Annotated in this window: 29 protein-coding genes; 10 read left to right on the top strand and 19 right to left on the bottom strand. The window is 70.0% G+C overall.

Annotated elements, in window-relative coordinates; genetic code table 11:
- Positions 1 to 16: 16 nt before the first annotated feature.
- Genes ACTHK2_RS00690 through galE form a run of 5 tightly spaced genes read left to right on the top strand, consistent with a single transcriptional unit; the run spans position 17 to position 11,349 of the window.
- Positions 17 to 7,069, top strand: coding sequence for a hybrid non-ribosomal peptide synthetase/type I polyketide synthase (locus ACTHK2_RS00690; protein WP_440243673.1), 7,053 nt, complete (start codon positions 17 to 19; stop codon positions 7,067 to 7,069).
- Positions 7,066 to 7,893, top strand: a complete 828-nt coding sequence (locus ACTHK2_RS00685) for a hypothetical protein (RefSeq protein ID WP_440243672.1) — start codon at positions 7,066 to 7,068, stop codon at positions 7,891 to 7,893. The genes ACTHK2_RS00690 and ACTHK2_RS00685 overlap by 4 nt, the downstream gene beginning before the upstream one ends.
- A complete protein-coding gene (locus ACTHK2_RS00680) occupies positions 7,890 to 8,672 on the top strand; it encodes a hypothetical protein (RefSeq protein WP_440243671.1) in 783 nt (260 codons plus the stop codon). Before ACTHK2_RS00685 ends, ACTHK2_RS00680 begins: the two co-directional genes overlap by 4 nt.
- Complete coding sequence (locus tag ACTHK2_RS00675) at positions 8,669 to 10,360, top strand: glucosamine inositolphosphorylceramide transferase family protein (protein WP_440243669.1); 1,692 nt, start codon at positions 8,669 to 8,671, stop codon at positions 10,358 to 10,360. Before ACTHK2_RS00680 ends, ACTHK2_RS00675 begins: the two co-directional genes overlap by 4 nt.
- A complete protein-coding gene (gene galE, locus ACTHK2_RS00670) occupies positions 10,357 to 11,349 on the top strand; it encodes a UDP-glucose 4-epimerase GalE (protein WP_440243667.1) in 993 nt (330 codons plus the stop codon). The genes ACTHK2_RS00675 and galE overlap by 4 nt, the downstream gene beginning before the upstream one ends.
- A 4-nt stretch (positions 11,350 to 11,353) precedes the next feature.
- Here the strand turns inward: galE and ACTHK2_RS00665 are convergent, their stop codons facing one another.
- Positions 11,354 to 12,841: a hypothetical protein gene (locus ACTHK2_RS00665; protein ID WP_440243666.1), complete on the bottom strand. Its 1,488-nt coding sequence runs from the start codon at positions 12,839 to 12,841 to the stop codon at positions 11,354 to 11,356.
- A 174-nt stretch (positions 12,842 to 13,015) separates the two neighbouring features.
- On the opposite strand from ACTHK2_RS00665, the gene ACTHK2_RS00660 reads away from it, so the two are divergent.
- The 3 genes from ACTHK2_RS00660 (at position 13,016) to ACTHK2_RS00650 (ending at position 18,416) form a co-directional block, all read left to right on the top strand.
- Positions 13,016 to 13,753 (top strand): YdcF family protein, encoded by a 738-nt coding sequence (locus tag ACTHK2_RS00660; RefSeq protein ID WP_440243664.1) that lies wholly within the window; start codon positions 13,016 to 13,018, stop codon positions 13,751 to 13,753.
- A gap of 61 nt (positions 13,754 to 13,814) precedes the next feature.
- Complete coding sequence (locus ACTHK2_RS00655; protein ID WP_440243662.1) at positions 13,815 to 14,813, top strand: helix-turn-helix domain-containing protein; 999 nt, start codon at positions 13,815 to 13,817, stop codon at positions 14,811 to 14,813.
- Between the two features lie 336 nt (positions 14,814 to 15,149).
- Entirely contained in the window at positions 15,150 to 18,416 is a 3,267-nt protein-coding gene (locus ACTHK2_RS00650; protein ID WP_440243660.1) for a hypothetical protein, read from the top strand.
- Positions 18,417 to 18,522: 106 nt separating this feature from the next.
- Here the strand turns inward: ACTHK2_RS00650 and ACTHK2_RS00645 are convergent, their stop codons facing one another.
- The 16 genes from ACTHK2_RS00645 to tviB form a co-directional block, all read right to left on the bottom strand.
- A complete protein-coding gene (locus tag ACTHK2_RS00645; RefSeq protein ID WP_440243658.1) occupies positions 18,523 to 19,914 on the bottom strand; it encodes a hypothetical protein in 1,392 nt (463 codons plus the stop codon).
- A 242-nt stretch (positions 19,915 to 20,156) separates the two neighbouring features.
- Positions 20,157 to 21,728, bottom strand: a complete 1,572-nt coding sequence (locus tag ACTHK2_RS00640; protein ID WP_440243655.1) for a lipid II flippase MurJ — start codon at positions 21,726 to 21,728, stop codon at positions 20,157 to 20,159.
- Positions 21,725 to 23,038: an O-antigen ligase family protein gene (locus tag ACTHK2_RS00635; RefSeq protein WP_440243652.1), complete on the bottom strand. Its 1,314-nt coding sequence runs from the start codon at positions 23,036 to 23,038 to the stop codon at positions 21,725 to 21,727. Before ACTHK2_RS00635 ends, ACTHK2_RS00640 begins: the two co-directional genes overlap by 4 nt.
- A gap of 4 nt (positions 23,039 to 23,042) precedes the next feature.
- The gene (gene asnB, locus ACTHK2_RS00630) at positions 23,043 to 24,911 is read right to left on the bottom strand and encodes an asparagine synthase (glutamine-hydrolyzing) (protein WP_440243648.1); all 1,869 of its coding nucleotides are present in this window, start codon (positions 24,909 to 24,911) and stop codon (positions 23,043 to 23,045) included.
- A gap of 3 nt (positions 24,912 to 24,914) precedes the next feature.
- Entirely contained in the window at positions 24,915 to 26,120 is a 1,206-nt protein-coding gene (locus ACTHK2_RS00625) for a glycosyltransferase family 4 protein (RefSeq protein ID WP_440243646.1), read from the bottom strand.
- Positions 26,110 to 27,903: an asparagine synthetase B family protein gene (locus tag ACTHK2_RS00620; RefSeq protein ID WP_440243643.1), complete on the bottom strand. Its 1,794-nt coding sequence runs from the start codon at positions 27,901 to 27,903 to the stop codon at positions 26,110 to 26,112. Before ACTHK2_RS00620 ends, ACTHK2_RS00625 begins: the two co-directional genes overlap by 11 nt.
- Positions 27,904 to 27,983: 80 nt before the next feature.
- Positions 27,984 to 29,120: a glycosyltransferase gene (locus ACTHK2_RS00615; RefSeq protein WP_440243641.1), complete on the bottom strand. Its 1,137-nt coding sequence runs from the start codon at positions 29,118 to 29,120 to the stop codon at positions 27,984 to 27,986.
- Positions 29,113 to 30,351 carry a glycosyltransferase gene (locus ACTHK2_RS00610; protein ID WP_440243639.1) on the bottom strand — a complete coding sequence of 413 codons (1,239 nt, stop codon included), beginning with the start codon at positions 30,349 to 30,351 and terminating at the stop codon, positions 29,113 to 29,115. Before ACTHK2_RS00610 ends, ACTHK2_RS00615 begins: the two co-directional genes overlap by 8 nt.
- 3 nt (positions 30,352 to 30,354) lie before the next feature.
- Entirely contained in the window at positions 30,355 to 31,497 is a 1,143-nt protein-coding gene (locus tag ACTHK2_RS00605; RefSeq protein ID WP_440243637.1) for a glycosyltransferase, read from the bottom strand.
- Complete coding sequence (locus ACTHK2_RS00600) at positions 31,494 to 32,294, bottom strand: polysaccharide deacetylase family protein (protein ID WP_440243635.1); 801 nt, start codon at positions 32,292 to 32,294, stop codon at positions 31,494 to 31,496. Before ACTHK2_RS00600 ends, ACTHK2_RS00605 begins: the two co-directional genes overlap by 4 nt.
- 10 nt (positions 32,295 to 32,304) lie before the next feature.
- Complete coding sequence (locus ACTHK2_RS00595) at positions 32,305 to 33,609, bottom strand: hypothetical protein (RefSeq protein WP_440243633.1); 1,305 nt, start codon at positions 33,607 to 33,609, stop codon at positions 32,305 to 32,307.
- A gap of 103 nt (positions 33,610 to 33,712) precedes the next feature.
- Positions 33,713 to 34,486 (bottom strand): polysaccharide biosynthesis protein, encoded by a 774-nt coding sequence (locus ACTHK2_RS00590; protein WP_440243631.1) that lies wholly within the window; start codon positions 34,484 to 34,486, stop codon positions 33,713 to 33,715.
- Positions 34,483 to 36,036, bottom strand: a complete 1,554-nt coding sequence (locus ACTHK2_RS00585) for an XrtA system polysaccharide chain length determinant (RefSeq protein ID WP_440243629.1) — start codon at positions 36,034 to 36,036, stop codon at positions 34,483 to 34,485. The genes ACTHK2_RS00590 and ACTHK2_RS00585 overlap by 4 nt, the downstream gene beginning before the upstream one ends.
- 17 nt (positions 36,037 to 36,053) lie before the next feature.
- A complete protein-coding gene (locus tag ACTHK2_RS00580; protein ID WP_440243627.1) occupies positions 36,054 to 36,641 on the bottom strand; it encodes an XrtA/PEP-CTERM system exopolysaccharide export protein in 588 nt (195 codons plus the stop codon).
- A gap of 211 nt (positions 36,642 to 36,852) precedes the next feature.
- Entirely contained in the window at positions 36,853 to 37,860 is a 1,008-nt protein-coding gene (locus ACTHK2_RS00575) for an NAD-dependent epimerase (protein WP_440243625.1), read from the bottom strand.
- 94 nt (positions 37,861 to 37,954) lie between these two features.
- On the bottom strand, positions 37,955 to 39,247 hold the full coding sequence (gene tviB / locus ACTHK2_RS00570) for a Vi polysaccharide biosynthesis UDP-N-acetylglucosamine C-6 dehydrogenase TviB (RefSeq protein ID WP_440243623.1): 1,293 nt from the start codon (positions 39,245 to 39,247) through the stop codon (positions 37,955 to 37,957).
- 210 nt (positions 39,248 to 39,457) lie between these two features.
- Here tviB and ACTHK2_RS00565 point away from each other — a divergent pair, with 210 nt between their 5' ends.
- Both ACTHK2_RS00565 and ACTHK2_RS00560 read left to right on the top strand, forming a co-directional pair.
- Positions 39,458 to 39,805 (top strand): hypothetical protein, encoded by a 348-nt coding sequence (locus ACTHK2_RS00565; RefSeq protein ID WP_440243621.1) that lies wholly within the window; start codon positions 39,458 to 39,460, stop codon positions 39,803 to 39,805.
- The gene (locus tag ACTHK2_RS00560; RefSeq protein WP_440243619.1) at positions 39,806 to 41,431 is read left to right on the top strand and encodes an amidohydrolase family protein; all 1,626 of its coding nucleotides are present in this window, start codon (positions 39,806 to 39,808) and stop codon (positions 41,429 to 41,431) included.
- A gap of 154 nt (positions 41,432 to 41,585) precedes the next feature.
- Here ACTHK2_RS00560 and ACTHK2_RS00555 read toward each other — a convergent pair whose 3' ends face one another.
- Both ACTHK2_RS00555 and ACTHK2_RS00550 read right to left on the bottom strand, forming a co-directional pair.
- Positions 41,586 to 43,457: a hypothetical protein gene (locus ACTHK2_RS00555; protein ID WP_440243617.1), complete on the bottom strand. Its 1,872-nt coding sequence runs from the start codon at positions 43,455 to 43,457 to the stop codon at positions 41,586 to 41,588.
- Between the two features lie 152 nt (positions 43,458 to 43,609).
- Positions 43,610 to 44,470: a hypothetical protein gene (locus ACTHK2_RS00550; RefSeq protein ID WP_440243615.1), complete on the bottom strand. Its 861-nt coding sequence runs from the start codon at positions 44,468 to 44,470 to the stop codon at positions 43,610 to 43,612.
- Between the last annotated feature and the right edge of the window lie 199 nt (positions 44,471 to 44,669).

The raw sequence follows: 44,669 nt of genomic DNA, 5'->3' as shown, positions 1-44,669 counted from the left end.
CGACCCGGTTTACGCGGTGATCCGCGGCGTCGGCGTAAACACCCACGGCGCCGACACGGCGAGGTTCGGCGCGCCGAGGGTGCGCGCCCAGGCCGGCGCTAGCCGCCTCGCGCGCGCGAGCGCGAACGTCGATGCAGGTTCGATCGGCTACGTCGAAGCGCATGGCACGGGCACGCCGCTCGGCGATCCGATCGAGGTCGAGGCGCTCACGCGCGCGTTCCGCGCCGATGGCGTGGCGACCGCATCGTGCTGGCTGGGTTCGATCAAGGGCAATCTCGGCCATCTCGTCGCCGCGTCCGGCGTCGCCGGCCTCATCAAGGCGACGCTCGTGCTGCGTCACGGCCGCATCCCGCCGACGGTGAACCTGCGCACGCCCAATCCCGAAATCGATTTCGCGCAGTCGCCGTTCCGGCTCGTGCAGGACGCGGTCGAATGGCCGCGCGGCGCGACGCCTCGTCGCGCGGGCGTGAGCTCGTTCGGCGTCGGCGGCACCAACGCGCACGTCGTGCTCGAGGAAGCGCCGCAAGCCGCCGTCACCGGCGCGGGACGTTCGGCGAGCCTGCTCGTATTGTCCGCGCGCGACGATGCGGCCTTGCAACGGCGTGCCGCAGACCTCGCGGCGCACCTCGCGCACGTCGAGGATGCGGAACTCCCCGACATCGCGGCGACGCTCGCGCTCGGCCGCAAGCCGATGGCGTCGCGGGTGGCGGTCGTCGCGCGCACGGCGGCGCAGGCGCGCGATGCGCTCGCGCGGATCGCGCCGCAGCGCGCCGGACGGCCCAAGCTCGTGTTCCTGTTCCCGGGGCAGGGTTCGCAGCACGCGAACATGGCGCGTGAACTCGTCGATACCGAGCCGGTGTTCGCCGAACATTTCGAGCGCTGCTGCGCGCTCGCGAGCGTCGAACTCGGGCGCGACCTGCGTGCGCTGATCCTGCCGGCCGTCGACGAGGCCGCGGCCGCCGCGGCCGAACTCGCGCAGACCCGCTGCACGCAGCCGGCCCTGTTTGCGGTCGAGTACGCGCTCGCGCGGCTGTGGGAAAGCTGGGGCATCGTTGCCGACACGATGATCGGCCACAGCATCGGCGAGTACGTCGCGGCGACGCTCGCGGGCGTGTTCGAGCTCGATGACGCGATTGCGCTGGTCTGCGCGCGCGGCACGGCGATGCAGGCGCAGCCGCCGGGCGCGATGCTCGCGGTGCGCGCGATCGCCCAGGCGATCACGCCGCACCTCGCGGGCGGCGTCAGCCTTGCCGCGGTCAACGCCCCCGAACAGTGCGTCGTCGCCGGCACCGACACCGAGATCGGCGCCTTGGCCCTCTCGCTCGACGCCGAGCGCATCGCGAGCACGCGCCTCAAGGTCAGCCATGCGTTCCATTCCGCGCTGATGGACGGCGCGTTGCCGCCGTTCGAGCGCGCATTCGCGAACCTGCGCCTCGCGCCGCCGGCACGGCCGTTCTATTCGTGCGTGAGCGGTGCGCCGATCGACGCGCGTGCCGCGGCGGAGCCGGCGTACTGGTGCCGCCAGCTGCGCGAGCCCGTGCGCTTCGCCGACGCGATCGCGCATGCGCTCGCCGACGGCGCCACGCTGTTCGTCGAGGTCGGCCCGTCGCAGGCGCTGACGACATTCGCGCGCAGCCAGCTCGGCGACGGCGCGCGCGCGATCGCCTCGCTCGGCCCGGCGGCCAGGCCGGGCAGCGACGCCGAGCATCTCGCCGCCGCGCTCGGCGCGTGCTGGGCGGCCGGGCGCGAGCCGGACTGGGATGCGTACTACGCCGGGCAGGCGCGCCGCCGCGTCGCGCTGCCGGTTTATCCGTTTAGCGGCGAGCGCCATTGGATCGATGCATCGACGCCGGCTGCGGGCGTCCCTGGGGAAACGAGCATGAAGGAAACCCGTCCCGCGATCGTTGCGACGCCCGCGGCACCGCCGCCGTCATCGCGCCTGCGCGCCGAACTGCGCGAACTGGTCGAGTCGCTCACCGGCGAGCACCTGGGCGCGACGCACGACGAGTCGAGCTTCCTCGAGCTCGGCCTCGATTCACTGTCACTGACCCAGGCCGCGCTCGAACTCGAGCGCCGTTACGGCCTCAAGCTGAAATTCCGCCGGCTCATGGAGGACGTCGACAGCATCGCCAAGCTCGCCACGCTGCTCGAGCCGACGTTGCCCGCGACCGCGCCGTCGCCGACGCCGGCGCCGCAGGCGTCGCCGTCCGCAGCGAGCGTGCCGGCGACCGCGTCCGTCATGACGGACACGGCACCCTCGCCGCTGCTCGCGCTGATCCAGAGCCAGCAGGCGCTGATGCAGCAGCAGATGCAGCTGCTCGCGAGCCTCGCCACCGGCACGGCGACGGCCTCGCCGGCCGCACTCGCCGTACCCTCGCCGTCGATCGCTGCGACGTCCGTGGCGTCCACGCCTGCGGCGGCGCGCACGGAAGACGCGCCCGCGGCGAACCTCGTCGACCGGCCGTTCGGAGCGTCGGCGCGCATCACGCTGCGCCGCGACCAGACGATGACGCCGGCGCAGCGCGCGTGGGTCGACGATTTCACGCGCCGCTACAACGCGCGCACCGCGCGTTCGAAGGCGTATTCGCAGGCGCATCGCGCGCGCATGGCCGATCCGCGCGTCGTCACGGGTTTCAACCCGCTGTGGAAGGAGCTGGTCTATCCGATCGTCGTCGAGCGCTCGAAGGGCGCACGGCTGCACGACCTCGACGGCAACGAATACATCGACTGCCTCAATTCCTTCGGCGCGAACTTCCTCGGCCACCAGCCCGACTATGTCGTCGCGGCGCTCAAGCAGCAGCTCGACAGCGGATTCGAGGTCGGGCCGCAGCACCCGCTCGCCGGGGAAGTCGCCGAGCTCATCGCCGGCATGACCGGCATGGCGCGCGTCGCGTTCTGCAACACGGGATCGGAAGCCGTGATGGGCGCGATGCGCATCGCGCGCACGGTGACCGGTCGTCGCACGATCGCGATCTTCACCCATTCCTACCACGGCATCTTCGACGAAGTGATCGTGCGCGGAACGCGCAGCCTGCGTTCGATCGCAGCGGCGCCGGGCATTCTCGCCAGCGCGGTCGAGAACGTGCTCGTGCTCGACTACGGCAGTGACGAGGCGTTGCGCGTGCTGCGCGAGCGCGCGCACGAACTCGCCGCGATCATGATCGAGCCGGTGCAGGGCAAGAACCCGGCGCTGCAACCGCGCGCGTTCGTGGAGGCGCTGCGCACGATCTGCGACGACGCCGGCTGCGCACTGATCTTCGACGAGGTCATCACGGGCTTCCGCGTCGCGCAGGGCGGCGCGCAGGCGTACTACGGCGTGCGCGCCGACATCGCGACCTACGGCAAGATCATCGGCGGCGGCCTGCCGTTCGCCGCGATCGCGGGCGCCGCGCACTGGCTCGATGCGCTCGACGGCGGCGACTGGCACTTCGGCGACGATTCGTATCCGGAAGCGGGCGTCACCTATTTCGCCGGCACCTTCGTGCGCCATCCGCTCGCGCTCGCGGCGGCGAAGGCCGCGCTGCTCCATCTGAAGCAGCGCGGGCCGGCGCTGCAGGAAGAACTCAACGCGCGCACTCACGATCTCGTCGTGCGCCTCAACGCGCTGTTCGACGAACGCGCCGCGCCGCTGCGCGCGGTGGGCTTCAGTTCGCTCTGGCGCATCGTCGCGGACGAGGACCAGCCTTACGCGAGCCTGTTCTGGTACGCGCTGCGCGCGAACGGCCTGCACCTCTACGAACAGTTCAACTGCTTCCTCACCGAGGCGCATGGGGCTGCCGAGTTCGAGCGCATCGTCGATGCGGTGCGCACGGCGCTCGAAGGCCTGCTCGGCGCCGGCCTGCTCGTGCCGCGCAGCGGCGCGGGCGCGGATGCTCCGGTGACGGGCGGCGGTGAGGCGCAGGCGCTGCCGGACGCGGTCGCGCTCACCGACGGCCAGCTCGAAAAATGGCTCGGCTGCCAATACGGCGCGGATGCGGCGCTCGCCTGCAACGAAGCGGTCGTGCTCTCGTTCGATGGCGCGCTCGACGTCGCCGCACTGGAGCGTGCGCTCGACACGGTCTGGCGGCGCCACGAAGCGTTCCGCTTCGCGATCGCCGCCGACGGCCGTACGCTGTCGCTGCAGCCGTTGCCGGCGCTGCCGCTGCAGCGGGTCGACCTCTCCGGCGCGGACGCGCAGGCGAAGCTCGATGCGTGGTGCGACCGGCAGATGCGTACGCCGTTCGACCTCGCGCGTGCGCCGCTGGTGCGGTTCGCGCTGCTGCGCGTCGGCGAGCATCGCCATGCTCTGCATCTCGTCGCGCACCACCTGATCATGGACGGCTGGTCGCTCGCGGTGTTCTGCGACGAGCTGCAGGCCTGCTACAACGCGTACGCGGGCGGGCGTGAGCCGCGCCTGGCGCCGGCGCAGAGCTTCCGCGCCTACGCACTCGCCGAACGCGCGCGGCGCGACGCAAACGGCGCCTCGCAGATCGCCTACTGGAACCGCGTCTATGCCGACATCCCGGCGCCACTGGAACTGCCGGGGGACCGTCCGCACGCGGAAGGCGCCGGCTTCGATGCCGACACCGAGAGGCACGTGTTCCCCGCGCCACTCGCCGCCGCGCTGCGCGCCGAGGCGCGCCGGCGCGGCGTGACGCTGTACGGCCTGCTGCTCGGCGCGTTCGGCCTGTTCGTCGCACGCCTGTCGGGGCAGCGCGATTTCGCGATCGCGGTCCCGTTCTCGGGCCAGGCGCTGGCGGGCAGTGGCGCGCTGATCGGTGATGGCGTCAACACCTTGCCGCTGCGCCTGCGCGTGGACCCGCAGGCCGGCGCCGATGCCGCGGTGGCGAGCGCGCAGGCCGCGCTGCTCGACGCCGCCGACCACCAGGATCTCACGCTGATGACGATTCTGCGCGCGCGTTCGCTGCGCCGGCGCAGCGTGCGTGGCGCGCTCGGTGAAGTCATCTTCAACCTCAACCCGCGCCTGCGTGCGCCGCAGTTCGACGGCGTCGTCACCGAGTGGCGCGATTGCCGCCATGTCGCGCTGCTGTGGGACCTGTTCTTCAACCTCAACGACGACGGGCGCCAGCTCGCGCTCGACCTGCACTATCGCACCGCGCTGTACGACGCGGCGACGATCCGCGGCTGGATCGCCGGGTATGAACGAATGCTCGAGGACATCGGCATGCAGACTTCCGATCACGCCGCCGCGGCAGCGCCACGCCCCGCCGCGACCGTGCCGACGCCGCCACCGGCGCCCGCACCGGGCCCGGCGGTGCCCGCCGGTCCCTCGCTGCTCGACCTCGTCGAGGAGCAGGTGCGCGCCGCGCCGGATCGCGCCGCGGTCAGCTGCGACACGCAGCGCTACACCTACGCCGACCTCTGGCGTGCGAGCGGACGCGTCGCCGCGCGCCTGCTCGATGCGGGCGTCGCGCGTGGCGACCTCGTCGGCATCTGCATGCCGAGGCGCAGCGAAATGGTCGCCGCCGCACTCGGCGTGCTGCGCGCGGGCGCCGCCTACGTGCCGCTAGATGCGAGCTTCCCGGACAAACGCCTGCGCACGATGATCGAGCGCGCCGCGCTGCGCCACACCGTCGTCCTCGCGGGGCACGAGCTGCCGGCGGCGGTGACCGAGCACGATGCCGCGCTCATCCCGGTCGTCGATGCCGACATCCGCGCCGGCGGCGAGGAGCCTGCTTCGCTGCCGAAGGTCGGAGGCGCCGACCTCGCGTACGTGCTGTTCACGTCCGGCTCGACCGGCGAGCCGAAGGGCGTGCGCATCCTGCACCGCAACCTCGTCAACTTCCTGCGTTCGATGCGCGAGGCGCCCGGTTTCGGCGCGGACGACGTCATCTGCGCGGTGACCACGCTGTCGTTCGACATCGCCGGCCTCGAGCTGTACCTGCCGCTGGTCAGCGGCGCGCGCGTGCACATCGCGACCGAAGCGGAAGTGCGCGATCCGCACAAGACGATGGAGCTCATGAAGGCGTGCGGCGCGACCGTGCTGCAGACCACGCCGACCCTGCTGCGCCTGCTTTGCGATGGCGGTCGGATCGAGGGACTCGCGGGGCTCAAGCTCCTCGTCGGCGGCGAAGCAATGCCGCGCGACCTCGCCAATGAGGTCATGCGCCATGGCCGCGAACTGTGGAACATGTACGGCCCGACCGAGACGACGATCTGGTCGACGATCCATCGCGTCGAACCGGGCGACGGCCCCGTGCCGCTCGGCCGGCCGATCGCGAACACGCGCATCCACGTACTCGATGAGTCGGGCCACCCGCTCGGCGAAGGCGAGCACGGCGAGATCTGGATCGGCGGGGACGGTGTCGCCGACGGCTACCTCAACCGGCCCGACCTCACCGCGGACCGTTTCCGCGCCGATCCCTTCGCCAACGACGGCAGCCGCATGTACCGCACCGGCGACGTCGGCAGCCTCAGGGACGGCGTCCTCTATTTCCACGGCCGCGCCGACGACCAGGTGAAGCTGCGCGGTTTCCGCATCGAGCTCGGCGACATCGAAGCCGCCGCGCACGAGGACCCGCTCGTGCGCGAGGCCGCCGCCGCGGTGCGCGAATTCGGCTCGCACGACCAGCGCCTCGTGCTGTACGTCACCTCGCGCGATCGCTACGGCGACCTCGCCGGCCGCTTGCGCGAGCGCCTGCGCGAGTCGCTGCCGCCGTACATGCGCCCGAGCCACATCGTCGTGCTCGAAACGATGCCGACAACGCCGAACGGCAAGACCGATCGCAAGGCGCTGCCGATGCCGCCCGAGCAGGGCGGGCACGCCGACGACGCCCCGTCCGTGCCGCACGACGCGCGCGTGAATTACCTCGCCGCGCTCTGGTGCGAACTCATCGGCGTCGCCGAGGCGCGCGCCGACGACAACTTCTTCGACCTCGGTGGCGATTCACTGCTCGCGGTCGACATGATGGCGCGCGTCGAACGCGAAACCGGCGTGCGCCTCAACGTGCTCGCGATCGCGACCGGCACGCTCGGCAGCGTCGCCGAGATGTTGCCGCGCGAACGCACGGCGAAGCAGGGCGGCTGGATGTCGCGCCTGCGTGGACTGTTCGGCGGGCGCGGCGGATGACGGCGGCGATCGCACGGCCGGCGCCGGAGCGCGCCGGCGAAGCCCTGCACGAATTCGCGTTCGCGGGCGCGCCGGGACGGCGCCTGTTCACCGTGTTCCGCGCTGCACGCGGCGCCGTGCGCGCCGCGTTCGTGCTCTGTCCGCCGTTCTTCCACGAACAGTTCCTGAGCTACCGCCTGCTTTCGCTCGTCGCGGCGCGCCTCGCCGAGCGCGGTGTCGCGAGCCTGCGCTTCGACTACTACGGCAGCGGCGATTCGTGGGGCGAGGAAAGCGCGTTCACGCTCGACGGCGCCTGTGCCGATGCCGAAACGGCACTTGCCGAGCTCGCGCGCCGCGTACCGGCCGCGCCGCTGATCGCCTTCGGCGCGCGTTCGGGCGCATGGCCGGCCGCGCGGCTCGCGCGGCAGCATCGCCTGCCGCTGTGGCTGTGGCAGCCGTTGACGGACGGTCGCGCGTGGCTCGACGAACTGGTCGCGATGGACGCGCGCGATCGTGCGTCGCGACTGCGCTACCCATTCATCGGCACGCAACCGAAGCCGGCCGACCCGGACCGGCTGCTCGCCTCGTACTGTCCGCCGGCATTGCGCGCACAGATCGCCGCGCAGCGACTCGACGAGCTGCTCACGGGCGCCGCGCTCGATCTGCGCGTGGTCGACGACGAACGCGCCACGCCGATCGCGCAGGCACGCGAGCGGCTCGTCCTGCCGGCTGCCGCGGCCGGCTGGCACGAGCAGATCGACCTGCGCGCGACCTTCATCACGCCGCCGGTCGCGGCATGCATCGACGCGCTCGCGCAGGCGGCACCCGGCGGAGCGGCGGCATGATCGAGGAAACGCCGATCGACCTCGGCCACGGCCTCACCGGCGTGCTCACGCGCCCGGCGCAACCGTCGCGCCGACCGCTGTGGGTGCTGCTCAACGCGGGTTTCATTCCACGCTCGGGTCCGTTCCGCATGCACGTCGACCTCGCACGCCTGCTCGCCGGCGAGGGCTTCGCGGTACCGCGCGTCGACCAGCCCGGCGTCGGCGACGCGCCGCCCAAGCGTGGCGACGACGTCGCGGTGCTCCGGCACGGCTTCGATCGCCTCGGCGAACTCGTCGGCGCGGATCGTTTCGTCATCGGCGGGCTCTGCAGCGCGGCCGACCAAGGCTGGAAGATCGCGCTCGCCGACGAACGCGTCTGCGGCCTGCTCCTGCTCGATCCCTATGCGCACCAGGGCGCGTGGTTCCGCCTCGGCCAGCTGCAATTGCTGCTCGGTCGCCGCGCGTCGGCACTGAAGACCCTGCTCGGCCGCTTCACGCGGCGCAAGCGCGCGCCCGCGATCGGCGACGGCAACATGCGCGACTGGCCGTCGCTGGCCGCAGCGCGCGTCGAGCTCGGACGCCTCGTCGCGCGCGAGGTCGGCGTGTTCGCGCTCTATACCGGTGGCGCCGCCGCGTATTTCACGCATCGTGCGCAGTTCGCGGCGACGTTCGGCGCACCGGCCGCCGCGGCCTGCGTGCATTTCGACCATTGGCCGGACTGCGACCACATGTTCATGCGCGTGCAGGATCGCCAGCGCCTGCTGCACGTTATCGGCGACTGGGGTCGGACTTTCACATGACGCAACGCGCCGACGCCGCCGCGCCGACGCCGCTGTACGCGCCGCTGCCATCCGGCCGCCGCGCGCTGCGGGTGGCCGTCCTCGTCGATCGCGCGGTCGTGCCGGCGTGGATCGCCGAGACGCTCGCCGCGCTCGCAGCCGACGATGCCTGCGAACTGCTCGCGGTGCTGCATGTACCACTGCCGCCGGCGCGATCGCGATACCGCGCGATCGATGCGTTCGTGCGCGCCGACGCCGCGCTCGCCGGCGCGGCACGCAAGGCGACCGCGCCGGTCGTGCTGCACGAGCGCCTGCGCGAGGTGCCGCTGCAGGATGCCGATGCGCGCGAACACGACGGCTGCCTCGTGCCCGGTGCTCGCAGCGTATCGCTGCTGCGCGCACTCGATGCCGACCTGCTGCTCGGCTTCGGCCTGCCGCCGCCGTCAGAGGTGCTGTGCGCGCTCGCGCGCCACGGTGCCTGGTTCTTCGAACGCGACGCGACCGACGCGCGTCGGCACGGCCTGCGCCATCTAGATGCCTTGCGCCGCGGCGAGGCGGTCAGCCGCGGCGGCGTGATCGTTCACGACGGCCGTGGCTGGCGCCTGCTCGGTGGCGACGACTGGAGCGCGACCGCGCAGCTCTCGTTCGCGCGCAATCGGGCCTGGCAGCTGCTGCGCGTGCCGGCGACGCTCGTGCGCCTGGTGCGTCGCCTCGCCGCGGGCGGAACGCCGGCCGCGGAGGCGGCACCCGCGGCCACGCCGCCAGGCGTGCTCGCGACTTGCGCGCTCGCGTTGCGCCTCGGCGTGCGCGCGGTGCGCCGGCACTTGCCGCGCCTCGGGCGTACCGAAGACTGGGTGCTCGCGGCGCGTCGCACGGACACGCCGCTCGATCCGGCGCAACCGGACGCGCGCGCGCTGCGCGTGATCGCGACTCCGTCCGGCTGCTTCTGGGCCGATCCGTCGCTCGTGCGCCACGGCGGGCGCGACTGGCTGTTCGTCGAGGAATACCCGTACGCGACCCGGCGCGGGCGCATCGCGGTCGCCGAGCTCGACGACGCGCTCGCACCGATCGGCGTGCGCACGGTGTTCGACGAACCGTGGCACCTCTCCTATCCGCTCGTCTACGAATGGCAGGGCGAGCTCTGGCTCACGGTCGAGTCGTCCGCGGCGCGCACGTTCGCGCTGCATCGCGCGGTCGAGTTCCCGGCGCGCTGGGCGTTCGCGGCGGAGCTGCTGCGCGGTCGCAACGCGGTCGACGGCACCCTGCACCACGACGGCACGCACTGGTACCTGTTCGCGTGCATCAGCGAGAGCCCGCTCGACGTCGACCGCCGCGTCTGGACCGACTTGTTCCTGTTCGTCGCCGATTCGCCGCTCGGGCCGTGGCGCGCGCATCCGGCCAATCCGTTGCAGAGCGACGTGCGCCGCGCGCGGCCGGCCGGAAAACTGTTCATGCACGAGGGGCGCCTGGTCCGCCCCGCGCAGGATTGCAGCGTCGACTACGGTTACGCGGTCGTCTTCAACGAAGTCGTCGTGCTCGATCCGGAGCGCTACGAAGAGCGGCCGCTCGGCCGCATCGAACCCGACTGGCTGCGCGGGCTGCGCGGCTGCCACACCTACAGCCGCGGCGGCGGCATCGAGATCGTCGACGGCAAGCGGCTCGTGCCGCGCCGGCGCACGCGCGCCGCCCGGGGCGAGGAGTCCCGATGAGCGCGAACACCGTCCTCGTCACCGGCGGCGCCGGCTACATCGGCAGCCACGTCGTGCGCCAGCTGCGCGAAGCGGGCACGCCGGTGGTCGTGCTCGACGATCTGAGTACGGGCTTTCGCGAGGCGGTGCTCGACGCGCCGCTCGTGGTCGGCAACACCGGTGACGCGGCGCTCGTCGATGCGCTGCTGCGCGAACACCGAGTCGAGGCCGTGCTGCACTTCGCCGCGCGCACGATCGTGCCGGAGTCGGTCGCCGACCCGCTCCGCTACTACGCGAACAACACCTGCGCGACGCGCAACCTGCTCGAGGCCTGCGTGCGCCACGGCGTGCGCCGCTTCGTGTTCTCCTCGACCGCCGCCGTGTACGGTCCGACCGTGGACGGCCGCGCGAGCGAGGACACGCCGACGCAGCCGATCAGCCCGTACGGCAGTTCCAAGCTCATGAGCGAGTGGATGCTGCGCGACCTCGACGCGAACGGCAGCATGAAGCACGTGATCCTGCGCTACTTCAACGTCGCCGGCTGCGACCCGCAAGGGCGCATCGGCCACTCGACGCGCGATTCGACCCTGCTGTTCAAGGTCGCCTGCGAGGTCGCCACCGGCAAGCGCGACGCGCTCGCGATCTTCGGCACGGACTACGAGACGCCGGACGGCACCGGCATCCGCGACTTCATCCACGTCGAGGACCTCGCCGACGCGCACCTGCGCGCGCTCGACTATCTCGGGCGTGGTGGCCCCTCGACGACGCTCAACTGCGGCTACGGTCACGGCTACTCGGTGCGCGCGGTGATCGCTGCGGTCGAACGCGCGAGCGGCTCGCCGTTGCGCGTGGTCGAGCGCGCGCGGCGCGACGGCGACATTCCGGCGCTCGTCGCCGATGCGCGGCGCATCCGCGAGGTGCTCGGCTGGACGCCGCGCCATGATGACCTCGACCTCATCGCACGCACCGCACTCGCATGGGAGCGCACGCTCGCCGCTCACGCGGGATGAGCCGTCAGCGCGCCTGCGCCGCAGCCGCAGCCGCCGCCGCCGCCTGACCGCGCGCGGCGAGTGGCAGTGCCCGATCACGCAGCACGATCATGTAGTCGTCGACGTCGTCGGCGCTCGTCGTACCCCAGTTCGAATTGAACATCACGCGGCCGAGCATGCGGTCCGGCGAGGCGTGCGGCTCGGTCCAGTAACCCGCATAATGCGCGACCTCGTGGTAGCCGAGCGTGCGCATGCGCGGTTGCGGGGCGAGTTCGACCGCGAAGATCTTGTCCGTGTACCAGGGCCAGCTCCCGCTGCGCGTGCGCTGCGTGTCGTAGCTCGACACGACCACCCAGCCGGGATGGCCAAACGCCTTGCCGGAGAAATGCAGCGAGGCGTGCGCGCCGTCGATGTAGGTCGGGAACAGCACGGTGCGCGGGCACTCGGGCACGCCGGACGGGGACGCCGATGCGGGCACCGCAGGGCACGCATCGATGTCGACGAAGAAGACGTCGCCGCGCGCGCTCTGGAAATCGACGGAGACGTAGAGGTCGTGGCCGTTCGCGCCGAGCGCGAGATCGGAATGCTCCGACTTGTGGTGCAGCTTCTTCTTCGTGCGGAAGTCGGGCGACCATGCCCAGGTGCCTTCCTCGTCGCCCGAGCTCGTGAACCAGCGGCCGGACGGGCTCATGCTGACATGATCGGGCCGGATCGATGCCGCGCGCGTGCCGACGATGCGGTCGGTTTGGAGATCGTAGACGACGTAGCCGCGGATCGCGAATTCGTTGCCGGCCTCGGCCTGGAACCCCCAGTAACGGCCGTCCGCCGAGGGCGATCCTTCGTCCTTCGTCCACAGGTGGGTCGCGTCGGGCCACGGCAGGCGGCCGTGGAAATCCGCCGCGACGCGCGACTGGTTGTCGCGCACGTCCAGTGCATAGAGCTCGAGGCCGCCGTTGGTCGGCAGGTAATAAAGCGTGTTCGGGTCGGTCGCATGCCACTGCGGCTCGGCGTCTCCGGCGGGGCCGTCGAGGCGCTTGAGGTAGCGCAGCGTGTCCGCATCGTACAGATGCCAGTAGCCGCCGCTCGCGTAGACGAGGACGAAGCTCGAATCCGCGTTGAACGGTTGGCGGCGCGAGTAGTCGTTGCGCGCGAACGTCGGCGGCGGCTCGACGTCGTGCGCGGTCGCACGCACGGCGCAGGTGCCGCTGCGGTCGCGGAACACCGTGCCCTTCGCGGGCTTCGGCACGACGGCCTGTGGCACATCGTTGCCCTGCGGCAGGAGCGCGCGAAGCGCGACCGGCTGGCCGGCGTAGACGCCCGCTTCGCAGGCGGCTGCGACGCCCTGTGATCGCACATTCGACGGCTGGCCCGCTTCGAGCGGAGGCCGCGCGTGCTGCGAGTGTTCGTCGGCGCGGGCGCCGGCGCTGGACAGGCTCGCGAGTGCGGTGACGACGACGGCCCGGAGTAGGCACGCGAGTAGCGGGCGGCGCGCGGCGCTGCTGTCGTCGGTCATCCTCTCGGCTCCGTGCCTGCGGGCCTGCGAGAGCCCCGTATGCGCGCGGCCATTGTAGGGCACCGCCGTGCGCCGCGTGGGTCTGCACGGCGTTTGCGTGAGTTCGGCGGCCGCGCGAGAAGACAGCCGCATCGGTGGACATGCGACACTGGCGGGCGTCGCCGGAGGGGTCGGATGCTGTCGCCGTTGCGCCTGCTGCTGCTCGTCGGAATCGCCTGGTGGATCGCGCGTCGCATGGGTTGGCGACGCCTGCGCCTGCTGTGCGCGGCCATCGCCACCGTCCTCGTCGTGCTGACCACGCCGCTCGGTGCGAACGCGCTCGTGCGCGTGCAGGAGGCGCGTGCGCCCGCACCGTCGGGCGGCGCCGGCGCGCCGCCGCAGGCGGTCGTCGTGCTGTCCGGCGGGCTCGTCGCGCGCCCCCGCGGCGAGCGCGACTATGCCGCGCTCGGCCTCGCCAGCATCCAGCGCCTGCTCGCGGCCGTGGCGTTGCAGCGCGGGCTCGGCCCCGTGCCGCTCGCCGTCGTAGGCACCAGCGATCGCGGCGTCGCCGATAGCGTGATCCTCGCCAATCTCGCGCGCGATCTCGGCGCCGATGCGTCCCTGCTGCAGGTCGAGACGGCCTCGCTCAATACCTGGCAGAACGCGCAGGCGAGCGCAGCGCTCGCACCGGCGTTGCCGCGGCGGATCTGGCTCGTGACGTCGAGCCTGCACATGGCGCGCTCGCTCGTGGCGTTCCGCGCGGCGGGTTTCGACGCATGCTCGTATCCGGCGCAGCCGCGCTACTACGCGCCGGACAACCTCGGCTACCTGCTGCCGACCGGCAGCGCGACGATGAAGGCGGAGGATGCGTTGCACGAACTCGTCGGCGAACTCGCCTATCGCCTGCGTGCGTGGCGCGCCGCGCACGACTGACGTTGTCGCGCGCGCGCGGGCGTGCGACCTAGCGGCGATTGCCGCTGCACGGGTTCCCGCCATGCCATCGCGTACCGCTCCATCGCCGACCACGCGGCAGGCGCTCGAAGGGATGGGCGTCACGCCGCTCGAGGAGCGTGCCTATCGCCTGCTGCTGCGCCACGAAGGCCTGTCGTCGGCCGAACTCGCGCGGCGCCTCGCTCTGACGACGCGCCAGGTCGCCGGCGTCTTGCGCACGCTCGGTGACAAGGGCATGGCCTCGCACACGCCTGATCGCCCGCCGCGCTACTTCGCCGCGCCGCCGGGGGTCGCGATCGAGACGCTGATCGCGACGAGCCAGCGCGACGAGGAGCAGCGCCAGCGCCGCGCGCGCGCGGCCATCGCGACGCTCGCCGCCGCGGGCACGGGCGGCGTCGTGCGCGACGAGCGCCTCGTCGAGATCCTGAGCCCGAGTGCCACTGCGCAGCTGTTCGTGCAGATGCATCGCACGGTGCGCGAGGAACTGCTCAGCCTGACGCGCCGACCGATGCTCGTGTCCAACGTCGACGAACCCGACCACCTGCTGTTCGAGGCGCTCGCGCGCGGGGTGCGCTGCCGCGCGCTGATCGACAGCGACCTGCTGACGATGCCGGGCTGGACCGAGCACATGCGCGACAACGCCGCGCGCGGCGAGGAGTGCCGCATCGCGGCGGCACTGCCGTTCAAGCTCGTCATCGCCGACCGGCGCATGGCGATCATCCCGCTCGACCTGCGCCAGCCGGGCGGGCCGGTGCTGCTGGTGCGACCCTCGTCGCTGCTGGATGCGCTGTGCGAGATTTTCGACATGCTCTGGCGTGCGGCGACGCCGTACACGGTCGCACCCGACGACGGCGCCAGCTCGCGCGACGCGCTGCTGTCGCTGCTGACCTCGGGTCTCAACGACAAGGCGATCCAGCTGGAGCTCGGCATCTCGCACCGCACGCTCGCGCGGCGCATCAGCGCGCTCATGAAGGAACTCGGCGCCGCGACGCGCTGCCAGCTCGGCTTCCTCGCCGCACAGCGTGCCGCCGCGCGCCGCTGAGTTCCACTTCTACTTGGCCCGTTTGTGCCAACGACCCAACTACGCCGCGCGCAGGCATTGCCGGCGCGCGCGCGCCGCGCCTAGGCTGTGCCGGTTCGCCGCCGCCGGCCCGGCGCGGGAGGCAGGGCCGGCGAACCGCCGGCCGCGAGGACGCGCGGCGCGCGCCCGCGTACTCGCGCGCGGGCCCGGGGGACGAGACGCGCGCGCCGCATCGGCGCGCGATGCCGACGGCCGCCGCGCAGGAGCGCGGTGAGGCCGGATCCGTCGTGACGCCGATCGTCCGCGCCGAGCCGGTGCGGATGCGCGTGCGCACGGCTCCGCAATCCGGAACCCGCCATGAAGATCCCGCTGGCTGCGCCTCGTGCGCAGCACTCCCGATTCCCGCATCGCCTGCGCTTCGGCGGACAGGGCCGCCGCGCTGCGTCGTGCGCACTCGCGGCCGCGCTGTTCGGCGCATCGTTCGCCGCGCCCGCCGCGCTCGCCGCCACTGCGTCCGTGCGCGGCGGCGTGCAGTTCCATGCCGACGAGGCGGCGTTCGACGCCGCACTCGGCGTCCCGCCCAACCTCACCACCGAAACCTTCGATGGCGGCAGCCCGGTCGGCCCGTTCCCGACCTTGTGCGGCGAGCCGATGGGCAGCACCTCGAACGACGTATGCTTCGCGCCCGGCCAGCTCGCGAGCGGCTTCGCGATCACGTCGACGTCGGGCAACGGCATCATCGAATTCCCGCCGGCCTTTCTCGGGCCCAACCAGGCCACGCGCGCGGTCGGCGCGACGACCTTCGTCGACGCGACGATCGTCACGCTCGACCCGCCGGTCGATGCGGTCGCCGCCGACGTCTACGGTGGCCTCAGCGGCGGCACCGCGGTCGACATCGAGGTCTTCGATGCCGATGGCGTTTCGCTCGGCTCGACCACGGTCACGCCGGTCGGCACACGCGACAACGCCGCATTCTTCGGCGCGACGAGTGCGGTGCCGATCGGCAAGGTCGTGTTCCGCGCGCAGGCCGACGGCGGCGAACTCATCGACGACCTGCGGTTCCGCGCCGCCGGCGTGCTCGCACCGCCTGGGCTGGCGCTCGCCTTCGTGCCGGCCGCAGTGGCCGCGGGCAGTCCGTCGACACTGACGATCACGCTCGGCAACCAGTCCCAGCCGGGCGTGGCGACGCTGACCGCGGATCTCGACGACGCGTTGCCCACCGGCCTCGTCGTCGCCGGCGCCGCGAGCAGCACCTGCATCGGCGCCGCACCCACTGCGAGCGGCACGCACGTGATCCTGCCCGCGGGGGCGCAGATTCCCGCAGCGGGCACCTGCAGCGTCAGCGTTGCCGTGAGCGGCGCAGTGCCCGGCACCTACACCAACTCGCTCGGCGCAGGAGCACTGCAGACCGACCTCGGTGCGAATGCGGGCAGTGTCGGCGCGACCCTGCTCGTGATGAGCGCGGACGGCGGCGCCTTTCCGCCCGCCGAGGATTTCGACGGCAGCGCGCCGCCCGCCTTGCCGTCCGGATGGATATCGTCCGGCGGCAGCGGCGCGGACTGGCGCACCGTCAGCGACGTCGCCGACTCCGCGCCGGTCTCCGTGCATGCGCCCGAGCGGGCGTTCGTCGCCGACTTCACGCTCGACACGCCGGTCTTCACGCCCGTCGCGCACCAGAACGTGTCGTTTCGACAGCGCTACAACCTCGAACGCCGCTTCGATGGGGCGGTGCTCGAGATCTCGATCGACGGTGGATCGTACGTCGACATCGTCGACGCCGGCGGGCGATTCGCCAGCGGCGGCTACGGCACCACGCTCAATGACGGCAGCAACAATCCGATCGGCGGCCGGCCCGCGTGGAGCGGCGACAGCCACGGCTGGATGACGACAGTCGCGAGCTTGCCCGCAGCCGCGACGGGGCATGCGACGCGCCTGCGCTTCCGCACGGCCGACGATGCGTCGTTCGCCGCCGACGGCGACAACGGCTGGTGGATCGACTCGGTCGCGCTCGGCGTCGATGCCGTGCCGCCGAGTGCGTCGGTCGCTCCGGCTGCGCTGAGCCTGCAGGTGGAGGAAGGCGCGAGCGCGAGCGGTTCGGTCGTGCTGTCGAACGCAGCGGGTAGCGCGCCGCTCGTGTTCTCGATCGAGACGCGCGGCGCCGCGCACGCGACACTGGTGCCGCATGCGCGCACCAAGCTCGGTGCAGGCAAGCCGACGCACGCGCGCGTGCCGGCGACGATCGCAGCGCATGCGCTCGCGCGCGTCTCGCGCGCGGCCTCGCCGTGGCTGCCGTCGGACGCGTTCACCCTCGAGCTCGACGACGGCAGCGCGGAAACCGCGCTCGGCGCGGGCAGCGCAGCGGGTGAGCAGGCGGCGGTGTATCTCAACCGTTATGTCGCGAGCAACGCGATGACGATCCACTCGATCGGCGTCTACTGGCCCTCTGGCGACGGCGACCTCACGGGGCTGCAGGCGAACCTCGTCGCCTACTACGACGCCGACGGCGATGGCGACCCGCGCAATGCATTGCGGCTGGGCGTCGACACGCTCGTGCCGATCGCGAGCACCGGTACCTTCGAAACCTACGCGGTCGATTTCGAGGTGCCCGCGGCCGGCGACGTCTACCTCGGCTTCGCCGACCAGTGGGCGCTCGCAGGCAACTTCCTGCCGCGACTCTTCCCGGCCGCGCTCGACGAGTCCGCATCGCAGGGCCGGTCGTACATCTCCTCGGCGTCGGTGCCGCCGGTCGACCTGTCCAACCTCGGCAACAACGACATCACCGGCACGGTCGCCGACATCGAGGAGGGGGCGCTCGACGGCAATTTCATGATCCGCGCGGTCGCCACCGGCGGCGGCAGCGGCGGCCCGTGCTCGGGCCAGGTCGTACCCTGGCTCGCCGCGAATGCGGCAGCGGCGAGTCTCGACGGCGGCGCGAGCACGACGATCGCCATCGTCGCCGATGCTTCGATCGGCGCGCTCGCCGAGGGCGAGTACCACGCCGAGGTCTGCCTCGTCACGAATGATCCGCTGCAGGCGGTGCTCGCGATCCCGGTCACGCTCGTCGTCGGCCACCCGCCGGCAGCCGCGTGCAGCGGCGGCAGCGACACGCTGTTCTGCGACGGCTTCGAATCCAGCGCAAACCCGGACATCGTCGCCGGCACGATCGGCGCCGCGGTCGCCGACAGCGTCGACGGCAGCGCCTTCGACTTCGCCACGGCCGATTTCCATGGCTACGACGCGAACATGACGAGCGACGACGTCAACCTGTACGACCTCGTGGGTGGTCCCGACGGCGACGGCCTGTACGTGTACTGGTACGGCGACGTCGCGCCGCCGGCGTTCGAGGCGCTGGTGGGTGGCGTCGTCGACGGCGACGGCGAGTTCGCGGTGCTGTACGCCGGCGACACGGTAGGTCCCGCGACGCCCGTGTCGGGCGCATCGCGTCGGCTCGGTCGCTGGGTCGGTGGAGCGGACGGCTACCTCGGCATCGCGTGCTACGACGAGGCAAGCGGTCGGTTGAACTACGGCTACCTGCACCTCGTGACGGGTGCGCCGAACGGCTTCCCCGCGCAGGTGCTCGACTGGGCGTACGACCGCAGCGGCGCGGCGATCACGATTCCGTGATCGGTGCGTGCGCGCGATCGCGCGCCGCATGAAAGCGAAAAGGCCGGCGGTCGCAACCGTCGGCCTTTTCGTCCAGGACTGCAGCGATTGTTGCAGTGCGCGATGCTCACTGCGCCGCGGGAATCATCCCCGGCTCGAGCTGGATCAGGTAATCGTCGACATCGGTGTCGCTGCCCGTGCTCCAGTTGGAGTTGAACGCGACGCGCGTGAAGTCGCGGTTGACGGCACCCTGGTTTTCGGTCCAATAGCCGTCGTCGCCGCCGTGGTGATAGCCGAGGCCGAAGACGCGGCCGTTCGCCTTCAGTTCGACCGCGATTTCCTTGTTGGTGAACCACGGCCACACGCCGTTGCGGTCTTGGCGCGTGTTGTAGGTCGAGATCAGCACCCAGCCCGGCTTCGCGTATGCCTTGCCGGAGATGTGCACCGACGTCGACGAGCCGTTGACGTAGGTCGGGAACAGCACCGTGCGCGGGCATTCCGGCGTCGACGCGGGGTCGGCGTCGGCCGGCACGCTCGGGCAGGCGTCGATGTCGACGAAGAACACGTCGCCGCTGTTGCTCTGGAAGTCGATCGACGTGTAGATGTCGTGGCCGTCCGCACCGACCGCGATGTCGGAGTGCTCGGACTTGTGCAGCAGCTTCTTCTTCTGCGTGAAGTCGGGCGACCATGCCCAGGTGCCGAGCGAGTCGTCCGACGCGGTGAACCAGCGGCCGGACGGCGTCATGCTCGTGTGGTCCGGCCGCACGGTCGCGTTGCGCGTGCCGACGACCTGGTTGTTCTGGAGGTCGTAGACGACGTAACCCAGGATGCCGAAGCTGCTCGTCTCGGCCTGGAAGCCCCAGTAGCGACCGTCGCGCGAGGGCGAGCCTTCGCTCTTCGTCCACAGGCGCGCGGCATTCGACCACGGCAGGCGGCCGCTGAAGTCGGCGACCGTCGTCGAGGCATTGGTGCGGATGTCGAGCTTGAAGATCTTCATGCCGCCGTTGGTCGGCATGTAGTAGAGGCTGTTCGGATCGGTCGGGTGCCACTGCACTTCCGCGTCGCCGGCCGGGCCGTTGAGGCGCTTGTCGTATTGCATCGTGTTGGCGTCGTAGATGTGCCAGTTGCCACCCGAACCATAGACGAGCACGCGGCTGTCGTCGGCATTGAACGGCTGGCGGCGCGAGTAGTCGTTGCGCGCGAACTGCTGCGGCGGCTCGACGTCGTGCTGGGTCATGCGCACCATGCAGGTGTCGAAACCGGGATCGGCGAACGCCTGGCCCTTGGCCGGCTTGGCGATGCTGCCGGCCGGCGGATTGATCCTGCCTTCGAGCAGCGCGAAGCCCTGCTGGTAGAAGCCGTCGCACGCGTTGGCCACGCCGCCCGCAGGCGCTTCGAATCCGGCGTTGAAGACCTGGTCGACGACGGCTTCGGCGTGGACGGTGCCCGCAGTGACAGCCGACGAGACGGCGAGGGACAGCGCGAGCAGCGAGGCATTGCGGAGCAGCAGGCGGGGCATCGATATTTCCAGGGGAGGAGGCGAGGCGGAAATTCTGCCGGTAGCCTCCCGCCTGGTTTGGGACGAAATTCGCAATGCAGCACAACAACTTGGCGCGGATCGCCAAAATTGTGTGAGCGCCGTTGGAAAACCGTGAAACCGGTTATCCGCCATTCACCCGAAAAATCGGGCTAAATAATCGAAACCGGATAATCGGGCACCGATTTTTCGGCAAGCCGGGACGGCGCGGTTCGTGAAAATCATCACGATTCACCGGTGCTGCGCGCCCGCGCGCGCCGCGTGCGCAGTTTCGCCGCGATCTCCAAGGCTTCGGGCAGCCCGAGACGCCAGGCGAGCGCGAATGCGGCGAGTGCGGCCGGCAGCGCCGCGAAGCCGCAGGCGAGCGCCCATAGGCGGTGGCTCGCCTCGTAGAGGCTCGCGGGAACGAGCACGCGCGCGAGCAGTACGCCCGCCGCGAGCACGCCGATCGGCAGCAGCAGCGGCGCCGACGCCGGGCGCTGCGCGGGTGCGCCGGCGCGCAGCAGACGGCGCACGACGAGCGAGGCGATCAGCGCCGACTGCAGTTGCGACAGCACCGCCGACAGCGCGACGCCGCGCAGCCCGAGGCGTTGCGCCCAGACGAGGTTGAGGCCGACGCAGGTCGCGACCCCGGCGAGTCCGATGAACACCTGCGTCCACGGCCGCACCATGCTGTGCAGCACGCGATAGCTGAAGTAGGCCTGCGAGCGGAACACCATGCCGATCGCGAGCAGGCTCATCGCCTCGACCGTGAGCGCGGTCGAGCGGTCGTCGAAGCGGCCGTGCTCGAGCAGCACGATCACGATGGGCTTTGCGAGGCCGACCAGCAGCACCGCGCACGGCAGCGTCAGGAGCAGGATCAGGCGCTGGCCGTTGCGCCAGGTCATCGTGACGGCGGCGTGGTCGCCCGCCGCGACGCCGCGGCCGAGCGCAGGGTAGTAGCTCGTGATGATCGCCTGCGCGAACACTTCGACCGGCAGCATCGCCATCATCGTCGCGTAGGTGAGCGCGGAGATCGAGCCGGCGTCGAGCCGCGAGACGAAATACTGGTCGACGAGGCCCGTCAGCATCGCGCCGACCGAACCGACGAGCAGCGGCAGGAGATGGGCGAGCGGGCGCAGGAAATCCGGGTGGCCGAGCGCGAACGCCGGGCGCAGGCTGCTGCGGAAGAGGTCGCGGTTGCCGACGGCGAGGATGCACAGCTGCACGAAGAAGCCGAGCGTGATGCCGACGATGAGTGCGCGCACGCCGAGGTCGCGTGCGAGCAGCAGCGCGACGAGGATGATCGCGCTGTTGTTGACGACGCCGTCGAGGCCGGGCAACAGGAAGCGTTCGCGCGCGTTGCTGAGCGCCGACAGCAACGAGGACACCGTCAGCATCAGCATGCAGGGCAGCATCAGGCGGATCATCCCGATCGCGCGCTGCTGGTCCTCGGGCGCGAGGCCGGGTGCGAGCCGGTGCACGAGCGCGCCCGTCCACAGCTGGACCGCCGCGCACGCGAGCAGCGAGACGCCGATCGCGAGGGTGAAGAGCGTGTTCGCGCCGCGCCAGACGTCGGCGCCGGTGCGGCCTTCGAGGCTTTTCACGAAGCGCGGCACGAAGGCGACGGTGATCACCGTGGTGAGCAGGTTCGGCAGCATGAGCGGCAGCGAGTAGGCGACCCAGAACGCGTCGAGCACGCCGCTGGTGCCGAACAGCGTCGCGATGATCAGGGTCTTGCCGATCGCGAGCAGCTTGCCGGCTAGGTTGAGCCCGGACAGCGCGAGCACCGCGCGGCGCGGTCGCGTCGCGTTCACGGCCGGCGCGCCGGGATGCCGCGCGCGCGCGCGGCGAGCGGAAAGCGCTCGACCATGTGGTCGGTGCCGGCGACGACCAATGCGGTCGACGCGGGCGCCTGCCGCGTCTTGAGCAGCATGTAGCGCTCGAGCAGGCCACACAGGATCCAGAACGTGCCCATCACGTTGCCCTCGAGGAACGGGCTGCCGTAGAGGTTGCCGAGGGCCATGGCGAGCGCCGTCACGCTGAAGCCGATCGCGAGCGCGCGCGCCTCGGCGTCGTCGGGCGGCATGCTCCGGCGCAGCCACGCGCCGAGGCGGAACGTCGCGAGCACGAGGAGCAGCAGCGCGAGCAATGCCTGCGGTCCTCCCTCGGCGAGGGTGAGCACGTAGAAGTTGTGCGCGTCGAAATGCTGGAACGCCGAGTAGTGACCGATCTCGTTCTTGAACCGGTTCTGGCCGACGCCGGCCGGGTTCGCCTGCCACATCGCCAGCGCGCCGGCCCAGATCTCCCAGCGGCTCGCCGTGCTCTCGTCGACCTTCTCCTCGCCGTGCGGGCCCTTCTGCTGCGTTTCCTCGACGCGCTGGGTCACGCTCTCGGGCAGGAACCCGACCAGCGACGCGAGCGTCGCGCCGAGCACGAGCGCCAGCAGCACGCTACGCCGGAGCAGCAGCACGACGAGGCCGATCACCGCGATGAAGTAGGCCTGGCGTGAATAGGTGAACAGCAGCGCCATCGTCAGCAGCACGACGCCGCCGAGGGCGGCGATGCGCCAGCGCTTGTGCTCGAGGAACAGCGCGAGGCCGATGAACATCGGCAGGAACATCGCGTAATAGACGCCGGCGCGGTTCGCGTCGCGGTAGTTGCTGCCGAATGGCCCCGACGCGCGATGCGTCTCGACGAAGGCGCCGATGCCGTAGTCGAAGCCCTGGCGTATCGCCTGCACCGCGGCGACGGCCGCGACCGCCATCACCGCGATCACGAGCAGGCGCGTGTTGCGCAGGTCCTGCTTGCAGTGCAGGTACATGAAGTAGAGCAGCGGCGAGAACAGCGCATTCTTGAGGTAGGTGAGGTCGACCATGAACTCGCCCGGTGCGCGCATCTGCGCGATCGCGAACGCGAGCACGAGCATCGCCATGAAGAACAGCAGCGGGCCGCGCATGCGCGCTTTCGCATCGAGTTCGTCGTGCTTGCCCGAGAAGTGCAGCATCAGCAGCACGAGCAGGAACAGCGCGTTGGGCAGGTTGAGCCCGGGCACCCCCGACTCGAAGTTGTAGTGGCCCTGGTAGACCGTGTAGAGGATCTGGAACAGGAGCAGGAAGCGCAGCATGGTCTCAGCCGGGCCGCGGCGCGTCGAGGAAGCGGCGTGCCCAGAGCTCGAGCGAGAGGATCAGCCAGAGCGATTCGCCGCGATCGGCGCGCCCCGCGAGGTGATCGTCGAGGCAGGCGCGCGCGGCGGCCGCATCGATGACGCCGCGCTCGCGGAACGCGCGGCTCGCGAGCACGTCCTCGGCGAGCGGCCGCAGCGGTCCGCGGAACCACTGTCCAAGCGGGATTGCGAAACCCTGCTTCGGCTTGGCCAGCACGTCGGCGGGCAGCCAGCGTTCCGCCACGCGACGCAGGATGTGCTTGCCGCGGCCGCGCCGCACGCGCAAGTCCTCGGGCAGGGACACGGCGAACTCGACCACGGCGGGATCGAGGAACGGCACGCGGCCCTCGAGCGAGTTCGCCATCGCCATGCGATCGACCTTGACCAGGATGTCGTCGGGCAGGTAACTGCCGAAATCGAGTTCGACGATGCGGTCGAGCATCGAATGGCGCGCGCTGCCGCTGTGCGCGAGCGCATGCAGCGGGTCCTCGTAGCCGTCCCGCGCGGCGGCGCCGAGCAGGTCGCGTACCGTTTCCGGCCGGCTCATCGCGACGCTGCCCAGGTAGCTTTCCGGGAACGGCATGCGCATCCGCTCGGCGACACCGCGCAGGCGGTAGCCAAACGAACCGCCGACGAGGTTGGCGCCCGCGCGCGCGGCGAGTGCGACCGGCGCCTTCAGCGGACCGAGGCGTTGCAGCGCGAGGAAGCGCAGGTAGCGCTTGTAGCCGGCGAACGTCTCGTCGCCGGCGTCGCCGGTGAGCACCATCGCCACCTGCGTGCGCGCGAGCTGCGAGACGAGGAAGGTCGGCACCGCCGACGAATCGGCGAATGGTTCGTCCAGATACCAGACGAGCTGCTCGAGCAGGCTTACCGCGTCGGGCTCGACGACGAGTTCGTGGTGGTCGGTGCCGAGGTGTTCGGCGACGCGGCGCGCGTCGGACAGCTCGTTGTAGGCGGCTTCCTTGAAGCCGATCGAATACGTGCGCACGCGCTGCGAGGAATGGCGCGTCATCAGCGCGACGACCGTGCTCGAGTCGAGTCCGCCGCTGAGGAATGCGCCGAACGGCACGTCGGCGACCATGCGGCTGTGCACGGCGCGGTCGAGCAGCTCGGCGAGGTGCTGCTCGGCCTCGGCCGGCGCGACCTTCGTTCGACGGCCGAAATCGAGCGTGTAGTAGCGCTCGACCGCGATGCGGCCATCGCTGCACCGCAGGTAGCATCCCGGCGGCAACTTGCGCACGCTCGCGAAGATGCTCGCCGGCGTCGGCACGTAACCGTAGCGCACGTACGAGCGCAGCGCCGCCGGGTCGAGCTCGCGCCGGAAACCCGGCACCTCGATCAGCGCCTTGAGCTCGCTCGCGAACAGGATGCGTGACTCGTCGTGCGCGTAGAACAGGGGCTTCTCGCCGAAGCGATCACGCGCGAGCACGAGGGTTTGCGTGCGGCGGTCCCACGCCGCGAGTGCGAACATGCCGTCGAGGCGCGCGAAGCAGCGCTCGCCCCATTCGGCGAACGCTTGCGCGACGACTTCGCTGTCCGAGGCGGAATGGAATTCACGGCCCAGCGCCTGCAGCTCGGCGCGCAACTCGCGGTAGTTGTAGATCTCGCCGTTGAACACGAGCTGGATGCGCCCGCCGTCGGCGGACATCGGCTGGTGCCCGCCGGCGATGTCGATGATCGCGAGGCGGCGCATGCCGAGCAGTGCGCGCGCGTCGCGGTAGTAGCCCTCGTCGTCGGGGCCGCGATGACGGATCGCGTCGTTCATCGCCTGGCCGATGGCGGCGTCGGGCGGTTGCTGGCCGGGTGCGACGACGAGGCCGATGATGCCGCACATGCTTCAGTCCCCCGGGAGCGGAATGGCGGGCGCGACGGTGTGCGCCGGATCGTCGCCACGGTACAACGCGAGCAGGCGTTCGACCACGACGTCGAGGTCGGCGCGCGCCGCCACGTCGGCGCGCGCCTGGCAGCCGAGCCGGTGCAGGCCGGGCCGCCCCTGCGCGACGGCATCGGCGAGGCGCTGCGCTAGCGCGTCGCGGTCGCCCGGCTCGAACAGCCAGCCGTTGCGGCCGTCGACGATGAAATCCTCGCTGCCGCTGACGCGGCTCGCGACCACGGGCAGGCACGAGGCCATGAATTCGAGCAGGGTATTGGACAGCCCCTCGATGGTCGAGGTCAGCACGCCGAAGTCGGCCTCGCGCAGGAGGCGCTCGACGTCGGAGCGATGGCCGAGGAATTCGACCTGCGCGGCGATGCCGAGGCGTTCGGCCTGCGCGCGCAGCGATGCTTCGAGCGGGCCGGCGCCGACCAGGCGCAGGCGCGCGCGCCCAGGCTGCGGGAAGGCCGCGGCCCAGGCGTCGAGCAGCACGCCGAGTCCCTTCTCCGGCACGAGCCGGCCGACGAACACCGCGTTCGGTACGCCGTCCGGGCGCGGCGGCGCGCGCAGCCCGAAGCGGCGCGTGTCGATCGCATTCGGCAGCGCGACGATGCGCTCGCGCGCGAACCCATGGCGCAGCAGTTCGGCGTCGATGCGATTGCTGATCGCCTGCAGCGCGTGCGCGCCGCGCAGCCAATGCTGGCCGATGCGCGCGACGACGCCGCCATCGTCGCGCAGCAGGCCCTTCTTGAGCTCCCACCAACCAGAGACCTTCACGATCACGGGGCGCCCGATGCGGCGGCCCATCATCGTCGTGAGCGCGCCGAGATGGTGCGCGATGTGCACGTGCCATGCGTCGTAACGGCGTCCATGGCGCGCGAGGAATGCGAGCAGCCGCAGCCACAGCACGAGCGAGCCGAACAGGCGGATGCGCGGATAGGCGATGCGCAGCACCGGGATGCCTTCGTGCCGGCCGATACGCGCGGGTGTGAGGTCGGGATCGCGCAATGGCGTCAGCACGGTCACGCGATGGCCGCGTTCGCGCAGGCGCAGCGCGAGCGTGCGCACCTGCGACTCGGCGCCGCCGCCGCCGATCACCGGGAAGTTGCTCTCCAGCACCATGAGCACGCGCAGCGCGCGCGCGTCGGGGTGGCTGCGCTCAGGCCGCATCGAGGTGCCTCCGCAGCCACAGCTCGAGCACGACGAGCTGCCAGATGCCGCGCGAGTGGTCCCAGCTGCCGCGCACGTGCTCGGCGAGCAGGCGTTCGACGAAGGCGCGTTCGAACACCTCGCGCGCGAGCGTGCGCGCATCGAACAGCACGTCGCGCACGAACTGCTGGAACGCGGCATCGCTGCGCAGCCACACCGCGACCGGCAGGCCGAACCCCTGCTTCTTCTTCCTCAGCACGTCGTCGGGCAGGATGCCGGCCATCGCCTGCTTGAACAGGTAGCGCTTGGTCGTGCCGCGCACCTTGTACGCCGGCGGCAGGCGTCCCGTGTAGGCGACCAGGCGCGGATCGAGATACGGATAACGTGCGCTGATGCCGTGCGCACGGCAGGCACCGTGCACCTTGTAGAGATCGTTCTGCGCGATCGCCATCGCGAGGTCGAGGCGCATGATCCGGTGCAGCGGGCCGGCGCTGCCGCCGAGCGCATACACCCCGCGCATGAACTCGAGCGAAGCGTCGCGCGGCACGCGCGCGCGGAACGCCGGCGTCAGCAGGGCGTCGTAGTCGTCCGAGCCGAACGAGTCGTCGGTGTAGAAGCGGTCGGGATTGGGCAGCGATGCGCGGCGCGTGAAGTTGTCGACGCGATTGAGGAAGTGCGACGAGGAACGCCCCGCGACGCGGCCGATGCCGCGCGCGAGCGTCTTCAGCGGCGCGGGCAGGCGGTGGAACGTCTCCATCACCTGGTCCTTCGCATAGCGCTCGTTGCCGCCGTAGATCTCGTCGCCGCCGTCGCCGGCGAGGAGGGTGTCGACCGACCGCGTCGCCGCGAGCGCGGCGCAGGCGAGCGTCGGCACCGCCGAGGCGTCGCCGAACGGCTGATCCCACGCATCGACGACCTGCTCGAGCAGGGCGACCGCGTCGCCGCGGCTCACGCGCGCGGTGTACGGCTCCGCGCCTACGTTGCGCGCGACGAGCTCGGCGTAGGCGAGTTCGTCGTAACCTTCTTCGGCGAAGCCGATCGAGAAGCTGCGCACCTTCGCCTCGGGACGTTCGCTGGCGAGGATCGAGACGATGCTCGAGCTGTCGGTGCCGCCGGAAAGGAAACAGCCCCAGCTGCGCGTGTCGGCGGGCCGGTAGTCGTGCACGCTCGCGACGATCTGCGCGCGCAGCTCGCGCGCGAGCACGTCGTCGCTGCCGCGCAGGTCCTCCGCATACTCGGGCAGCCAGTAGCGCGTGGCGCGGCCGCGCATGCCGTCCCAGGCGTAGCGCGTGCCGGGCGTCACGTGCTGCACGCCCGCGCAGATCGACAGCGGTGCGGGGACGTAGGCGAAATTGAGGTAGTGGTAGATCGCGAGCGGATCGACCTCGCGCGTGCACAGCGGGCTCGCGAGGATCAGGTGCAGATCGCTCGCGAGCAGCGCGGTGCCGTCACGCTCGAGCACGTACAGCGGCAAGGTCGAGAAGTGGTCGGTCAGCGCGGCGACGCGACGGCCGTCCGCGCTCCAGACCACCTGTACGAAGCGGCCGCGCCAGCGTGCGTGCGGGCCGTCGCCGCCGAGCGCGGCGACGCCGTCCTCGCAGCGGCCCTCGACGAGGTCGGCGAGCGCGAACCAGTGCGTGCCGGCCGCTTGCCCGTGCCGCACCGCGCCGCGTGTGGCGATGCGGACGGCGCCATCGCCGCTCAGCGCGTAACCGGCCGGCGCGCCGACCGCACGAGCGGCGGCGGGGCCGAAGGCGCAGGCGAAGTCGCCGATCACGCTGGCGTGGTCGTTCACAGGCGGCATGCTCGAGGTTCCGGCGAGGGCGATGCCGGCGCGTGCATGCGTGGCGTCGCTGTGGAGGGAAGGAAAGGCTCGCGCATCGCTCAGCTCGCGCTCCGCGTGGCGCCGAGCACGCGCGCGTAGACTGCCTCGGTGCGGCGGACCATTTCGTCGACGGCGTAGCCGCACTCGGCATCGGCGCGCGCAGCGATGCCCAGGCGCGTGCGCAGGGCATCGTCGCCGGCCATGCGTTCGAGCGCCGAGGCGAGCGCGGCCGCATCGCCGCTCGGGAACAGCAACCCGTTGCGCTCGTGCTCGACGAGTTCGGGATTGCCGCCGACGTTCGAGGCGACCGGCGCGCATCCCGCGGCCATCGCTTCGAGCACGACGTTGGAGAGGCCTTCCTCGCGCGAGCAGAGCACGAGGAAATCCGCGCATTGCATCAGCGCCTGCGCGTCGCTGCGCTCGCCGAGGAAACGCAGGTCCTCGTCGAGGCCGAGTCGCGTCGCCTGCGCGCGCAGTTCCGCGTCGAGCGGTCCATTGCCGGCGAGCAGCAGGAACGGTCGCCGCTCGGGCGCGACGCGCGCGAGCGCATCGAGCAGCAGCGGGATGTTCTTGACCGCGACGAAACGGCCGACGAACAGGCCGCAGCAGCGGCCCGGCGGAACGCCAAGTGCGTCGCGGTCGTGCGTGCGTTGCGCCGGTGCGAGCGGCGCCGGCATCTCCACGCCGTTCGGCACGAGGCTGATCCGCGCGAGCGGCAGGCCGGTGTGCTCGGCGGTCGCGCGTGCACCGGCGCGCGCATTGGCGATGACCGCGTCCGCGCGCCGCACGATCCAGCGCTTGAAGCGCCACTGGCGGCGCGAGTGATGCAGGCACAGCCCGCGCACCGATGCGACGAACGCGCACGCTGGCGCCAGCGGCAGCAGCGCGCGCACCCACAGTTCCGCGGTCAGCGAATAGCAGTGCACGATGTCGTAACGGCCGCGGTGCAGGAGCGCCGCGAGGCGCAGCACGAAGCGCGGATCGATGCGGCCGTGCTTGGGCAGCTCGTGCACACGGATGCCCGCCTCGACGAGGCGGTCGGCGAGGAACGAGCGGTTGCGGAAGAACAGCAGGTCCGCCTGCCAGCGCGTGCGATCGAGGCCGGCGAGCAGGTGCGCGATCTGGCGCTGGCTGCCGCCGACTTCCATCTCGTCGCTGACGACGAGTACGCGCGCCCGGGAACCTGCGTCAGCCATGCACGACCTTCGCGAAGCAGTCGAACAGGCGTCCGGCTTCGATGCGCACGTCGAACTCGCGCTCGACCTTGGCGCGGCCGGCGGCCGCGTACGCATCGCCGAGCGCGGGGTCGGCGAGCAGCGCGGCGATCGCATCGGCGAGCGCGACGGCGTCGCGCTGTTCGACGATGCGGCCGCTGACGCCGTCGTCGATGAGTTCGGGGATGCCCGACACGCGCGTGCTGACCACGGGCAGGCCGGCCGCCATCGCCTCCGTGAGCACGTTCGGGATCCCGTCGGCGTTGCCTTCGGGCGTGACCACGCACGGCATCACCATGAGCGTCGATTCGGCCATCGCCCGGCGCACCTCGGTCTGCGGCTTGGCGCCGACGAAGGCGACGCGGTCCTGCAGGCCGAGTTCGTCGCGTTGCGCCTCGAGCCGCCCGCGTTCCTCGCCTTCGCCGATTACGACGCTGTCGAAGGCGATGCCGCGATCGCGCAGCAGCGCGAGCGCGGGCAACAGCACGTCGAAACCCTTGATCGGGTCGAGCCGTCCGACCGACAACAACCGGTGTGGCAGGCGGCCGGCGCGCGAGTACGCCGTTTCCCCGAGTTCGAGCGCCGAATGCATGACCTGGATCGGCACCGAGCCGGGCGGATCGATCCAGCGCTGCATGTGGCGCACGTTGTTGCGCGTGATCGTCACTGCGAGATCCGTCGCGGCGAGCTTGGCCGCCATCATGTGGTCTTCGACGAAGATGTCGTGCGCGCGGCTGGTGAACGAGAACGGCTTGCCGAGCAGTCGCGACAGGAACCAGGCGACCGTCGCCGGGTAGGTCGCCCATGGCGCGTGCACGAGCTCGGCGCCGAATGCCTCGATGCGGCGCAGCTGGCCGGCGGCGCGGCACAGCGCGCCGAGGCTGTTGAACAGCACCTTCGGCTGGCGCCAGAGGCCGCCGACCAGGCGCGCGACGAAGCCGAGCGTGACGAGCGGCCGGCGCAGCACGAGGCCGAGGAAGGCGAACACCGATGCGACCGCGCCGCGCGGGTGCAGCGTGCGGTCGAGCAGCACCGCGGCGCGGTCCTGCACGATCTTCTCGCTCGCTGGCTTCAGCGACAGGATCGAAAGTTCCGCGCCGCGTTCGATCAGCGCGTGCATCTCGCGCACGATGAACGTCTCCGACCAACACGGGAACAGCGAGACGACGTAGAGGACGCGCAGCGGGGGGCGCGCGGAAGCGCTCGTGGCCATCGGTCAGGCGTCCCTGCGTCGCGTGACGGACCACGCCGCCGGCGCGCGCCCAGTGAGGAAATCGTGCAGGCCGAGCACCGCGTACGCGTTCATGCGCACGAAGGTCGCGATCACCCGCACCGGCGCGATGCGCAGCAGCCCGGGCTTGTGCACCGTCGCGAGAGCGAGGCCGTAGAACGCGATCTGCGCGAGCGCGAGCAGCGTCCATTTCGGCGATTCGGCGATCAGCGCGAGGTTGCTCACGAACGCCGCGAGCATGAACCACGGCGCGAGCAGGCGCAGCCACTTGTGTCCCCACAGGCGCCAGCCGAGCGGATGCGCCCACGGCAGCAGCAGCGACGGATCGCGCGCGATCAGCTGGAAGTTGCCGGCGAGCGTGCGGCGCTTGCGCAGCGATTCGATCGCCGCATCCTTCGACGGCCGGTCCCAGGCGCGCGCCTCGCTGCTGAAGACGATGCGCGAGCCGTCGCGGGCGATCTGCAGCGGGATCCACAGGTCGTCGAGGATCAGCCCTTCCGGGATCTGCGGCAGCAACGCGCGGCGTGCGGCGTAGAGCGCCCCGCTGACCCCGACCACCGAGCCGCTCTCGGCTTCGTGGCTACGGATGAAGGTTTCGTAGCGCCAGTAGAAATCGATGCCGTCGCCGTAGTCGCTGTAGCTGCGCTCGAACGCGAGTTCGCCGCCGACGGCGCCGACGCGCGGGTCGGACAGCAGTCGCAACAACGCGCGCAGTGCATCGGACTCGATGCGCTGGCGCGCATCGGCGAACAGCACGACGTCGGCTTTGAGCTTGGGTACGATGTCGCCGAGGCAGGCCGACTTGCCGCGCCGCACGGGGAACACGTACGGGATCAGGCGCGGGTCGCCGAATTCGCGCAGCACGGTCGGCGTGTGGTCTTCGGAGCCGTCCGAGGCGACGTGGAAGCGGAGCTTGTCCGGCGGATAGTCGAGCGCAGTGACGTTCTTCAGCTTCGCGGCGAGCTCGTCGGCGGCATCGTGCGCGACGATGACGACATCGACGTTCGGTTCCCAGTCCGACGGCTGCACGCGGCGCGGCCGGTACAGCGCGTGCGCGAGGATCGCGAGCGGGTAGCCGAGATAGGTCCAGCCGAGCGCGATCACGCTCAGCACGAAGGTCCACTTCATCGGGCACGATCTCCCTGGCCGAGCAGCCGGCCGCGCAATCGTTCGTAGCGGCGATCGCCGAGTGCGCGCTTGGCGAAGCCGAGCACGCCGTAGCGCAGGCGCGCGCGGGCGATGCCGCGACCGGCGATCCAGTCCTCGAGCGTGGTGACGTCGAGAGCCGCGGTCACGCTCATGCGGGGCAGCGCGCGCGTGGTCGCGGCGGCGTCGAGGACGCCGGGTTCGGAACCGAACACGCATGCGTAGCCGCATTCGCGCGCGATCAAGGGCAGGTCGGCGCGCATGCGTCCGCCCGGCGGTGCGAGCAGGGTGACCGCGCTGCCGATGTGATCCTCGATCGCGAGGCGCGAGCGCAGCAGGTCGTCGCGCAAGGCGCGGTCGTCGAGTTCGGTGAAGTAGCGGTGGTTCCAGCCGTGCGACTGGATCGACATCCCGGCGGCCGCCATCTCACGCAGCTCGGGCCAGCCCGCGAGGCCGGCTTGCCCGACCTTGCCCGGGTTGACGAAGAAATCCGCGCCCAGGCCGCGCGCGGCGAGCATCGGCCAGGCGAGTGCATGGTTGCTCGCGTGGCCGTCGTCGAACGTGAGCACGGCGGCCCGTCCCGGCGCGGCGAGCCAGTCGCGCGCGCTCGTCGCGCCACCGGCGACGCGCACGAGCGCGTCGAGCTGCGCCGCGAAACGCGACGCCTCGACCGTGTAGTGCGGGTCCTGCGCGGCGTCCGGGCTGCCCGGCCCGGCGATGGCGTGGTACATGAGGGCGATGCTGCGCGTCGCCGTGCTGGAGGGAGTCGCTTCGATCATCCGTCCGTCGTCAGCGCGTGTAGATCACGGAAAGGATGATCGCATTGTCGGAGTAGCCGGCCTCGCGCAGCGTGCTGTCGCGCACCGCGTGCGTGCCGCGCAGCGCCCAGGTCCAGTGGCTCGTCTGCCGCCACGACAACGCCATCGAATAGCTCTCGTCGGTATCGGTGCGGTCGAGCTCGCTGTAGCGGCGATGCTCGCGCCCGGTCGACAGCGACAGGCCGAAGGTCGGGCGGAACAGCCAGTTGAACGTCGCGGTCCAGCCGAACGAACGCTGGCTGAAGAACTCGCCTTCGATGTAGTCGATCTTGCGCCAGAACGGAGCGACGTTGAAGTTGTAGCTCTCCTCGCGATGGTTGAAATCGAGCCCGATGCGCTTCTCGACGTAGAGCTGCGGCGAGATCACCGCGCCGTTGCGGCCGCTGCCGACGCCGAGGTTGCCGATCGATGCGGGATCGATGACGAGGTCCTGGCTCGCATCGGCGAACTGGCGCGCCGCGCTCACGCCGAGGTCGGTCGCGGGCGAGGGCATCCAGCGCAGGCCCAGGCTGAGCAGGGTGCCGGAGCGGTCGTCCGGGCCGCGCAGGTCGACCCAGCTGTAGCCTGCGGCGGCGTCGAGCTTGAGCGTGTTGGTGGTGTGTTCGTAGCCGATGTAGGCGTCCTGGCGGTCGTAGTCGAACGGCCGCGACTCGACTTCGTCGTAACGCACGCGCGACGCGGTCAGCGATCCGCTGACGGTGTCGAGCGCGCCGAGCAGCCAGGCCAGGCGCGCGGCGGCGCTGAAGCGGTCGCTGTCGAAGTTGTTCGTCTCTTCGGCGTAGGTATTGGTGTAGCGCAGGTCCAGGCGCCCGCGCAGGTTGTCGCCGAGGCGCGCGCGCCAGGTCGGCCCGGTGCTGAACACGTTGGTCTGCTGCTGGTTGCTCGGCACGTCCGCCTGCAGCACGTTGACCGGCTGCCGCCCGAGGTAGTCCTCGGCGACCCAGTCGAACCGTTCGGGGCTGATCGACCACGTCGCAATGCCCGACAGCAGCCCGCGCAATTCGTCGGAGAACTTGCCGCCGAGGTAGTCGCGGTACGACACGCTGCCCGCGGCGGTCGCGCTGAGCATCGCGCCCTGCTGCTTGAAGCCGAATGCGAGGGTCGGCGTCAGCACGGTCTCGTCGACCGGGTTGTCGTGGCTGAGGTTGATGTTGTCGTTCTGCTCGAGTTCGATGCCGACGCTGTAGTTCAGCGCGGGCTCCGCCTGCGCCAGGGGTGCGCCGGCCGCGGCGAACGCGACCCCGGCGACGAACCAGCCGCGATGGGTGATGCGCATTGGTCTCCCCTCCCTATCAACCAGCGGTTCCGGCATGCACGGGAACCGACCCCGCGAGCCGGTACATCACGTTTTCCTCGTCACGCATGCCGCGCCGTGCGGGTCAGGGCAATTCGTCGAACACCACGCCGGCGAAGCGGTTCGGATCGAAGATCGCCGCCGCCTGCGCGATCGCCGCCGGCGTGTCGCGCCCGTAACCGGCCACGAGCACGACGAAGTCGGCGAGGTCGGACAGGATGCGCGCGTCCGGCGAACCCTTCACCGCGGGGCCGTCGAGGAACAGGTAACGATCCGGATAGCGGCAGCGCAGCGAATCGAGTGCGGCGCGCATGCGGAACGAGGAAAAATATTCGCCGCTCGTCTCGCGCGGCTTGCCCGACGGGATCAGGCGCAGGCGCGGGATGCCGGTGCGGTGGATGATCGGTTCCATACCCATCGCCGGGTGGTCGAGGTAGTCGATCAGGCCAGGCTCGGGCTCGGTGCCCAATGCCTTGTGCTGCGCGGCGTGGCGCGGATTGCAGTCGATCAGCAGCGCGGTCTTCGCCTCGTCGAACGCGAATGCGGCGGCAAGGTTGCGCGCGACGAAGCTGCCGCCGGATTTGGGGCTGACCGGCGCGATCATCGTCACGAAGTTCTGGTCACCGCCGAGCGCGAGCAGGCGCGTGCGGATTTCGCGGAAGGCGTCGGCCTGCGGGCGCACCGAGTCGTCGCGATGGATCAGGCGCTTCTCGTCGAGCTGGCGCGGCGTCAGCGCGTTCGGCTCGGCCATGCGCGCGATCGAGCGGCTCGCGCTCGTGCGCACGCCGAGCTTGTTCGCGGCGGCTTCGAGCGCGCCGCCGACGTGGTCGGCCGGCTTGCCGCTGTCACCCGCGCTCATCGCATGACCTCCAGGCGGATCCAGTACATCGCCGCGTAGGTGAGCAGCACGCCGACGATGATGACGAGCAGCACCGTGCCGTGCAATGCACTGCGGCGGCGGTCCGCGGGTGTCGGATAGGCGGGGATCGTCGCCAGCACCGGCACGCCGGCCATGCGTTCGATCTGCGCTGCCGAGCGCACGCGCGGGTCGAAACGCGCGTAGCCGAACAGCAGGCCGAGCGGCAGCAGGATGCCGAGCACGAGCCCTGCGATCGCGAAATGCATGAGGCGAAGTCCCGACGGGCGTACCGGCATCACGGCCGGTTCCTGGATGCGGAAGGTCAGGCCCTGCTGCTTGGCGTCGAGGTCCATCGACACGCGTGCGTTCTCGCGGCGCTTGAGCAGGTCCTGGTAGATGTCGCGGTTCACTTCGTAGTCGCGCGTGAGTTCGGACAACGCGTTCTCCGAATTGGCGATGCGCTTGCTGCGTTCGAGCTCCGCCGCGAGCATGCCCTCGGTGACGCTGAGGCGCGACGCGACCGCCGAGCCATTGCGGCGCGCTTCGTTGAGCTTGCTGCGCAGTTCCTGGTAGAGGGGGTTGTACTGGTTGCTGTCGTCGACCTGCGACGGGCCCTTGCTCGGCTTGGGCGCGAGTGCGCGCTGCTGCTCGTCGCGCCTGAGCGAATCCTGGATGTCCTGGATCTGGTGACGGATGCGCACGACGTCGGGATAGTCGTCGGTGTAGGTGAGCAGCAGGCGGTCAAGCTGGTTCTGGAGCTCGGCGAGCTGCACGCGGTAGGTGCTCGCGCGCGTCTGCACCGCGGTGATCTCCGATTCGCCCGACACCTGCGAGACGAGCGCGCTCTCGCGCGAGCGCTGCTCCATGAGTTCGAGGCGTGCCTGCTCGATCTGGCTGCGCAGCTGCGCGATGCGGCTGTTGCTGTCGGCCTCGCCGCCCGGGCGCGCGTCGACGTTCGCCTCGCGATACGCCTTGAGCTTGTCCTCGGCGTCGGTGAGCTTCCTGTGGTACGACTCGACCTGGCCGTCGATGAACTCGAACGCGTTGCGGCTCTCGCGCTCCTTCGCGGCGAGGCTTTCCTGGATGAACAGCTCGGCCAGCCGCTGCGTCACGTGGAACGAGCGCTCGGGCTGGTTGTCGGCGTAGGTGATCTGGATCAGGTTGTCGCGCGGGCTCGTGATCTTCGTGCGGTCGGTGATCGACTCGATCATGCGGTCCTGCTCCACCGCCGACGGCTGCTTGTCGAGCCAGCCGCCAGCGCCGAGGATCTCGTTCATGACCTTGCGGCTGAAGATCACCTCGCGCGCGATCGAAGCGCGGTCGGCGACGCCGGTGGCGACGGCGCGGCCTTCCATGAGGCCGGTCACGATGTTGCTTTCCTGCACCAGGATCGTCGTCGACGATTCGTACTTGCGCGGCAGAGACACGCCGATCACCAGCGCGGCGATCGCGATGACGGCGAACATCGTGCCGAGCGCGAGCTTGCGCCGGCGTGCTTCGGTCAGCAGCACCGGGACCAGTTCGCCCAGCGGCACCATTGCGTTCGCCATCTCGCCGCTCCGCCCGGTCAGAACACGCGTTCGGGGACGGTGATCACGTCGCCCGGCTGCGCCGGATAGTTCGTCGACAGGTCGCCCTTGCGGAGGATCTGGTCGAGCCGCACAGCGTAGGCGCGCGTGCTTTCGCCTTCCTTGCGGTAGAGCTCGGTGCGGTCGCCGGAAGCGAACTCGGTGGTGCCGCCGGCGGCGAGCACCGCATCGAGCACGGTCATGCCCTGGCGGTAGGGCACCGAGACCGGGTTGCGCACCGCACCGGTCACGCGCCCGCGCGAGAGGTACTCGTGGCTTCGCAACTCGGTCAGGATCACCGCGACCTGCGGATCGCGGATGTAGGTCTTGAGCTTATCGGCGATCTCGGCCGAGACCTCCTCGGGCGTCTTGCCGCCGGTCATGACGTCGCCGACGAGCGGGATCGAGATCATGCCGTCGGGGCGCACCGGCACCTTGGCGTTGAGGTCGGGGTTGTGCCAGACCGACACCTCGACGATGTCGTCGACGCCGATCCGGTAGACGCTGACCGCCTGCGCTGCGGGGTTGACCTGCGGGGTTCCGGTGCTCGCGCCGGGTCCTGCAGCACAGGCCTGCAAAATCAACATGATAGCGATCAAAACCAGCCGGACGAATGGCGACATGGCGCGCTCCCTCCCTATGGAAATGTGAACCCTATCACACTTTCATGGCGGCCCAGCGGAGTGCGGGCCGACCGGCGGACGCCCTTCATCGTCCGCCGCCGTGCGCAGAATAATCCACTTGTGGGAGGCGCGCGCAGCCGGATCGCGCCACTGCGGGCGCGGCGCCGGCGCCTGCTCAGACCGGGTAGAACGCGCGGTACCAGTCGACGAAGCGACCGATGCCGACCTCGACCGGCGTCGACGGTGCGTAGCCGGTGTCGCGCGAGAGCTCGGCGACGTCGGCGAACGTGTCCGGCACGTCGCCCGGCTGCAGCGGCAGCAGGATCTTCTCGGCGCTGCGGCCGAGCTTCTGCTCGAGCACCTCGATGTAGTGCGCGAGCTCGACCGGCTGGTTGTTGCCGATGTTGTAGACGCGGTACGGCGCGGCCGACGAGCCGGGATTGGGCTCGAGTGGATCGAACGAAGGATCCCCCGCGGGCACGCGGTCGAGCGTGCGCACCACGCCCTCGACGATGTCGTCGATGTAGGTGAAGTCGCGCGTGTGCTTGCCGTGGTTGAACACCTCGATCGGCTCGCCGGCGAGGATCTTGCGCGTGAACAGGAACAGCGCCATGTCGGGCCGTCCCCACGGGCCGTACACGGTGAAGAAGCGCAGGCCCGTGGTCGGCAGCTGGTACAGGTGGCTGTAGGTATGCGCCATCAGTTCGTTCGCCTTCTTCGTCGCGGCGTACAGGCTGACCGGGTGGTCGACGGCGTCCTGTACCGAGAACGGCAGCTTGCGGTTGGCGCCGTAGACCGAACTCGACGAGGCGTAGACGAGGTGCTCGACGCCGCCATGGCGGCAGGCTTCCAGCACGTTGATGAAGCCGACCAGGTTGGCCTCGATGTACGCGTACGGATTGGTCAGCGAATAGCGCACGCCGGCTTGCGCAGCGAGGTTGACCACGCGCTGCGGGCGGAAGTCGGCGAATGCGCCCTCGAGCGCCGGGCGATCCTCGAGCGAGGCGCGCACGAAACGGAAGTTCGCATGCGGAGTCAGCCGGGCGAGCCGCGCTTCCTTGAGCGTGGGGTCGTAGTAGTCGTTGAGGTTGTCGTAGCCGAGCACTTCGTCGCCACGCGCGAGCAGGCGATGGCTCAGCGTGGATCCGATGAAGCCGGCGGCGCCGGTGACGAGGATGCGCATGTGTCTTCTCCATGGGCCGGTCGCGCTTCGCGTCCCGGCGATCTTGCCGTTTCTTCACGCACGCCGCGGCGGCACGCGCGGCGCGCGTACCGCCCTACAGGCGGTCGTCGACGAGGTCGCGCGGCAGCGCCTGCTTGACGTCGAACAGCACGCAGCCGGGCTTGCCGAGCGCGCGGATGCGCTCGATGCCGAGTTCGAGGAACTGCCGGTGCGCGACGGCGAGGATCACTGCGTCGTAGCGGCCGGGCACGAGTTCGGGCACGAGGTCCAGGCCGTATTCGTGGCGTGCTTCGTCGGCGCTGACCCAGGGGTCGTACACCTCGACGTTGGCGTGGTAGCTCTTGAACTCGCCGACCACGTCGGTCACGCGCGTGTTGCGCAGGTCCGGGCAGTTCTCCTTGAACGCGAGCCCGAGCACGAGCACGTTCGCGCCCGCGGCGTGGATGCGCCGCTGCGTCATGAGCTTGATCACGCGCTGCGCGACGTGTTGGCCCATGCCGTCGTTGATGCGCCGGCCGGACAGGATCACTTCCGGGTGGTAGCCGATCTGCTGCGCTTTATGCGTGAGGTAGTACGGATCGACGCCGATGCAGTGTCCGCCGACGAGGCCGGGGCGGAACGGCAGGAAGTTCCACTTGGTGCCTGCCGCGGCGAGCACTTCGGCGGTGTCGATGCCGAGTCGGTGGAAGATCAGCGCGAGTTCGTTGATGAGCGCGATGTTGAGGTCGCGCTGCGTGTTCTCGATCACCTTCGCCGCTTCGGCGACGCGGATGCTCGACGCCTTGTGCGTGCCGGCCGTGACGACGCGCCGGTACAGCGCATCGACGAAGTCGGCTGCGGCCGGGGTCGAACCCGACGTCACCTTGAGGATCGTCTCGAGGCGGTGTTCCTTGTCACCCGGATTGATGCGCTCCGGGCTGTAGCCGGCGTAGAAGTCGACGTTGAAGCGCAGCCCCGACTCGCGTTCGATGATCGGCACGCACACTTCCTCGGTCGCGCCCGGGTACACGGTCGACTCGAACACGACGACCGCGCCGCGGCCGATCGCCCTGCCGACCGTGCGGCTCGCCGAGACGAGCGGCGTGAGGTCGGGGCGCTTGGCGTCGTCGATCGGCGTCGGCACGGTCACGATGAACACGTTGCACGCCTTCAGGTCGTCCGCTTCCGCGCTGAAACGCAGCTGCGGCGTCGCCGCGAGTTCCTCGCTGGACACCTCGAGCGTATGGTCGCGATGCTCGCGCAGCTCCGCGATGCGCGCCTGGTTGATGTCGAAGCCGAGCGTCGGCAGGTGGCGGCCGAAGCCGACCGCGAGCGGCAGACCGACATAACCGAGGCCGATGACGGCAACGCGGGTATCGTCGGGGCGGGGCAGAGCGGCAGCGTCCATTCGGGGCTCCGGCAGGCTGAGGGGAAGCCGGGCAGGCGCGACCCACGGATGGATCGCTGCATCGAGAAAAGGCGCACGGTCCGATTCCCGACTTCCTGCTAGGCGGCGCGCAAGTCTAGCAAGAGCGATCCGTCGCAGGGGTTGCCTTTGGCAGGGGTGCGCGGAGCCGTGGCCTCGCTAAGCTCGCGGCGTCGCCCAACGGAGTCCGCCATGTCGCGCTTCCTTGCCGTTGCACTGCTCGCTGTCGGCGCCGCCCATGCGGCCGCCGCGACGCGTACCGACACGATCACGATCCAGGGCAATGCGGCCGGCACGCAGACCGTCGCCACCACCGGCGGCCGCATGCACGCCGAGTATTCCTACAACGATCGCGGTCGCGGCGACCACATCGTCGCCGAGTGGACGCTCGACGACGCGGGCCGGCCGATTACCTACCGGGGGCGCGGCAACGACTACATGAAGGCGCCGGTCGAGGAGCGTTTCGACATCGCCGACGGCAAGGCGAGCTGGCACAACCGCACCGAAGACGGCAGCGCGCCGGCGGCGGGCGCGTTCTAGGTGCCGGCCAACCCGCCGCCGGAGTTCCTCGGCGTGCTCGCACGCGCGCTGTTGAAAGCGCCCGGCCATCGGCTCGCGTTGCTGCCGATGGGCGAGGCGACGATCGAGGCGCATGGCAGCGCGCGCGTCGGCGGCCGCGAGCTGCACCAGTACCGCATCGGCGGCCTCGCCTTCACGCCACAACCGATCTGGCTCGATGGCGACGGTGCCACCGCGGCGATCGTGTCGGGCTGGTTCTCGGTCGTGCCGGAAGCGCTGGCAAAGAACCTCGAGCCGCTGCAGGCTGCACAGGACGCCGCCGACAACGCGTGGTCGGCGCGCCTCGCGCGCGAACTCGTGCGCATGCCGAAGGGCGGCCTGCTGATCCGCGACGCGCGCGTGTTCGATCCGCGCGACCTCTCCGTGAGCGAGCACACGAGCGTGCTCGTGCGCGGCGAGCGCGTCGTGCGCGTCGCGCCCGACGCGGCGCTGCAGGCGGTCGCCGACGCCGAGGTGGTCGACGCGCATGGCCGCTTCCTCATGCCCGGCCTGTGGGACAACCACCAGCATTTCAGCGACGTCGACGGCCTGCTCGACCTCGCCAACGGCGTGACCAGCGCACGCGACATGGCGAACGATACCGATGCGTTCCTCAAGCGCGTCGCGCGCTTCGACGACGGCAGCGAGATCGGCCCGCGCGTGCTCAAGGCCGGCATCATCGACGGCACCGGCGAACTCGCCGGGCCGACCAGGATGCGCGTCGACACGGCCGAGGACGCGATCAAGGACGTCGACTGGTATGCCGACCATGGTTACGCGCAGATCAAGATCTACTCGTCGATCAAACCCGAACTCATGCCGGTCATCGCCGCGCGCGCGCACGAGCGCGGCCTGCGCGTGAGTGGTCACGTGCCCGCCTTCATGTCGGCGCGGCAGTTCGTCGAGGGCGGCGCCGACGAAATCCAGCACCTCAATTTCGTGATGCTCAATTTCCTCTATCCCGGCGTGAAGGAGACGCGCAACCGTGACCGCTTCATCAAGGTCGCCGAGCACGCGCGCGAATTCACGCCGGACAGGCCCGAGGTGCGCGAATTCATCGCGTTCCTCGAGGCGCGCCACACGGTGCTCGATCCCACCATGACGATCTTCGAGAACCTGTTCAACGGCGATCCGACCGCGATCGTGCCCGGCCTCGAAACGATCGCGCCGCGCCTGCCGCCGCAGGTGCGGCGCGGTCTCTACGGCAACTCGCTGCCGGTGCCGAAGGGCCAGGAAGACGCGTATCGCGCTGCATTCCCGGCGATGCTCGCGCTGCTGAAATCGCTGCACGACGCCGGCGTGACGATCATTCCCGGAACCGATGCGCTCGCCGGCTATCAGCTGCACCACGAACTCGAACTGTATGCGAAGGCGGGTATCGCACCCGCCGAAGTGCTGCGCATGGCGACGCTCGCGCCGGCCGAAGTCATGGGCGTCACGCGCGACCGCGGCGCGATCGCGCCGGGCAAGTACGCCGACATGGTGCTCGTCGACGGCGATCCGACGCGCGACATCGCCGACATCCGCAACGTCGCCACCGTGATCAAGGGCGGCAAGCTGTACGACCCGGCCGGGATCGAGCGCGCACTCGGCATCGCGCCGCGGTGAACGTCCGGACCGTGACGCGCAGTTTCGGCGCTGAGCTCGCGCAGGAGCGCGGCACATCGATGCGCGCGCGCAAGTCGCGTGGCCGTACCGGTCCGCGTGAAGCACCTGCGCCGGACGTGGCGGCGGATTTCGGCCGCCACGCTTTCATCATCCGTCAGTGCGTTGCGTAGATGGTGAGCTCACCGAGCTTCGTCGCGGAAGAACAATTGACCGCATTGCCCGGTGCATAGAACCGATATCCATAGGTCGAACCGACGGGAATCGACACCGTGGTCTTGCCGACGGGCGGTGTGCTGAGACCGCTCCAGGTCCATGGGCCGCCATCGACCTTGCCGCACCAGTCGAGTTGACTATACGCCGCAGCGCTCCATGTAATGATGCTCAACCCAGATGCCGCTCCAGCCGGTACGACCACGTGAGCTGGATTTGCGGTGAACGTCGGCGACGAATTTGTCGCCCAATCCACCGTGAGTTCACCCAGGAGGTTGAACGATCCGCCCTGGCTTTGGCTTCCGTGCGGATAGAACCGATAGCCGTAGGTCGTGCCGACGGGCACAGACACGCCAGTCGACCCAGTGGCTGGCGTCGAAAGAGTGCCGCATTGCCAATTCCCAGCATTCGTTTTGCCGCACCAGTCGATGGCTTGGTAGCCCGGCGCGCTCCACGTAATCGTCGTGCTGCATGAGGCGCCGTTCGTTACGCCGTGCACCGGGTTGGCAGCGAATACAGGTGCGGGCGCCGCCACACCGCTCACCGTCAGCGTACCGAGCACGTTCGTCGTGTCGCCGTGCGGGAAGAACCGGAACCTGTATGTCGTCCCGACGACGATGTGATCGCCGGTGCTGCCCGTGGCGGGAATGTTCAATCCCGGTACGGGTGCCCAAGCGCCACCGTTAACGCTGCTCTGCAGATCGAGGGAGGGATAGGCGGTCGCTCGCCAGGAATACGCGAATGCCCCTGATGTCTGCGTTGCGGGAATCAGCACGGTCGTCGGCGTCATCGTGAAGGTCGGCGTCGGCGCGCCGGTGATCGTGATGTGCAGGGTTCTGAGCACGGTAGCGGCAGAGACGACGCCAATCTTTGCTTGCGAAGCGGGGCCGATGGATGCTGTGATCGTGTGCATGCCGGCGCTCAGGCGGCCCGCAATCGGTACGTTGCCACCGGATCCGAGCGCGCCGTCGATGTCGGACTTCCATTGAAGCTGGGACGTTTGCGATCCTGCGCTGGCAATCAGATTCGGGGCGGACTGGCTGTCGTAACTGGAGCCCTCGGCGGGAGAGGTGATCGAAATTTGCGATGCAGGTGCCCAGGTGAGATCGGACCACATTGAAGCGTGGTTATACGTCATATCGCCAGTGGCGAAACCCATGCCATTGTTGCTCTGCACAGTGACGATACCTAGTAGGCGTGCCGCAGCCAGGGTGCCGCCATATGGCGTGGCGAAGAGGGCGCCGCCGCTGCTACCCGGACTGACGTAGGCGTCGGTCATGCCGATGGCATAGTTGCCGTCGGCCGTCGGATGATAGAGCTCGTAGTACGTACCGTTCGACGAACTGCCGAACAATCCAACATTGGTACTGATATACGGGCGCGGATCGGTGAAATTGTCGACTCCATTGACTCGATTGGGATAATGCACCACGACGCGGGCTGGGCCGCTGCTGAAGCAGCCATTGGCATGATCGGGCCCGCTGGGGTTGAACCACGACATGTTTGCGCTTTCCCAGAATGGGTCGCTGGTCTCGAAGGAGGACGCGCAGGTCGCTGTGGTGCCGTTGCCGCTGTCGTGCGACGAGCTGATCTGGGCCGGCCTTGCGAAACCTTGCGGATTCGGATGTTGGATATTGGCGCGCAGATAAGCAAGGTCGCGGCCCTTCAGCGTGTTGGCGGCGAACGTGTAGCTGGGGTCGGGCGTCGCATCAACCGGGATCCAGCTCGTTGTCGCTGGAAGGTGATGCGCGGGCCGCACGCGGAAGCCTGTGAGTCGCTGGCCTGAGGAGCCGAAAAGCGTATGCGCGGCGGTCATGTAGACATAGAGGCCAACCTGGACCGCGCTGGCGGTAATGCCCGGCCCAGTGTCGGGCCTGTTGAGAACGGCAATCGTATTGTAGGGGTAGCTCGAGTCGGCCAGAGGCGCGGGGTTGCTAGCGCTTGGAACTGGCTGGATTATTTTTTTTTTCAGGCGCAGTCGGGGGGTAGGCTGGATTTGGAGGTAGCGTATTGCCTTCCGGGTCGGCAGCGACGGAACTCGTCGGAGTAGCCAAGATCCAATTGCACTGCGCGCAAGAGATCTCTCGCTTCTTCCATGGTGAGGCCGCGGCGAAGCGGCGGTTCCAGAAACACGCACACCTCTCCGCCGCGCCCGAGCGCATGCCAATAATATACGTCGTTGTATAAGGTATTGTTTCCTCCTCCAAGATTTTCCCACGCGGCATCGAACAGTCGGCTGTCCAGATCTTCAAAAGGAACGTGCGAGCAATCCATCAGCTGGCCCAGAGGTGGGAGTGTTGCGGGGACCATGTCCGGGCTTCTTGGAATCCCGATCCCGCTCGCGACCGCCGCACGCAGTTCCGCGAAGTGCTTCTCACCGATCCTCGCGCGAGCCGCCAGCTCCTCGGCCGTGGGCAGCCCTGGCATGAAGCGCTGCGTGTCCGGCATGAGCAATGCGGCGGAAAAATCCCTGCCTTCGGCCGCGGTGAGGCGACGATGAAGCGGCTCGGCGATGTAGAAGCAGAACTGCCCGTCAAGCTGGTCGTTGTCGTCGAGGTAGATGTTGTTGTACGAGTACTCCACGCCTTCGATGCCGACATGGGCGACCGATTCCTCCGGCTCTTTGCCCGCCGGACAATCGATGATATGAGAGTACGCGTGGTCGATCTGCTGTCGGACCGCTTCGGGTTCGTACGGTTTGCGTTCGGCTACCTTTGTGCGCAACGCGCCGAACAGCGCTTCATAGTCCTTTTCGACCGCCCGAGCCGGGCCGGCGGTGCAGACAACGGCGAGCAGTGCGCTCCATGCCGCATTCCTGATCCAGCTCATTCGTGCTCCTTGAATATACCTGGAAGAATGGAATCCCGATACGCGCGACGATCGAATGGCGAAATAGCACTTTCCATAAGATCGCGCATGGCACATTAGCTCTCCGTGCGCGAACTGTGCAAGCGCGCCATGGGCTACGGTACATGCAGTCCAGCCTCGCGAGGCGTGAGAATCGCTGAGTGATCGCGTGCGACACGGG

Origin of the sequence: Dokdonella sp. (genome assembly GCF_051958935.1) — a bacterium.
Classification (GTDB): Bacteria; Pseudomonadota; Gammaproteobacteria; order Xanthomonadales; family Rhodanobacteraceae; genus Dokdonella_A.
The sequence above is the reverse complement of the archived record's forward strand: the minus strand, read 5'-3'. Positions and strand labels throughout refer to the sequence as shown.

Bases quoted from the DNA above. Each gene is read 5' to 3' on its own strand.
- tviB (WP_440243623.1), bottom strand. From the start codon at position 39,247: ATGGACGCTGCCGCTCTGCCCCGCCCCGACGATACCCGCGTTGCCGTC.
- ACTHK2_RS00680 (WP_440243671.1), top strand. From the start codon at position 7,890: ATGATCGAGGAAACGCCGATCGACCTCGGCCACGGCCTCACCGGCGTG.
- ACTHK2_RS00620 (WP_440243643.1), bottom strand. From the start codon at position 27,903: ATGCCGCCTGTGAACGACCACGCCAGCGTGATCGGCGACTTCGCCTGC.
- ACTHK2_RS00635 (WP_440243652.1), bottom strand. From the start codon at position 23,038: ATGCTGCGCTTCCTGCTCCTGTTCCAGATCCTCTACACGGTCTACCAG.
- ACTHK2_RS00605 (WP_440243637.1), bottom strand. From the start codon at position 31,497: ATGAAGTGGACCTTCGTGCTGAGCGTGATCGCGCTCGGCTGGACCTAT.
- ACTHK2_RS00615 (WP_440243641.1), bottom strand. From the start codon at position 29,120: ATGGCTGACGCAGGTTCCCGGGCGCGCGTACTCGTCGTCAGCGACGAG.
- ACTHK2_RS00555 (WP_440243617.1), bottom strand. From the start codon at position 43,457: ATGACCGCCGCGCATACGCTTTTCGGCTCCTCAGGCCAGCGACTCACA.
- ACTHK2_RS00650 (WP_440243660.1), top strand. From the start codon at position 15,150: ATGAAGATCCCGCTGGCTGCGCCTCGTGCGCAGCACTCCCGATTCCCG.
- ACTHK2_RS00550 (WP_440243615.1), bottom strand. From the start codon at position 44,470: ATGAGCTGGATCAGGAATGCGGCATGGAGCGCACTGCTCGCCGTTGTC.
- ACTHK2_RS00610 (WP_440243639.1), bottom strand. From the start codon at position 30,351: ATGGCCACGAGCGCTTCCGCGCGCCCCCCGCTGCGCGTCCTCTACGTC.
- ACTHK2_RS00590 (WP_440243631.1), bottom strand. From the start codon at position 34,486: ATGAGCGCGGGTGACAGCGGCAAGCCGGCCGACCACGTCGGCGGCGCG.
- ACTHK2_RS00655 (WP_440243662.1), top strand. From the start codon at position 13,815: ATGCCATCGCGTACCGCTCCATCGCCGACCACGCGGCAGGCGCTCGAA.
- asnB (WP_440243648.1), bottom strand. From the start codon at position 24,911: ATGTGCGGCATCATCGGCCTCGTCGTCGCACCCGGCCAGCAACCGCCC.
- ACTHK2_RS00665 (WP_440243666.1), bottom strand. From the start codon at position 12,841: ATGACCGACGACAGCAGCGCCGCGCGCCGCCCGCTACTCGCGTGCCTA.
- ACTHK2_RS00675 (WP_440243669.1), top strand. From the start codon at position 8,669: ATGACGCAACGCGCCGACGCCGCCGCGCCGACGCCGCTGTACGCGCCG.
- ACTHK2_RS00575 (WP_440243625.1), bottom strand. From the start codon at position 37,860: ATGCGCATCCTCGTCACCGGCGCCGCCGGCTTCATCGGATCCACGCTG.
- ACTHK2_RS00645 (WP_440243658.1), bottom strand. From the start codon at position 19,914: ATGCCCCGCCTGCTGCTCCGCAATGCCTCGCTGCTCGCGCTGTCCCTC.
- ACTHK2_RS00565 (WP_440243621.1), top strand. From the start codon at position 39,458: ATGTCGCGCTTCCTTGCCGTTGCACTGCTCGCTGTCGGCGCCGCCCAT.
- ACTHK2_RS00585 (WP_440243629.1), bottom strand. From the start codon at position 36,036: ATGGCGAACGCAATGGTGCCGCTGGGCGAACTGGTCCCGGTGCTGCTG.
- ACTHK2_RS00600 (WP_440243635.1), bottom strand. From the start codon at position 32,294: ATGATCGAAGCGACTCCCTCCAGCACGGCGACGCGCAGCATCGCCCTC.
- ACTHK2_RS00685 (WP_440243672.1), top strand. From the start codon at position 7,066: ATGACGGCGGCGATCGCACGGCCGGCGCCGGAGCGCGCCGGCGAAGCC.
- galE (WP_440243667.1), top strand. From the start codon at position 10,357: ATGAGCGCGAACACCGTCCTCGTCACCGGCGGCGCCGGCTACATCGGC.
- ACTHK2_RS00580 (WP_440243627.1), bottom strand. From the start codon at position 36,641: ATGTTGATTTTGCAGGCCTGTGCTGCAGGACCCGGCGCGAGCACCGGA.
- ACTHK2_RS00660 (WP_440243664.1), top strand. From the start codon at position 13,016: ATGCTGTCGCCGTTGCGCCTGCTGCTGCTCGTCGGAATCGCCTGGTGG.
- ACTHK2_RS00625 (WP_440243646.1), bottom strand. From the start codon at position 26,120: ATGCGGCCTGAGCGCAGCCACCCCGACGCGCGCGCGCTGCGCGTGCTC.
- ACTHK2_RS00595 (WP_440243633.1), bottom strand. From the start codon at position 33,609: ATGCGCATCACCCATCGCGGCTGGTTCGTCGCCGGGGTCGCGTTCGCC.